Genomic DNA, 41,848 nt, shown 5'->3' with positions numbered 1-41,848 from the left:
GGGCCGAGCGAGCGAGAATGTGGCCCGGAAGGGATTCCGGGCCGAGCGAGCGAGAGTGTGGCCCGGAAAGGATTCCGGGCCGAGCGAGCGAGAGTGTGGCCCGGAAGGGATTCCGGGCCGAGCGAGCGAGAACGTGGCCCGGAAAGGATTCCGGGCCGAGCGGTTCGGTTGGAGGCGCATGCCCACGCAGAGCCGTGGGCATGGCACCCGGTTGGCCTGCCCTACCTGCTTATTATTGACTGGCACTGTTGAGCGAGACCGACGCTGATCACGCCAAGGTTGTTTCTCTCAACGAGCGACTTGTCGATCCGATGCTGACGACGGCTTGGACGCTGACCGAAGTTGGCGGCGCTCTCGCATCGTACGGTGTTGCCCGAACGGCACCCAAATGCTAGGATAAACAGCGTGTCGGGGCGCTCCGGATCGGCAGCGGGACGGTTTGCGGTCTTGTGAGGTAGCAGCGTCTCGGCGACAGCAGAGCGGCGGGGCGGCCGTTGAAGGCAAGCCTGGAGTTTGGGGAGGCTTGGCGTGGTAGACAAGGAGATACTGGAGGTTGAGAGGCCGCGGCCGTTCCCAGGGCTGCGAATACATGTCTCGGATGGGGGCGCACCTAGGAAGTCAGGCATCCGGAGATGATGCTGGTGACGCGGATCCTGGTCGTCGTCGCGCCGGCTGAAGGTGAGGAGGTTCCGCAGCGCAGGGGTCTATTGCGACCCGGTGCACGTTACCCGGATCGAGCCGATTAGCACAACCTTGAAGGCTTCGTGACTTTGTGCGTGTTCCTGTGCGAGGAGTACGCTGATGGATTGCAGATCTCGAATTGCAGAGTGTAGAACATGGGTCGAGATCGCAGATTCCACCTGGATTACGCATAGTCGTTGGGTCATCTGACCACGGATTGCACGGATATCACGGATCGGAGCAGGACTGGGAAGATGGTGCGCGGGCGTAGACCCTGCGGCGGGTGATGGCGGGCGGCCGGCGTTGACCGTGGCTTGTTGGATTTCATGAAAACGAGGAGTGCGGGTACGGTGAGCAGATCAGTCGTTTTGAGTTTCGCAATGATCGGAGCGAGTTATGCCTACGCGGAGGCCGACGTGAAGGTCTGGACCCGTCTGGTGGGGAGCACGAATTATGACCTGGGATACGCGGTGGCCGTGGACCCCGCGGGCAACTGCATCATCGCAGGGGCGACCCAGGGTTCGCTGGCGGGCTCGAACGCGGGGCGCTACGACCTGTTCGCGGCGAAGTATGACCCGTCGGGCAATCGCGTGTGGCTGGCCCAGCGAGGAACCGCCGAACGGGAATTCGCTTACGGGGTCGCGACGGATGCCACCGGCAACGTCTACGTGACGGGGTACACCGGCAGCGGCCTCGACGGGAACAAGAGCCTGGGGGAGTGGGACATTTTCCTGATGAAATTCGGACCGACCGGCAACTGGCTGTGGACCAGGCAGGATGGGACCGGCCCGGACGACGAGGGTCGTGCCGTGGCCACGGATTCGTCGGGCAACGTGTATGTCACCGGCTACGTGAGGGGCAATTTTCACGGAATCGCGCGGGTGGGGTCGGCAGACGTTTTCATCAGCAAGTATGACCCGTCCGGCAACCGGTTGTGGTCCGCGCTGTTCGGCTCGACGGAAGTCGATGAGAGTTTCGGGATCACGTGCGATGCCTCCGGCAACGTCTTCGTCACGGGGTGGTGCAGCGGGAGCATTGAAGGCAATCCTTATCTGGGCAACGGCGACAATTTCCTGGTGAAGTACAACAGCAGCGGGCAGAGGCAGTGGTTGCGGGTGTGGGGCACGGCCAACAAGGATACGGGTTATTCAGTGGCCTGTGACGCGGCCGGCAACGTCTACGTTTCCGGCTACTCGGCGGGGCCGCTTTATGCTTCGCCGGAGGGCAACCGCGATTACTTCCTGGCCAAGTATGATGCGTCGGGGAATCTGTTGTGGGGAAGACAGACGGGCACGGCGGGGCACGATCAGGGTTGGGGCGTGGCGACGGACCTTGCCGGCAACGTCTATGTGGCCGGAGAAACGGGCGGGCCGCTTGATGGAAACGTGCATCAGGGCGGGCTGGACGTTTTTCTGAGCAAGTATGATGCCGCGGGAACGCGTCTGTGGACGGCCGAGCTTGGCACCGCCGGCGAGGATTGGGCCGATGGCGTCGCGGTCGCCGGCAACGGGGACGTCTTTCTCGGCGGCACGACGACGGGGAACCTTGATGGCAACGCGAACCAGGGGCTTCAGGACGCGTTTGTCATGAGATTCAGTCCTGCCGCGAGCGTGCTCCCGGCCGAGCCGACCGACGCCGTGGCGACCCCCGCGACGATCTACAGGGGCTGCACCTCATCCCAGCTTTCCGCGACTCCGGGCAGCGGCGGCGACACCGTCGAGTGGTTCACCGTCAGTTGCGGGGGTACGGAGGTGACCGGGGGTGCTTCACCGATGGTCAGCCCGAGCGTTACCACCGAGTATTACGCAAGAACCAAGGACTCGGTTACAGGCCTGACGAGCAGCACGTGCGCGACCGTTGTTGTTACGGTCAACCTGCCTCTTCCGGCGGACCTCGACCAAGACTGCGACGTGGATCGATCAGACTTCAACATTTTCACTGCCTGCCTGTCGGGTTCGTCGGTACCCTGGGGTTCGGGGTGCGACGGCAGTGACCTTGACGAAGACGGCGACGTGGATCAATTGGATTTTGGCATGTTCCAACGCTGCTACAGCGGGGCAGACAAGCTGTTCGATCCCAACTGTGCGGATTGACATGGACGGCAGGATGCCGGTTCCGCACCATTGTTGACGGGCAAGATGGCGGCCCCGCGGAACGGCCCGCGTTCACGTGGTCCGGAAGCTCGCCCAGTCGATGCCCAGTTTTCTCATGCGTGCGCGAAGAGTGTAGGGGTTGATTCCCAGCAGTTTTGCGGCGCCGTAGGGGCCTTCGATGCGGCCGTGGGTTCGCTGTAAGGCCCGTTTGATGTGTTGGGCCATGGCTGCGTCGAGAGTGATCACCGCGTCATTGTCGTGGGCCTGAACGGTCGGGAGCAATCGGGTGTGGTTTGCCTGGCGGGGGGCAATTCGCGTGTTGACGCCAAGTGCCGCAGCGACTTCGAGGCGTCGTCCCATTCCGAGAATGGCCGCCCGCTCGATGACCGCCGACAATTCGCGTACGTTCCCCGGCCAATCGTATGAGACGAGCAAATCGTTATCCTCGGGGGTAGGGACCAGCGGCGGCGTGCCGAGTCGCTTGGCGGCGCGGAGGGCAAAGTGGCCGGCCAGCATGGGGATATCCTCGATTCGCTCCCGCAGCGGCGGGATGCGAACCACGAAGACGGCGATGCGGTACCAGAGGTCTTCGCGGAAAGTGCCCTCGGCGACCATGGCATGGAGATCGCGGTTGGTGGCGGCCACCAGGCGGACGTCCACGTGGAGCGGCCGCTGTCCCCCGACCCGTTCGAATGAGCCGTCCTGAAGAATGCGAAGCAAGCGGACCTGGGCGGCCAGCGGGAGTTCGCCGACCTCGTCGAGGAACAGCGTGCCGCCGTCGGCCCGCTCGAACCAGCCTTTGCGCGTCGCCACCGCTCCGGTGAAGCTGCCTCGCTCGTGACCGAACAGCTCGGAATCGATCAGTTCGGGGGGTATGGCTCCGCAGTTGACTCGCAGGAACGGTCCGGCACTTCGCGGCGAGCCCTTGTGGATGGCCCGGGCGACGACTTCCTTGCCCGAGCCCGTCTCGCCGAGGATGAGCACGGGGACGTCCGAATGGGCAACGAGGTTGACGCGTTCCATCACTTCCTTCAGGCCGGTCTCTGAACCCACCACCGAGTCGCTGATGTCCTGGCGCCCGAGCCGGGCCAGGAGCGAGCGGTTGTCGGCCTCTACGGCCTCGCGCAGTACGCTCAACTCCCGCAACTGGCGGTCGTTTTCGAGGGCCACGGCAAAAGGTTCCAGAAGCGCGGTTGCCAATTCCTCATGTTCGCGCCGCAAGCCGGAGCGGCGCTGCGTTGCGAGCACGAGCACGCCGACGGGTTCATCTTCGCGGTTCAGGGAGCCGACCATGACCTGTCCTTCGACCCCTGCGGGCAGCAAGGCGGGGTGGATTTGTCGAATCGTCGTGGCGTCGTCGCGGAGGACCTTGCCTTCCCGGCACCAAGCCAACAGTCGCCTGAACTCGTCGGGGCTGCACTCGTTGCGTGTTTGTTCGGGGGCGGCTGCGGTGCCGCAGACGCCAGCCGCGACCGTTTCCACGGCCGATCGGGGGGCGTCGAGCCGTCGCACCAGAACCAAGTCGACCGGCACTCTGCGGGTGAGGACCGGCCCTATTCGGGAGACTGATTCACCAATCTCGATGTGCTTGCAGGCTTCCCGCCAAACATCCAACAAAACGGGCATGAATCGTCTCATGAGCAATACCGTTAAATATGACGGATCACTGGCAAATAAGACACCTATTCTATGATATTTAACGGACTTTTCAAGAGAAGCGCTTAGCTGTTTTGGCAAAGGCCCCGCACAGTACTGATAATGCGTTTTTGGGACCTGGCACAAGGTTTGCCTATATTCTCATTGTCTGGGGGGGGAAGCTGCAAGCCGTGGAACGTACAGAGGGGTCGTTTTTGGGAGAATTAGCCACCTGTCGGCGGCCACACCGGTGAGTTGGGATAGGGACAGCTGACCGCCTGCCGGGTGTGTGAGATGGGAGACACGACGCATGGCGGACAATGCGCTAGTCGGCAAATCAATCCAAGCGGCGGGGGTGCCTCGGCGTTTTTGGCTTCTCGGGCTCGGCATGGCAGGCGTCTTGGGTTTCCTTGCGGTACATACCTTGTACCCCGAATGGCATCTGCTGCCGCAGGCGACAAGCCAGTACCGTCCGGCGACGCTGCTGGCCGTGTTTCTGGCGGCATTCATTTGCGAGTATATCGATTCGGCCCTCGGCATGGGTTATGGGACGACGCTGAGCCCGATGCTGCTGATGTTCGGTTTTGACCCGCATGCAGTTGTGCCCTGCGTTCTGATCAGCGAACTGATTACCGGCGTGACGGCCACGCTCATGCACCATCGGGACGGCAATGTGGACTTTTTGCGGGACAAGAATGCTCGCGGAACGGCCATCCTGCTTTCTGTTCTGAGTGTTGTGGGAGCGGTGATCGCGGTCCGACTAGCCAACAAGCTTTCTGTTCCAGGGCTGAGGTTGGCGATCGCCACGGTGATCCTGGCGACGGGCGTTTTCACGCTGGCCACGGTTCGGCGGCAGCTTCGTTACCGCAAGAGCCATATTATCACTGTGGGGGCCATTGCGGCGTTCAACAAGGGTCTCAGCGGAGGCGGGTACGGCCCGTTGGTAACGGCGGGGCAGGTCGTCTCGGGGCTGTCTCCAAAGCATGCCGTGGCGATCAGCTCTCTGGCTGAAAGCTTCGTCTGCCTGGTGGCGATCATCGCCTCGCTGTGGCTGGGGAAGGACCTGAATTGGGGTCTGGCTTTGCCTCTGGCCGTCGGAGCGGTGATGTCGGTTCCGTTGGCCACGATGACGGTTCGCTGGTTGCCGGAGAAGGCTATGCGGGCCAGCGTCGGTGTGATGACCATTGTTCTGGCGATTGTCATGCTGACCGGCGGGAAAGCATGAGTGGGGCCGGGGGTTTTGAGGCACATCACGGCGCACTGGCGTCATAGAACGGCGGGCCTATCTGGAAGTGTGAGGAAACGACGGAGCGGTCAGCCCGGGTGAGGCCGGTCGCTGCGTTTTTCCGTTTTGTGAGCCGTGGGGGGTGGATCAGTCCGTTGGTGACGCGGGCGGTGCCGTGCGAAAGCCGGCCACTTGCTCGACATCGGTTCGGCGGTCCTGGGCGATCATCCGAAGCGCATCCTCCAAGCCTGTGTCGATCAGGATGGCGGTTTGATCGTCAGCGGAGACCGCAAAATCGCAATTCAGGTGTATGGCCGTTTGTGTGCCGTAGGGCGTGTTCCGGGAGCGGGCCTTTTTCCAATCAGGCGTGTGACCATCTTTGACGGCAATGCTTTCCTCGGGGCAGATGAGCCGCACCTGGCTGTACCGCCCTGGGGCCAGGTCGGCGCTGGCGAGTACGCAGGGCCGTCCTTCGTTTGTTTGCAGCAGATCGATGACTTGCTCGCCGTCGCGGATGACGACCCAGGCATCGTGATTGTCCGCATGTCGGACCTCGATGCGCGAGACCGTCAGCCTGGTTGTCCCAACCCGCTCCGCAAGGCATGGACTGTTTTTGACAAGCACCCGAAGTGTGCCCGTTTCCCTGTGGGGCCGAGGGGCGAAGCCGCGTCCCACAGAAGAACCGCCAAGAAGAAGACCGAGGGTGATCGCCAACACGCAGACCGACGAACACGCGCCGATACCGATACGCTTTGCGAATGTGTGCATCACGTTAAATATAGTAAATGTGGCGGGGCAAGGGCGGGCAATTCGATCAGCCGACCGCATCTGTTTCAATGGGCGGGGGTTGTCAATCGGTTGTTATCGGGAGTCCTTTTGTGACTGCGCCTGCAAACGTCATGTTTTCGGACTCACCGGGTAGCCGGCCCGCCGGAAAACCATGAGCCCCGAGCAGGATCGCTGCCCGGGGCCCTGTTGGCATTCTCAGGTTGTGCTTTGGGGGATCATTCCGCCTTATAGCTGATCCCGGTCAGCGGTTTGCCGTCCGGGTCGCGGATGGCACAGCAGAAGGCCCAGTCACCGCCGCCCTGAACAACCTTGATAAGCAATGTGTTTTCGCCCTTTTTCAGCGTCGCCTTCACTTTGTCCTGGTCGCAAGCGCAGGGGCGGTTGACCTTGTTGGCATGGATCAACTGTCCGTTGAGCCAGACCTTGATCGCATCGTCGCTGCCGAAGGCCATCTGCACCTCTCGCTCGCTTTCGGAGATGACCGTCGTCCGCACGTAGGCGCAGCAATTGTTGCCCTTGCCGAGATCGAAGTGCCCGGGATGGTCGGGGTTGGTGACATTGAGCGGCTTCCATTCCTTAACATTGCCCTGCGGTTCCTCGGGCGGAAAGACGACGTCAAAGGTTTCCAGGCCTTCCTTGCCCTTCTGCTTGTAGGGGCCGCTGACCATCCAGGACGTGCAGTAGCTCGTCAGCGCGTCCCGCAGGGCGTCAATGGCGTTCTTTTCCGAGTCGGTTTTTGTGAGTCTGGAGAGCTTGTCGACAGCGTCGAGAGCCGCTGCATGGTTGCGTCCGGCAATGCGCTTTGACACCGACACCGCCGCCGCAAACGCTTCAGCGTGCAGATCGCCGTCGACCAGCGACATCAATTCGTCGAGTGCCTTGACGCTGGGGATATCGCCGATTGCCGACACGATGAGTTTCTTGTCATCGGCGTTATTGGCGAGACTCATTGCCGTAGTCAGGGTCTGGAGGCGCTCCTCGGGGCCGCCCTGTTCGCGTGCCAGCCGCACGTAACCGCGAAGGGCGACCGAGCGGTGCGTTGCGTTCTCGCTCGACTTGGCGATGAGCAGCAGGGCATCCATCGCCGAGGCGTCGCCGAGCTGGGCCAGCGCCAGAACCGCCGCATCCTTGACCGCGGGTTCCTTGGCTTCGCGTGCCAGCCGGGCCACTGCCTGACGGGCTTCGGGGCCGCGCTGGCCGAGAACGTCGATGATCAGTTCCGCCGTTTCGGGTTGTGCGTTTCCGAGAGCGGCCAGCAGCTTCCGGGTCACCTCGTCGCCGGGGATTTCCTGGATGCTGCGAGCGGCGACCATCCTCATGCGGGCGTCATCGCCGTTAAGGACGTCGAACAGCATGGGGAGGGCCTTGGTCCCGCGTGCGGCGGCAATGCCCTGGAAGCCGGCGATGCGAATACTCTCCGGCCGGCTCTTGTCATAGAGCCGCTCGTAAATTGCCGCTGCCTGGTCGGCCGAGCCCTTGGCGATCAACTCTTCGCCGCATTTCATGGCCGCTTCGGCTATCGAGGCGTGTAATGTGGGGCGAGGCTTTTCCAGCAGTGCGGTGACGGCCTTGATTGCCTCGGGCGTCCGAATGTCGCCCAGGGCGCACACGGCGGCGGTCGCCACGGCGTCATCCGGGCTGCTCGTCAACTTGGCGATTGCGTCCACCGCCTGACCGTCCCTGCGAAATGCGAGGCCGTTGATCATGGCGATCTGCCACTTGGACGTGTCGGCTCGGGCCAACTCGGCCCGAAGCGATGCTCCGGCTTGCGGCGAGGGATTGTTTACGAGCGCGCGCCGGGCGGTTTCGCGGATGTCGGCGTCCTCATCGCGCAGCAGCTCTGTCAGCCTGGCCACGACCTCGTCGCGGCCCAGGGGCTCAACCTTGCGCAGGATCCAGATGCGGGCCGGCTTGGGCACATCGGGGCCCACCTTGGTCATCATTGCTCTGCAGAGGGCTTCGCGCTCGGCTGCTTTGCCGGGAGCCCCGGCCTCGTGGCAGAGCTTTTCGAGGGCCTGTTGGGGATCCTTGCGTTTTGGGATGTCCGGATCGCTCATGCCGGGTATCCACTCGGTAATCTTGTCAATGTACTGCTTCTCCAGATCGGATGCAGGCGCAGCCGCCGTGGTGTTCAAGAGACAGGCCGTTGCCGCCAGAGTCAGCAGCCCAAGAAGCGTGCATTTTCTCATCATGTGATGTTCTCCTCAGTTGTTACAGACGCCATGGAGCCCGTTTGGGGCGGTCCATCCAGCGGCTTGCCTCGCTGTCACCGATGATTTCCCGTTTTTCCGGGTCCCATTTGATTGGGCGCCCCAGCCAGTAAGCGATGTTGGACAGGTGGCACACGGTCACCGAGCTGGCCCCGATGGCCACATCGCAAATGGGCCGCTTGCGCGAGCGGATGCAGTTGATCCAGTCCTGCCGATGGCCCGGGCTCTTGTAGAGGTGAACATCGTTCGGGCCGAGAGGTTCTTCGGCGATCGATTTGGGCTCGGCCTGGAAGTAACCTCGGTTCACCTCGATGTCGCCTTCCGTCCCGCTGAAGAGCACTCCGTTGGCCTGGGCCCGCTGCATGATCACGCCGTTGGCATACTTGAAGGTCATGTGTTCGACGTCTTTGCCGTTGGGCGGAATGATCTCGACGGGCCCGCTGCCGTCCATGCCCATGCCCCATTGGGCGATGTCATAGTGGTGAGCGCCCCAGTCGGTGGTCATGCCGCCGGAGTAGTCTCGGATCTTTCGCCACCCGCCGCCGTAGTTGCCGCTGCATCGTTCGGCGTTGTATGGTTGCCAGGGGGCCGGTCCCAACCAGCGATCCCAATCGAAGCCCTCGGGCACAGGTTGCTCGGGCAGATAGGCTTCTTGTGAAGGCTCGCCGATGTTGACGGTGACCGTCTGCAGTTTGCCGATCCGGCCGCTGCGGACCAGTTCGCAGGCCAGACGGAATTCGCGGTCGCTGCGCTGCTGGCTGCCCGTCTGGAATACGCGGCCATAGCGCCGAACGGTATCCACGAGGTCCCATGCCTCCTTGATGGTCAAGGTCAGCGGCTTCTCGCAGTAGATGTCCTTTCCTGCCCGGGCGGCCGCGCAGGCGATGATCGCGTGCCAATGATCGGGAACGGCGATCAGGACGGCGTCGATGTCGTCACGGGCGAGCAGGTCTTCGAAATTGTTGTAAGCCGCGCAGCCTTTGTAGTCGCCGGCCTGGCGATCGGCCGCGTACTTCTTGTCGGCCTGTTCTTTTCGCCTTTCCCGCACGTCGCGACGGACGTCGCAGGCGGCCAGGACTTGGAGCTGCTTGTCTTCCAGGAAGCCGTCAAAGTGCCCCCCGCCCATGTTTCCGATCCCGATGAAGCCGACGGTGATGCGTTCGCTGGGAGGCAGCCATCCTCCGCGTCCCAATGCCCAAGCGGGCACGAAATAGGGCACTGCCAGTGCCCCGGCCGCCCTTTTCAGCAGCGTCCGCCGACTCACCCTTGCTCGTTGAGTCATAACCAACCCTTTCCCTTTGAGAATCTCGATCGATGCCCGGATCGACCGGTGATCCGGCGCGACTTTGAGGATGACAGCTTACCACCGGCAGGGGGACGTGGAAATGGCCGACCGTGTCTCAACAGGGGGCTTCAAGTCGGGTCTGCGGCGCGGCCGGCAGGGGTATGTTGTGGCTGGAACGGGCGGGTTCTCCGCCCGTGCAGGCTCGGGCGGTAGAAAAGACCGGAGGCATGCCGCCAATGGCGTCCCTGCCCGAATCGTCTCACTGCCTCGGGGAGCTCACCGGTCCGGGACAAGTCCGAAATGGTTTGGGCGAGGGTGGCATCGGATGAGCATCCGAAGGTTTTTGACCACAGTCGTTAAAAAGAAGAGCCACACGACCACCGTCGTATGGCTCTCAGGTGCTGTTGAATTCCGTCAGCCCGGTCGGGCAACCTTACCGTCGGCGATACAGGCATGCCAGGCCGCCGAGGGCCAGCAAGATCATCGCCGCCGGTTCGGGCGTGACGACCAGGTTATCGATCCGGACCGAACCCGGAGAATTCATGCTCCGGATCTTGATCACGAAGGCCATGCTATCAGCCGTTGCCACGAAGTCGCGTGACTGCTGATGGTAATTGCCGTCCCAGTTCCCCAGACCGATCCATGTCGAGCCGGTCAGGTGGCCGGGGTAATCTTCGGTGGCTCCCCAACCGATCGGATTATCGGGGACGTTCATGACATTGAAGGAAGCACTGGGCTGGTGGTCGTCTCCCGTTTTCAGTCCGGGATTTCCTTTGTCGAACCCGACATCAGCCTGGAAATCGAACGTCAGGGTGTAAGCTTGGCCCACTGTCAGGCCGGTGATGAAGGTGCCGGCGAAGATGTCATTCCAATCTCCACCGCCGGGCGTCATCTTCAGGGCGGCATTGCCCTCGGTGAGATTCGTGGAAGAACTGACAGCCCAGTTCCCCCAGTTGTTCCAGCTCTGTTGGGCGAACTTCCAGCCAGCGGGCACCTGTGAGGCGGTACCATTGAGAACCTTGAAGTCGCCACCCGCCCAAGCGGCCTCGTTATCGAACTCGCCCTCGATGTCGACGGTCGCACTGCTGTAAGGCAAGTTCACACCGTCGGACCAGACGACTGCGGCCGTGGCCGGCATCCCGAACGCCAGGACGGCCAACAATCCACCAGCAATAGTTAGAAAGTTCTTCATCTTCGACTCCTCCTCTTTGAAAGACTAAAGACCGCCGATACTTGAAACCCTCGGACGAATTGGCTTGGTCGTTTGCCCTCTACAGCCTTTCGCCTCCTTGGAGTGTTAAGGCGGACCGCCTTTTTGCGGGCCGCAACCCAAGCGCTCTGCGATCCAGAAACATGCGCGCAAGGCGCACAGATGTCTGGCTGTAAGGTTCTAAGTGACAGCCTGTATCATAACGGGTGCCCCATAGCGCGGCAAGACAGAAACTGCCGAGAATTCGTCCTCGCGCTGGTCGAACGGCATGCGGCTTTCAGCTTCGGTAAAGTATTGGCGCATTAGGATCATCTGAGGCAATAATATGTTGATTAGGGTAATGACCATCAACCATAAATGAAAAACCAGATCACTTGATTTTGATCTGTTCGTGCCATCAGATTACGGTTTGGAGGCGGGTTGGGCGTGGGGCTGGAGAGCAAGGGCCACGTTCATCCTGGGCGAGGGCGTTTCGTGGGCCGATTGCCGGTCCAGAGGGTGCCACGCGCAGGGTGGCGGCGGTACCCGGATAGCAGCCGAATCGCCAAGCAGGCCGGTATCGCCTAAGGCGGACCGCCTTTTTGTGGGCCGCAACCCAAGGGTACCGCGATCCAGAAACATGCGCGCAAAATGCGCACCAGTCGCGACGGAAGAGACTATATTGTCTGATCGCAGCGGCACTGTTGGGCGTCGTGTTTCCTGGTGAGCGGCGGCAGAGGCGCTCGCGCTATGGTCAGAATTATGGCGTACTGGAACAGAAGGCAAGCCGGGCGGTGCCGGTGGGGCGTGGTGCTCGTCGCGGCTGCGGTTGCTGTTGTCGTCCTGCCATGTTGGGTTTGCGCCGAGCAGTCCCGGGCGTCCAAGCCGGCGGCCATCGGTACGAGATTCGGTAAAGATATCCCCAAGTATCGCATCTACCCGCTTCGCAACGGTCGATGCGAGATCGCCGGTAATGACGCGTTTGAGGGGGGCGATCCGGCGCAGAGTTATGAATACGTTCTCTATGTCTGGCTGATTCTCGGGGGCGACAAGCCGATGCTCGTCGACGCGGGGCTGAGCGATGTCGCGGAGATGAACCGAGGAGCGGCCGCGGTGTTGAAGAAGCCGATCACTCAGGACCCGACGGAAACCGTGGCCGCGCAACTTGCCCGATTCGGCCTGAAGCCCGCGGAGATCGGCCACGTGTTCATCACTCACCTGCACTTCGACCACGTGGACGGGCTGGATGCTTTCACCAACGCCAGGATCTACATCGGAAAGCAAGAATGGCAACTGGCCACGGCCAATGACTGCAAGGGCAGTTGGGGCCACGGCCGCATCATGTTCATGCTTCGGGACAACCCCGAGTGGAACAAGCGTCTGGTGCTCGTCGAGGACGAGGAGGTCTTGCCGGGCATTGAGTCGTTCTTTGTCGGCGGACATACGCTGGGCTCGACGGCCTATCAGGTCAACACCGCGCACGGGCGTACGGTGCTCACCGGCGATACGGTGTCGCTGCTTGCCAACATCGAGAAGGACATTCCTGTCGGCGTGCGGATGGACCTGGATCAGTGCAGGGCCGGCATGAAGAAGATCCGCGAAAGAGCGGACATCGTCCTACCCAGCCATGACCCGACGACCCCTCGTCGCTGGCCTCCGGTCGCGCCGGGTTTGCCGCGATATACCATCCGGGCCATCAAGGTCGGCCAATGTGAGGTCCGCGAGTATATCAGCTTCCAAGACAGCGAGGGCCAGGACACGCGCATGTATAACCTGTACGTTTGGGCCGTTCTCGGCGGCCCGCACCCGATTCTTGTTGAGACTGGCCCGAATCCCAAGCATGTCGGCGATTTCAACAGGGCCACGGCCAAGTACATTCCCGGCGGCGTCAGGCAATTGCCGGAGGAAGACACGCTCATTGCTCTGAAGCGGGTCGGCATCGATCCATCTGACGTCAGTCACGTCATCGTGACACACCTGCACGCGGATCATTACGACTATTACCCTGCTTTCCCCAACGCCCGGTTGGTGGTGAACCGGCGAGAGTATGAACAGACTCGCGGTGACGCCGACAACCCCGAGGACCGCGGTCACTTGAATCCCGAAGTTTTCGCTGCGATCCGCTCGCATCCTGAAAAGCTCATTCTGGCGGAGGACCAGGAGATCCTTCCGGGCATCCGAACGGTCCCGCTGGGTTGCCACACGCCCGGCAGCCAGGGAGTGCTGGTTCAGACGCACGTCGGGCCAGTGATGCTCACGGGCGATGTTGTCTACCTGTACGAGAACATCGAACGAGACCGCCCGGCCCGGAGTCCCGATCCGCGAGTCTGCCAGGAAGCCATGGCCAAGATCCGGACACTGGCCGACATTGTGTTGCCTGCCCATGACCCGCTGACGCTTGTTCGATGGCCGGGCGGCGTCATCGGCGCCGAACCGGGCAGCGTGGCGACGCGGCAAGCCGCGAAATGACGGGCTTATCAATACTGTCAAGCCATGCACGGACCGCACAGGACATCGGTGCGAGGCATACCAGCCATTGCCAGTCAATAGGAAGCCGGGCTGACGAGAATCCGCCCTGACTTGTTCTCCGCGCTGAGCGGGCGTGGGCCCAATCAAAATCGCCAGATAGCGCGCCCGATGACCGATAAAAGCCATTAGTATGGTCCACCCTCGTGGACAGGCGATTCTCCACGTGATCGGTGTCTGTCACGGCGGCGTACAGACGGTGCGATTAAAGACCTATCCGGAAACCCCGAACGTCGACCGGCTGGAAGGCGGTCCCACACGGACTCCGGTGATAGGCTCCAGGTCGCCGCGACCTTCATCCAGGTCGGACCGCCTTTTTGCGGGCGGCAACCCAAACGCGCTGTGATCCCGAAACGTGCGCGCAGAATGGGCACTGGTTGCGACGGGCAAGACCAAGACGGCCTTGGTGAGCGGGCCGCGCTGCTCACGTACGTTCAACCTATGAGGATGCCAGTGTCGAGTGCCGGGGTGCGGTCGCCAGGCAGGCGAATGACGACGGTCATTCTTTTCCTGCTTGCCCTGGTGGCAGGTCACAACTCGCAGGCGACGCACGGCGCCGAGTCAGCCAGAATCACGATTCTTGCTGCCCCACAAGCGATTTATCGCAAGACAATCGACAGCATCGAAACCGCCGCGAAACAGAAGAAGTGGTCTTACGTCATGGTGGAGTTGCCCGCACCCCCTGAGCAACCTCAGCCGGAAGACTCCGTCGATTCGGACAAGGCTTCAGCTTCGCCCGCGCCGGCGTCGCGACCGGCGTCTTCGGGTGTTTCTCTCCAGGACGTCCGGAGCCGCCTTGTTCAGACTCGGCCGGCGGTGGTGATCGCGGTCGGGACGGAGGCCACGATTCTGGCGCTGGAATCGGTTCCCGATGCGGCGGTCGTGTTTTGCATGGTGCCCAACGCTCTGGACGCATCTTTTCTGGCGGAGGACAGCCGACACAGGGCCCGCGTGGCGGGGGTCACCACGGATATTTCGCCGGTTGAGCAGATCGCGTGGGTGACGCAAATGGACGAGGGTGTCAAGAACATCGGCGTCCCGTTCAGCAGCCGAACGCGTCGCACGGTCGAGGCGCTGCGCAAAGCGGGGCAAGATCGCGGAATGACCATTACGCCGATCGAAACGAGCAAGAACGATTTTCTGAAAGCCGCGCGTCTTCTGGACAGCAATCGTTGCGACGGCGTCATCATGGTGCCGGATGCCGACGTGTATAACACGGCCACCGCGCAGCGCCTTCTTCTCTGGGGCATTCGTGCTCGCAAGCCGGTTTGGGCTTTCTCAAGCAAGATCGTCAAGGCGGGAGCGTTTGCCGGCTGGCAGGCCGATGACGAGTCTATCGGGCGCCAGACGGTCGATCTGGCCGACAAGATCGCGGGCGGCACCAAACCGGCATCGATCGGGGTGGTGTATCCGGCCAAGGTCATTTGCTCGATCAACCATCGAAGCACAGAGATGATCGGTATTTCGCTGGCCGACGACATATTGGCCAAGATTCCTGAACAGTACGGAAGGAACGACTAGGTGAGGATACTGCGGCGTACAACGAGATTGATCGACATGATGCCTCGAGCCGTGCAAACGGTGGAGCCGAGGGCGAGGGACGTCTGGAGAAGGCGGTTTCGTCCCCGGCCGTGGCCGGCGGCATGGGCGATCGCTTTGACTTTTCTTGCGAACGTCCCAGTTCTGGGTCAATCGCGGCCGGCCAGTGCACCGGCCGAGGATCCCGTGGGGCAGGCCGAAGCGCTCGATCGGTTCAGCCTGCCGCAGGACGGCTTGAACGACATGGAGGTGTTCAATCTGGACATACCCGAAGTAGACGTGGTACAGACCGCAACCAGAAGCCCGAAGCGGATCATGGACTTGCCTTACGCCGTCAGCGTGGTGACGGCCGACGACATCCGTCGATCGGGGGCGCGTTCGGTCCCCGACGCGCTGCGATTGTTGCCCGGAGTGGACGTTGCGGACCTGAGCTGGGGTTACTCCGGCGTGTCGACAAGAGGCGCCCACGGACTGACGGCCGATCAGGTTCTGGTGTTGATGGACGGCCGCCAGATGTTTGATCCCATCCTGGGAGCGACGTTCTGGTATTTCTGGCCGATCCAGCTTGAAGATATCGAGCGGATCGAAGTGCTCCGGGGTCCGGCGGGCGTCACGTGGGGTGCCAACGCGCTGAACGGCGTCATCAATATCGTGACCAAGGACCCTGCCGATCAGGTGGGTCTGACCAGTACCGTCAGTGGGGGATCACGAGGGGCCCACAAGGAGCACCTGGGATACGGCTATGCCGATGAGAAGCTCAAACTGCGGGTGTCAGGCGAATACGAGAGCAGCGACGGCTTCCGCAAGGGCGGTTCGATCCTGCAACAACTCGATGATGATTTTCTGGGCGGACGGACCGGCGTCCACATGGTCTATGACGCCACGCCGAAGGATGTTTTCACTCTGTCGGGCGGTAACAGCGTAGCCGGCGGGGGCAACCCGACTTCTCCGAGCTTCTTCCCTCCGGACAAACTCAGTCCCAGGTCGCAGACCGCCTTCCTGCTGGGCAAGTGGGATCATCGGGTCGCTCGTGACAACCAATTCGGCATCAATGCTTACGTCAACGACTACCATTTCGAGCCCGGCGCCAAGACGATCGACTATCGCTACCAGCAGATTGCTCTGGAGTTCAATCACAACTTCAAGCTGGGCGACAATCACACGCTGACGTGGGGTCTGGACAGCCGGACCGACCTGATTGACGGCACCAACTCGGATCCTCACTTGATGACCCGGGACTACGTCAGCAGCGCGACGATCGGTCTTTACGTGCAGGACGAGTGGAGGTTTGCTCCGCGATGGGCTCTGGAGCTGGGCGCCCGGATCGATTACGAGTTTTATGGGGGCTTTCAGCCGAGCGGGCGGATCGCCCTGTCCCACAAGTTTTCCGACGGCTCTCTGGCCTACGGAGCGGTGTCTCGGGCGTTCCAGATGCCGCCGGTGGGAGGCCGCTTTGCCGATTTCGTGCTGTACAGCGGCCTGATACACCAGACCGCCGACCCCGAGACGGACCCCCAGACGGTGATTGCGTATGAGTTAGGATACCGGAAGAAGTTCCTTTCGGACCGACTCACCACGAATTTCAACCTGTTCTGGCACGACATGGACGACGTGATCACCGCCACGACCATGGAATTCGGCCCGCCGGGCCTGCTTCAGGCGAAGTACGACAACCGGGCCTCCGCGGCGATGTACGGGTTCGAATTCGAGGCGAAATACGCGGCGACGAAACAGTTGACTTTGCTGGCCCACTATACCTATCAATGGATGGATTGGTTCGGGCACGTGCCGTACACCGACAAGGATTTCATCACCCCGCCCGAACACAAGTTCATGATCGGTGCACAGTACGATCCGGTGAAAGACCTGCATCTATCGGCTTATCTGCATTATGTCGATACGGTGAAAGCACCCAACGGGACCATGGCTCTTCTGCCGATGCAGATTCCGCCTTACTTGCGGCTCGACCTGAGGGCCGAGTACGAGTTCTGGAAGAAACAGGCCGCCGTGGCGGTGGGTGTTCGCAATCTTCTGGACCCGGACCATCCCGAGGGCGGGACGACCTTTCTCAACAATGCGGAAGTGCCGCGGATGGTCTACGCCGAATTTCGGCTGAGTCTCAAATAGTCCCGGCGTGCGGCCTTGCGGTCGGACTATGAACCGAGGGGCGAATGATCGCGGCGTTGGCGCGGCAGGCGCGCGGTGACGCAAACGCCTCCCTCGGGGTTGTTCGCGACCACGAGGCTTCCACCGATCGTTTCCGCCCGCTCCCTCATGCCCGGTATTCCCAAGGAAATCGCGTCGGTCGGCTCCTGTTCTTTCAGGCCGACGCCGTTGTCACGAATCTCCAGCACCAGCAGGTCGTCGACCGCCCTGATGTTCACCCGGCAGAAGGTTGCCTTGGAATGGCGGGCCACGTTGGTTAGGGCCTCCTGGACAATCCGAAAGGCGGTGGTTGCGAGAGGCTCGCTCACCGCGAGGTTCGGCGGTACCACCTCGACTCTGCAGCGGATGCCGGCGTACTGTTCGAATTCAGCCATGTGCGATCGGACGGCCTCGACCAGCCCCTCGTGGCCGAGTGCGGCCGGTCGGAGGCTGCGGGACAGCGTCCGTACGCTGGTGATCATCCGGCTCACGTACTGAATCGATTCGTCGATTCGCTCGACGACGTCGTCTCCGACGTCGCCGATTCGACGGCCCAGCCACCTCAGGTTGAGGTTGAGGGCGGTGAGCATCTGACCGAGTTCGTCGTGGAGCTCGCGGGAAACGCGGGCTCTCTCTTCTTCGAGCCGGCGATTTGCCTCGGCACTCAATAATCGGAGTTCCCGTTCCTTGCGCAGCAGAGCCTCCTCTGCTTTCTTTCGGCGGGTGATATCCAGCTCAATGCCCTCCCACATAAGTGTTCCGTCCGGAACGACCCGAGGTGAAGAAATGAAACGGCGCCAGCGGATCTCTCCCGATGGAAGCCGGACCCGGACGTCCACGTCAAGCGTGGTTCTGGTCGCAAAGGCCCGCGTTTCCTGCTCGGCCAGCAAGGACCGGTCCTCCTCGATCACCTGGTCGTAGATGAGCGTCGAGTTTGCCAGGACATCTTCCACCCTCAGGCCGTGAAGATGCTCCACGGCAGGGCTCAGGTACGTGAACTGTCGCTTTTGACCATCCTGACCGCTGTTGATCTGGTAGACCATTCCCTCGGCGAGGTTCTCGTTCAAGCTGCGCAGTTGCGCCTCTTTTTCCAGCAAGGCCTGCTCGCTTTTCTGGTGTTCGATGATTTCGGCTTCCAAGCGGGCGTTGGCTTCGCGCAGCTCGGCCGTGCGCTGCTCCACACGTTGCTCGAGTTGGTCTCTCGCCTCCCGGAGGTCCTGTTCCGCGCGGATGCGAATCAGGGCGGTACCCATTTGGGCGGCGACCGCCTCGATGGCGTGACGTGCGTGAGGCGGGATTTCGTTCAGGCGGCGGCTGGCCAGGTTCAGCACGGCGATCAGGTTGCCTGATTGTGCGACGGGTGCAACGGCCACGGACATCAGGCCCTCGTCGCGGCAAGCCGCATCGATCGAGTGCAGTTCGGCGGTCGACATGTAGACGGTTTTGGCCTTAAGGACCAACGCGGCCTGCCAACTGTCGCGGGCCAGATGTTTGACGCCGTCAGCGAAGCCCGCGGACAGATTCCTGTAGCGCGCGAGGATAAGATCGTGCGTGGCGGGATCGACAAGATACGCCCCGCCGCAATCAATGCCTTCAATCTGGAGGCTCGTTTCCAGGAGTCGGTCCAGTGCCTCATGCACGTCCCGTGCGGCGCCCAACGAAACGGCCAGATCCCGCTCCAGGCGCAGGAGTTGCTCCCGGCTGCGGAGCGATTCCTCGGCGCGGACGCGCTCCATTGCCGGAGCGACGGCGTCCGCGACGTCCTGAAGAATCTGCAGGTCGGATTCGCCATACTGGTTCGGCACGTAGGATTGCGCGGACAGAAGGCCGATCACCTGGCCTTCGCACTGCACGGGGACGAACATCAGACTGGCTGAGGGCCGACCCGAGCCAAGCGGTCGCATCACGGGCGTTGTCCGGCCCTCCCGGCGATTGACCAGCAGTCGTTTGCCGGCGAGCACCTCGCGCACCGGAGGACTGAATGTGGCCTCGGCATCCCGCTGTTCGGGGAAGGTATGCCGGCGTCCTTCAATGGTGTCGATGACTCCGGCGATGCGGAACTGATTCGACTCTGGAAGGCGGTGCGCCAGATAGAAGAAGTCCCAGGCGAGAAGCCGCTCGCTGGCCTCCTGCGCGGCAGCCATGACCGCATCGGCCGAGGTCGCGCCGGCCAATCTCCTGGCCAGATGGACGAAGACCTCCTTTTCCTCCCCGGGATGCTCAAGCCGGTGAAGGCGCTCCCGCAGTTGTACGTTCTCGTCGGCCGGGGTCGACTGATGGCGGTCTGGATTGCTCAAGCGTCACCTGCTCGCGGCTTGCCCGAGAACTCGATCGACGCAGGCATCGTCACCACGCTGCATGCCCGCCGTCCTCACCACGAATATGATTCTGCACAATGACCGCTGCGTCGGTCAAGGCGAATGAGTAGGCTGGTGCCTGGGAATGACCAAGAGCTTGAATTAGCCCACTACTTTTTCCAGCAAGCCGATGGCCGTCTTGATGTCTGCAATTCGCTGGTTGCCGGCCTCGCGTTCGATGACCAACGGCCCGGTGTAGCCGTAGGAGCGGAGCTTGGCGATGAGTTTGGGGATGTTGGCCTGGCCGGTGCCCAGGACGACTTCTTCGCCCCAGATCTTCGTCGGCTCCCGGGACCAGACGGCGTCTTTCATGTGGCAATGAACGATTTTGTCCTTGAGAATGTCGACGGCCTGAAGCGGGTCACCGACGCCGTAGAGGATCATGTTGGCCGGGTCGAAGTTGATCCGGATGTTGTCCCGTTCGACGGCGTCGATGAACTCCAGAAGGTTCTCGGCCCGCTCCTGGCCGGTTTCCATGACGAGTGTCAGATCGCGGTGGGCCAGCACGTCACAGACCTGCTTGATGCGGTCCACCATGACCGCGTACACGGATTCGCTCTTGTCGTGCGGGACGAAGCCGATGTGGCACGCCAGCATTTTCACGTTGAGGGCCGCCGTGAAATCGGCAAACGCCTTGGTCTTGGCGAGGCGCCGCGGCCACTCGTTGTCGGGCTTGAAGCCGCCCGTCTCGGCGATCCGCTGGATGCTCGAGTAGTCCTCGCCCTCGAAGCCGATGCAAGTGGCACTCACCTCAAGGCCGGTTCGTTCGATGAGCTTGATGATCCGGTCCGTCTGTTTGAAGCCCTCGTCCCAAAAGCCGATTTGCACGAGATTCAGGCCGAGTTCATGCTTGACGGCCACCAGTGCGTCGCCGATATCCGGCATCTTGAGGGACCAACTGCACACGCCGATCTGGAGGGGTTCCATCGCTGTTTTCTCCTTGGCTCAGGTTTTCGGGGCGCCCCGACAGAGCCCCAAGCGTGGGGTCAACATGCCGTCGTCTGCGGAGGAGCGGCCCGTTGCTCGCGACCTCGCTTTGTGAAAGACTCTCACTCAATTGCCCCGTCGGGGGCCGTCATGTTTGAACCGGGCGAGGCGGGTTTGTCAACAGCGCCGGGCGACCCGGGACCGCGGTGCGTGCGCCGAAGCTGCCCGCAGGCCGCGTCGATGTCGCACCCCCGGCTCTTGCGGACGTGCGCATTGATGCCGCGTGCCCGCAGTTGCTCGACGAAATGATGGGCTGCCGCCGAGGTCGGTCGTTCAAACCCCAATCCCGCGACGGGGTTATATCGGATCAGGTTGACATTGCATCGCATTCGCCGGCACAGGCTTGCCAGGTCGGCGGCGTGTCGGGGCCGGTCGTTGACGTCGCCGAGCAGCAGATACTCGATCGTGACCTCACGTCCGGTTTTCTCGAAATAGAAGTTCGCCGCGGACACGAGTTCGTCGACCGAGACCCGATTGGCCCAGGGAATGAGCCTGCGCCGGAGGGAGTCGGTGGGAGCGTGCAGCGAGATCGCCAGGTTGATCTGCAGGTCTTCCTCCGCGAGCCGCCGTATCTGCTTGGGCAGGCCGACGGTGCTGAGGGTGATCTTGCGTGCCCCGATATTCATGCCCCAATCGGCGTTGATCATGCGGACGGCCTGGAGGACGTTCTCGTAGTTTGCCAGCGGCTCGCCGATGCCCATGATCACGATGTTGCTGAGCCGCGTGTCTTCGCCGAAACGACGATCTTCGGGGGGCTGCCGGCAGAGAGCCCGAATCCGCGCAGCCTGTTCGACGATCTCGCCGGCGGTCAGTTGTCGCTGGAGCCCGCCCATCCCGCTGGCACAGAACGTGCATCCGACCGGGCAGCCGATCTGGCTTGAGATGCAGGCCGTTCGGCGTGTTTCGTCGGGGATGAACACGCATTCGCTGGTCGCCCCGTCCGTCCACTCCAGCAGAAGTTTCGTTGTCCCGTCCTCTGATTCCTGGCGTCGCAATTCCTTGCCGGTCAGTATGGTCCAGCTCGCGGCCAGTTTGGCCCGTTCGGTCTTGGCGAGGTTGGTCATGGCCTCGAAATCGGTCACGCCGCGATCGAAAACCCACTGGTAGACCTGCCGAGCCCTGTAGACCGGCCATTTCTGCTCCGCGCAGAACGTCGCAAAGCCGGTCAGCGGTGTCCCCAGGAGATGCTGCTTGCGATGATTAGAAGTCATCACCTGTCAATTGTAAGATTCACGGGCGAAGGGTTCAAATGGCCGAAACCGCCGATCGGCGGCCCCGAGTCAACGGGCGGGACGCGATGTTAGGGGGTGCCGGCCGGTGATTTCGCTGAGCTTTTCAAAAAACGCCCGCTTTCGGTCAGTGTTGATGCCCCAGTTGACCGGCGGACACTGGTAACCATCGCGGTAGTTGCCGCGGCCGGGGTCGAAGAAACCCCACGAACAGTACTCTGCGACGGCCGCCACGAAGTTGTTGACCGGTTTATCGAAGTCGAAATGATCGTCCTCATTGAAGAGGATCGGCATCGGCCGATAGCCCGGCACCTTTCTGGTTTCACGCACCATCCAGGCGATCACCTTCGGATCGCCCACCCCGTTTCCATGGAGCAGCAGGAAATCCGAGGCGTGGACCACGTTTTGGTTGGGTACGGCGCCGCCGCCATAGCTGGCGCTGACCAGCAACCGGCGGACGGGGTCCGAGCGTTGCCTGACCCGCTCGATCAATTCGTGAACGCGGTCGGGCCTGAGAATGGCATGGTCATAATTGACGTTGCATTCGTTGTTGATTTCGATCAGCACGTTTCGGTAGCGGCGGTCGGCCAGCCAGTCCACCACCTTATCGGATGCCCGCACGACCGCCGCCTCATCGGCCAGCCGCTGGTCCTGCCCGAAGTAGAACAGCCCGAGGATGGCGACCATACCCAATTCGTCGGCCTTGTCGAGGATTCGCTCCAGCCGTCTCATGTAATCGTTGCGAAGCGATCCGTCCGGCTCGATGGCCGAGTTGTGCCACGGCTGTTCCTTGCAGTAGCCCTGGGGGCATCCGCCCTGAAGGTTGATAGTGAAGGCCAGCAGTCCGTGTGCCTGCCACTGCGGCATGGCAGCGATGAACTCGCGCGTGTTGCGATCGGGGTCCCACCGACCCGTGTCCGGATAGGTCCACCGGGCTCTGGTGTCGGGGTTGAGGTCGTCGAAAACGCCCTGTACCATACGGCTGTTCAACAGCAAGCCTTCGATCTTATGCCCTTGCCAGATTCTGCCTTCGTAGGTCGGCCGGCCGTTGATCAGGAAGGCATCGCCGCGAACGGCGACTTCCGTTCTTCTCGGTTGCTCGGCTTTGCCCGCGCCGGCCCAGCCCAAGACCGTCAGGCCGGTCACCAGGAGGCCAACGGCGGATCGGCCACGAGAGGTCACATCTGCGGTCATCATCTGTTCGCTTTGTTCCAGGCGTCGGTCTGTCACGACTCACGTAGAGCCCATGGTCGGCGATAGGTCTTAACCAGCCATTTGGCGGCCTCGGAGTCTTCAACGACCTGCTCGGTCGTCCCCTCCCAGCGCACGCGGCGGCCCACGCGCCACGCGATGTTCATCAGATGGCCCGGGTTGGTGGCCCGGTGTCCGACCAGGACGTCGGCTTCCGGCGACCTGCGCGCTCGCACACATTCCAGAAAAGCCTTCACGTGGTTCTGAACGACATCGTGAGATCGCGTGTAAGAGGCGACTTTTTCTTCCGCGACCATCCTCGCGCCGTCGCGGTTTTCCGATAGCACCTCGTAACCGCTGCGGTCCACGATCAGAACGCCGTCGGTTCCGTGAAAGGCCTTGCCATGGGCCCGTCCCTCGATCAGGCGGCCGCTTCCGTGCCGCATGGTATAAGTCACAAGGAACCCGTTCTTGGCGACGGGACCCGACGGGTATTCGCAGGTGCCGTTGAACGTGTCCGGCCATTCGCGATTGTCCTTGAACGCGAAATGACCGCCCGAGCCGGTGGCGGCCACCGGAGCCGTGACGCCCATGGCCCAGTGCACGATGTCGAAGTGATGGGCACCCCAGGCAACCTGCCATCCTCCGTCATAGTCAAAGAACCACTCGGCGCGGGTGTATCGATTGGGATTGTACGGGACCAGCGGCGAAGGTCCGAGCCAGAACTCCCAGTCGAGTTCGGGCGGCGCAGGACCATCCGGGGGCATTCCGAAACCGGGCCATGCGTTCTCGACGTCCCAGATATGGACGTGTGAGACGGTCCCCAGCCTGCCTGACCGGACGATTTCAACCGCTTCGCGGTAGTGCTCCCAACTGTGCTGTTGCATCCCCATCTGGATCAGGCGGTTGTAACGGCGGGCCGCCTTGATGATCGCCTGTCCCTCGGCGATCGATGTGGCCACGGGTTTCTCGAGATAGATGTCTTTGCCTGCTTCGCAGGCATCGATTGCGATACGGGCATGCCAGTGAGCATTCGTCGCGATGACGACCGCGTCGATGCTCTTATTGCTCAGAATCCTCCGATAATCGTGGTGAGTGTCGGCCTGGCCCCCAAGCTGCTGATGGACCTTGGCCAGCCGATCGCGGTTGACGTCGCAAATCGCTGCCACGCGGATGCCCGGCACGATCTGGCAGACATAGGTCAGGTACTTGCCTCGGTCGCCACATCCGATGATGCCGACCGACAGGCTGTCGGTCGGTCGGGTTGTCGGATTCGAGTTTTCTCCCCTGACCAGCCGGCCGGCCAGGCCCGCGCCGACCGCCGTCGCAACGTTGGAACGAAGGAAACGGCGTCTGGTCATCTTGTGGTTCACGTGAATGCCTCCTCGCTTGTGCGCGCCGGCGGCCTTGCCGGTCACAAGTCGGCCAGCAGCTCCCGTGCAACGCGAGCGTTTTGCTTGAAGAATTGCCATTCGCGATCAACGGTTTCCGTCTCATCCTCGCTTGGCCGGACGGGAGCCTCGAGAGCAATGTACAGATTGGGGTTTGCTTCGATCGCGATGCGAAGCATCTCTTTGACCGGAACCTGTCCTGTCCCCAGTACCGCTTCTTTCCATTCGGGTGTCCCGTCCGGCCGGAAGCTCATGGTCCAATCCTTCAAATGCATCGACTTCGCATAAGGAGCCAGAACTCTCGCACAATGAATGGGGTCTTCCTTGCGAAACAGGCTGTTGCCCGTGTCCAGACAGGCTCCCACGCGGGGGTGGTCCACCGCGTCCAACAGGGCCTTGAGTTGAGTCGAAGTGAAGTCTCCGTGGTTTTCGACCGCGATATCGAAGCCATACCTGTCGGCCGCCTCGGCAGCCTGCCTGAGAGCCGGCGGAGCCCACTTGATGTACTCGGCGATTTTGTCATGGCTGGTGGTCTCTCCGCCGCAGAAGGTCCGAACCGCCCGGCCGCCGAACCGCACCGTCAGCTTCCCGCGATGCTCCAGACGAGTCGGGTCCCAGCCACCCATCCCAAACTCGACATAGTGACCGCGAGGGCCGACGACCGATGCCAGTCGTTCCAGGGTCTTCTCATCGTCTCCGGGAAAGTGACTGGGGTCGATTTGAACGCCCTCAAGCCCACAGGGCTCAAGCTGATCCAGCACCCACCACAGGTCCTTCCGGTTACGGGGATCCTTGGCGGTCAGGCGCTGGTGCAGGCTGTAGGTGTCCAGGCCGAGTCGCAGGCGGCGGGTCACTCCTTCAGGAGCTGTGGCAGGTTGACTGCCCCCTCGCGAGGAACAACCGGCAAAGGTATACAAGCTGCCTGCCCATGCTGCCGCGCCGGCGAGAAAACGCCTTCTAGATGATCTGGGCAGGTCCGAACCAAGGCAGCTTGCCGCGTTTTCAGTCTGGGTGTGGAACGGGGTCATGTTGGCTACTCCACAAGGCATGTTGGGTTTGGGCCTTCAGGGTTCCTCGGGGAAACCGGATCTTACCGCAACTTACCCCCCCGCGAAACCAGGTAAGTATCTGTGACTGCGGTAGTTGGCTGCCGTGCTGCCTTTCAGATGCGGCCATGTGCATTTTTGGTTATGTTTTTGAATCTTTATCGTATATCTTGTAGTGAGCCCTGCACGGAGGCGGGTCATGCCCCCCCGAGACCTTGGCGGCTCGGCGGCGTAAGCATCCTTGCGTGTACGGTGTGTTTTGGGAGATCTTTCGCGAGAACGGCAAGGCGTGCCACCACATGCGAGGGCGGGTGGCGGGTTTGTCGCTGGAGCGGTTGGAGGCCATGCGGGACTTTGTCCGCCGAGGTTGTCCCAAGAGCGAAGCACCGAGGTCTCCCTCAAGACCAACCCCGACGAGAAGCAACGGAAACCCCTTGATCTGCTTGGCGGGCGCCTCTGAGAACGCAAGCCCGGAACCCTGTGGCCGCGGCCGTGGAATCCAAAACCGCACTCAGGACGACGGCCACTAAAGACGCGCATCAGTCAATGGGGGTAACTGGCGATTCGAGATTGCAGATGGCGGAGCGCACCGTGCAGCTTTCCATGGGCAAGGGTGCGAGGTCACTCGTAGAAGCCGAATTCGTAGGCGGCGTCGAAGAGGGCGACGATATTCTCGGGCGGGACGCCGTGCTGGATGTTATGAACGTTGTTGAAGACGTATCCGCCGCCGGGCATGAACGCGGCTATGTTGGCGCGGACGTGTTCGCGAACCTGGGCTGGGGAGGCGAACGGCAGGACATGCTGGGCGTCGATGCCCCCGCCCCAGAAACTGATCCTCGACCCGAACCGCTCCTTCAGCGAGGTTGGGTCCATGTCCTCCAGGCCGATCTGCACCGGGTTGACCACGTCCACGCCGTTGTCGATCAGCTCGGGGATGTACAGGGAGCAGGCCCCGCAGGTGTGGTACCATACCTTGGCCTGGGTCAGCCGCTTGATGTGCTGAACGAGGGCTTTCTGCCGGGGCTTGACGACGCGCCGGTAGAAGGCCGGATCGAAGAGCGGTCCGCGCTGGCCGGCAAGGTCGTCGCCGATCATCACCACGTCGACCAAGTCTCCCACCTGTCCAAGGAATCCAGTGTAAAAATCCTTCCAATACTGGAGCATCCGGTCGAGCAGGACCTCACAGAACGCGGGGTTCTCGATCATGTCGATGAACCACTGCTCCAGACCGCGCATGTACCAGCAATACTCGTAGACCACGCCGCCGATACCGGTGCAGACGGCGTAATCCGTCTCGTTGCGAAGCTTCAGGGCCTGCTCGCGTACGCCGGTGAAGCGGGTGGGATCGTTGCCCCGGGGAAACGGGTAGGAAGCCACATCGGCGGTCGATGCCCGGGCGAGCGGGTGGTAAGAGATATCCATGAAGAGCGGCTGGTCGTCGGGCATGGACCAGATGACGCCGAACTCGTCGCGGAGATCATGCCACAGGCGGCCGTCACGGCGATTCTGGATGATGCCTCCCTTGAAGCCGTCGGGAGCGTGGGCACAGAGGTAGCGGGTGTCCACGTGGAACCGCTGCAACACCTCCTCGCAGGGTCTGGCGAGCTGCTGGACGGCGTCGATGATCGAGATGGAATCGTGGATGCCCAGGTGCTCGATCAGTGCCACATACGCGTCCTTGTGAATGCCCGTTTGAAAGCCGCCCAGGTCGATCGGGACGCGATCGGGAATCTCGTGATTGAGTGCGAGCCGGACGCGCTGCCTGGGGCTCAGGGTTTCCGTGCGCGGCATGATGTTCCATCCTGCCGGAACCTGCTCGGCCAGCCCCAAGGGGCCGGCTCGCGCTTGTCATCGGGCCGGCACGTCGCCGGCGCCGCACGCGAACGAGGCAGGCTCACGATCGCAGGATTATGCGGCGGAGTCGGCGAGGTTGCAACGGTCGAGGATCTCGCGAGCCGAAGGACGGTACTGTCCGCATGAGAGATGATGCGTTGTCGCCTACCCGCATCGTGGTCGCGGCGCGGTTGTCATGGGGGCAGAACATCATTCGCGGGGAGGATCGCCCGGCCGGTGAAAGCCGGCGCGGGAGGTATGCACAGGGGATCGGCCTGAATCGTGGAGCCGCTGATGCAGCGCTGGAGGTAACCGAAATCAACCTGGTCAACGTCCTGGTCCCGGTCGAAGTCGCAGCGGGCGCAGTATCCTGCCGGCCGTAAACCTGGGCCGGCCAGGCACGACTTGAACGTGCCGACGTCCTCGGCATCGACGTCGCCGTCGGAATCGAGGTCGGCCAAAGCCGTCACCGGCAGGGAGTGGCGGACCCGCACCCAATCCACCCACATGCGGTGCTGGCCGACGATGGGGGGGCTGGCCAGGCTGCTGAGGTTCCCCCAAAGCCCGAAGCCGATGCAGAGCTTGCCCTCGCCCCATCGAACCTGTCTGAGCGTGACCTCGTGCCAGACACCGGGCTCGTCCGAGTTGTTGGCCACGAGAAACCACGGGTAACCGAAGTTCTCATCGGCCCCGCGGCCGCCGGGCACGATCGTTCGCTCGTCGCCCCAAGCGACACCGACCGACGTGCGGGCATAGTCCCGGTCGCCGCGCTCATACCTCAGGCGCACGGTGATGTCCACGTAATCACCCGGAGCGAACAGATCCCCGGTATCACGCCTGATCATCGCCATCACTTCACCGCCGACGTCTTTAGGATCGGTGGTGTTCCTGAGCGAGGCGAGGACCCATCCGTTGGTCGCCTCAATGAGGAAGCGCGTTCCCGTACCGTAGACCCACCAGGTGTAGATCTCGTCCATCGGCGTGTAGGCGGTGAAGTCCTCCAGCCATTCGGAATACTGCTCACGTGGGTTGATCACGACCGGGGGAATGCTCGGCTCAGGCCCATAGCAAACGCGAAAACCGAGATTCGCATCGGTGATGTATCTGGGCAAAGGGCTTCGGGTCGCACAACGGACGTTGTAGTCGCTGTTTGTCCAACTGCCGCCTCGCTGGACCTCGCGACTGTCGTCCTCGAACACGAGGGGCCCGCCGGCATAGGAGCGATAACCACCCATGGTCCATTCCCAGACGTTTCCGGCCATGTCGAAAAGGCCGTACGGGCTGACGCCTGCGGGGAAGGAACCCACCGGATAGGTTGTTGGGCCGCCGTAATACGGGGCATTGCACCACCATGAGCTGCAATAGCAGCTCCATGTATCGGACCACGGCCACTTTCGGGCGTGCTGAGCAGCCTCGTCCCAGCCGGCGGCCTTTTCCCACTCCGCTTCAGTGGGCAAACGTCCGCCGGCCCAGCGACAATAAGCGTCTGCACCATACCAGGAGACCTCGCGCATGGGATGGTCTTCCCAACCCTCGTCCGGCACCCAGGCTGATCCGTTGTGGTGAATCCGGATCTGCGGGTCAGCCGCGTCGATGTAGGGACGGCCCTCAGCGTCGGCAGTGACGCCGACGGCATTCAAGAACGTGGCGTATTCGGCGTTGGTGACTTCGTAAGGACTGATCTGAAACTCGGGCAACTCGACCCAGTGAGCCGGGGTTTCATCGTCATAGTAGCAGGTTCCCGGCGGCGAGCAGTCAGGTGGCTCTGGCTCACTGCGTCCCATCCAGAAGCCGCCGGCTGGAATGATGATCGGTTGGCCGGCGGCGGAAGCTGTCAGGATCAGGGCAAGAGCCATCGGGCTGCCGATCGAGAACCGCATGGGTTCCCGGAAACAGATCCAATGCCGCACCGGAAGCATGCCGTTTCCCTCCAGCCACCTCGATCGGGCCTGACCACTGCCGCGTCAGCCTGCACGGCGATCACATTGCGTTCATTGTACCGTCAGAGCAGCCTTGATGGTAGCGGCAGGATTGGCGCTTTCGCGAAAAATGACAGGGCATCGCAGATCGAACCGGATCACCCCGTCTGGGGGAACCGAGTACGACCGGACCGGCTACTGCCTGACAGGAACACCCCGCTGAGCGAGATAGTCTTTCATCTGCCTGATCGTGAACGTGCCGTAGTGGGCGATCGACGCGACCAACACCGCGTCGGCGTGGCCGTCGGCAATGGCCTCGTAGAGGTGTTCGAGCTTGCCCGCGCCTCCCGAGGCAATGACCGGGACCTTGACCGCGTCGGCGATGGCGCGGGTCATGGGAATGTCATAGCCGGCCTGGGTGCCGTCGCCGTCCATGCTGGTGGGCAGGATGCTACCGGCACCGAGATCTTCGACTTTCCTGGCCCATTCGACGGCGTCGATGCCGGTCGGCTTTGTCCCGCCGCTGACCATGACCTCAAAACCGGAGGGGCAGGACGCCGATTTGCGTGTATCGATCGCGATGGTAATCCGCTCGCCGCCGAACTCTCTGACGGCCTCGTTGACGAGGTTCGGGTTGCGTACCGCGGCAGTGTTGATCGACGCCTTGCTTACGCCCGCGTCGAAAAGCTCCTGGATGTGCCGGATTTCGGAAATGCCGCCGCCGACGGTCAGGGGGATGGTGATGTGCTCGACGGTGCGTTTCACGGCATCCATGAGCGTCTTACGGCCTTCGAGCGTGGCGGTGATATCCAGAAGGACGAGTTCATCGGCGCCTGCCTGGCTGTAGGCTGCCCCATTCTCAGCGGGGTCACCGAGGTCCTTGATATTCACGAAATGAACACCCTTGACCAGGCGGCCGTTGCGGGTATCCAGACACGGAATGATACGACGATAATTCACTGGCGACCTCCCCGTCTGGCGACCGGCATTTTTGCGATGTCGGCGTGATACTCCTGGAGCGACTTGACCGTGCCGCGTGCGTTTCGCCGGGCAGCGATTCCTTCCACGGCGGCCAACGCGGCGCTGATCGTGGTGATGTAGGGAATCTTGTACTTGATGGCGGATTTACGAATGTAGCTGTCGTCGTGCTGGCTGAGTTTGCCGACCGGCGTGTTGATGACCAGGTGGATTTCCTTGTTCATCAGAGCATCAACGATGTTCGGCCGGCCCTCATGAATCTTCTTGATCGGTTCGCACCGGACGCCGTTGGTCGTCAGGAAAGCATGCGTACCTTCGGTCGCCCGTATTTTGAAGCCCAATTCCTGGAAGCGTTTGGCCGGTTTGAGCACGGCGGGGCGGTCCTTCCGTGAAACCGAAATGAGAACCGTCCCTTCGGTCGGTAACCGGCTCTTGGCAGCCTCCTCGGCCTTGTAGAAGGCCATTCCGAAGCTGTCTGCCAGGCCGAGTACTTCGCCGGTGGAGCGCATCTCGGGGCCAAGAACCGGATCGACTTCGGGGAACATGGGGAAGGGGAAGACCGCCTCCTTCACGCCGTAATGGCGGATTTCCCTGGGCGTCAGCTTGAGGTCGGCCAGTTTCCTGCCCATCATGAGCTGAGTGGCGATGCGGGCCATCTGGATGTTGCATACTTTGGAGACCAGCGGGACGGTGCGTGAGGCTCTCGGGTTCGCTTCAAGAACATAAACGACGTCGTTGGCGATGGCATACTGCATGTTCATCAGGCCGACGACGTTCAACTCACGGGCAATCCGCTGCGTGTATTCGTAGATCGTGTCGAGGTGCTTGGCGGGGATGCTGACGGGCGGGATCACGCAGGCCGAATCGCCGGAATGTATCCCGGCCAGTTCAATATGCTCCATGACGGCCGGTACGAAGGTCTGGGCGCCGTCGGCGATGGCGTCCGCCTCCGTCTCGATGGCGTTCTCCAGGAATCGGTCGATCAGGATCGGCCGTTCCGGCGTGACGTCCACCGCGGCGGCGACGTATTGCTTGAGCATTTCCTCGTCATAGACGATTTCCATACCCCGGCCGCCGAGCACGTAAGACGGCCGGACCATGAGCGGATAGCCGATTCGCTGGGCGATGGCCAAAGCCTGCTGGAGCGTGCTGGCCATACCGGACGGGGCCATGGGAATGCCCAGTCGGTCCATCATCTGACGGAACCGGTCGCGATCCTCGGCCAGGTCGATCATGTCCGGGCTGGTGCCCAGAACGTTGACGCCGGCGGCGGCCAGCTCCTGGGAGATATTGAGCGGGGTCTGGCCGCCGAACTGGCAGATCACGCCGACCGGCTTCTCTTTTTCGTAAATGCTCAGTACGTCTTCGACCGTCAGCGGTTCAAAGTACAGCTTGTCCGAGGTGTCATAGTCGGTGGAGACGGTCTCCGGGTTGCAGTTGACCATGATGGTCTCAAAACCCATGTCGCGGAGGGCGAAGGCGGCGTGGACGCAACAATAGTCGAACTCGATGCCCTGGCCGATGCGGTTCGGCCCGCCGCCGAGCACCATGACCTTCTTGCGGTGGGTGGTCGAGACGCGATCGGGGCCGTTATATGTTGAGTAGTAGTATGCGGCGTTTTCGACTCCGCTGACCGGCACCGCGTCCCAGGCTTCGACAACGCCGAGACGAAGCCGCTGGTTGCGAATCTGCGACTCGGCGACGCCCAGCAGCTTGGCAAGATACTTGTCCGCGAAGCCGTCCTTCTTCGCCTTGGTCAGCAGCGTGTCGGGCAGAAGGCTGCCCTTGTACTTGAGGATTTCCTCTTCCAGCTCGACCAGCTCCTTCATCTGCTGAATGAACCAGGGCTTGATGAAGGTCAACCCATAGAGTTCGTCGACCGAGGCGCCCTTTCGCAGCGCCTCGTACATGATGAACTGCCGCTCGCTCGAAGGTTCGCGCAGCATGTCCATAAGCTGCGACAGCGACCGCCGGTTGAAATCTCGGGCGAAGCCCAAGCCGTGACGACCGTTTTCGAGAGAACGAATCGCCTTCTGAAAGGCCTCCTTGTAGTTCTTGCCGATGCTCATGACCTCGCCGACCGCCCGCATCTGCGTGCCGAGCTTGTCCTGGGCGTTCTTGAACTTCTCGAAAGCCCAGCGGGCGAATTTGACCACGACATAGTCGCCGGAGGGGGTGTACTTTTCGAGCGTGCCGTCGCGCCAGTAGGGAATCTCGTCGAGCGTCAGACCCGCGGCGAGCATGGCCGACACCATGGCGATAGGAAAGCCGGTGGCCTTGGACGCCAGGGCCGACGATCTCGACGTTCGCGGGTTGATCTCGATGACCACCACGCGGCCGGTCTTCGGGTCATGGGCGAACTGGACGTTCGTGCCTCCGATCACCTCGATGGCATCGACAATGTCGTACGAATACTTCTGGAGCCTGGCCTGCAGCTCCGGTGCGATCGTGAGCATCGGGGCCGTGCAGTACGAATCGCCGGTGTGCACGCCCATGGCGTCGACGTTCTCGATGAAGCACACGGTGATTTTCTGGCCTTTGGCGTCGCGGACGACCTCGAGTTCAAGCTCCTCCCATCCCAGTACCGACTCTTCCACGAGGATCTGGCCGATCAGGCTCGCGGCGATCCCGCGGCCGGCGACGGTGCGGAGTTCCTCGACGTTGTACACCAGCCCGCCGCCGGTGCCGCCCAGCGTGTAGGCGGGGCGGATGACGACCGGATAGCCCAGGCCGGCGGCCACGCGTTCGGCCTCCTCGACGGAGGTGACCGCCTCGCTCTTGGGCATGTCGATGCCCAACCTGTTCATGGTGTTCTTGAAGGCCGTCCGGTCTTCGCCCCTCTCAATGGCGTCAACCTGAACACCGATCACTGTGACGCCGTACTGGTCCAGCACGCCGGCCTTGGCCAGCTCGGCGGTCAGGTTAAGGCCGGTCTGGCCGCCGAGGTTGGGGAGGAGGGCGTCGGGGCGCTCTTTAGCGATGATCTCCGACAAGGTCTCGACGGTGAGCGGTTCGATGTAGGTCACGTCGGCCATGCCCGGGTCGGTCATGATGGTTGCCGGGTTTGAGTTTACCAGCACGATCTGGTAGCCGAGCTTGCGAAGGGCCTTGCACGCCTGGGTGCCGGAGTAGTCGAATTCGCAGGCCTGGCCGATGACAATCGGACCTGAGCCGATAATGAGCACTTTGTGAATGTCGTTGCGGCGCGGCATCTGGGTAGTTCCCGCCTCCCGATCCTGGATAAGGTCATACGTACTCGATGGTTGCCGGCGGTTTGGGCGTCAGGTCGTACAGGCAACGGTTCACGCCTTTGATCTGCGTGATCCGCTGCGAAATCCGGTCAAGCGTCTCCCACGACGGCCGCGTCACGGTGGCCTCGCGGGCGTCGACGCTTTCCATGCAGCGTACGACGATGATCTGGCCGAACTCGCGTTTGTTGTCGCGGATGCCGGTGGCCTTGTCATTCAGCAGAACAGCCATGTACTGGAAGGCCCCGCAGTTGATCAGTTCCTCCTCGACGATGGCGGTCGCGGCTCGAACGGTGTCGAGCCGTTCGCGGGTGACCTCGCCGACGATTCGCGCTGCCAGGGCCGGTCCCGGGAAGGGCATTCGCTCGGAGATCTCGTTCGGCAGGCCCAGGAACCTCGCGACCTCCCGCACGCCGTCTTTCCGAAGCGTGCTCAGAGGTTCGAGCACCGTGTAACCGTAGGCCTCCTCCGGTTTGATTCCGAGTTGTGCGAGAATATTGTGCTGCCGTTTGATTCCGGCGACGGTCTCCTCGATGTCGGTCAGAATCGTCCCGTGAAGAAGGAACCTGGCCCCGGACTCCCGGACCAGCCGGCCGAACACCCTAGAGTAGAAGGTGTTGGTGATGGCGTTCCGCTTCTGTTCCGGATCGGTCAGGCCGGCGAGGGCCGAGAGGAACTCTTCCCGTGCGTCGATCAGGTCGACCTTGATCCCCATCTTTCCGAAGATCTCAACCACCCGCTGCGGCTCGTTCTCGCGCATCAAGGCGTTGTCCACGAAGACCGTCTTGAGCCGGGAGCCCAAGGCTTTATGGCCCAGAACGGTCACCACGGAGCTGTCGACGCCGCCGCTTAGGGCCGTGATAGCGGTTTCTTTCCCGACCTTCGCACGCAGCTCGCGAATCTGCTCCTCAACAAACTGTCGACAGTCGATAGCCATCGCACTCTCCTTCCCGGCAGGGCACCGGAGACGACCAGGATCGCGCCAGCGAGACAACCTGAGGCTTTAGATTGGGCGTTTGATATAATGAGATTAGGAATCCATGTCAAACCCGGCAAAGCCCCGCCTTTTTATTTGCCAAAGGACGCGCGGGTTCCGGGTCCCGGCGCGGAAGGGCGCGCGGCGGCGTGCGCCCGCCCCAAACGCCTCCTTCGTGTGTACCTTTCTATTTCGTCGTGAAAAGGTACAATAGTCTATGCACGTGTCGCACGTTAGCGGGGGGTCATCGATTGCGGACCCCAGGGGGGAACGCATACTGTCTCGACATGTCTGGCCCTGGACAGCCGGAATCGGCGTCCGGAGGTTCTGAGGACCCTGCGGAAGGCTGGTGAGACATCATATGGACGACCTCAGGAAGACCAAGAAGCAGCTTGTGGATGAGTTGCACGCGCTGCGAGCAAGAGTGGCCTTACTGGAGCGGGAGGCTTCCGCTCGAGAAGTGCTTCCTCTTGAACGAGACGAGCAACCATTCGAGTACCTGCCTCGGCTGTCTCGCGATTCCGCGCCCGCCGACGGGTCATCCGTCGCCCCGGGGGAATCGGGCTGCGGTGACGAAGGCCGCGCGTGCGCCCCGGCCGAGATTCTCTGCATCGCCCCATCGCCGGCGATGGAATCGCTGGCGCAGGTCTGTCAGGACCTGGGGCACCACTGCACCCGTGTGACGGACTGGGACAGCCTGCGGAACCTCCAAGGGCGTTTTCACCTGGCCGTGGTGGCCGTCAAGCCCGGGGGGCATGCGCTTTTCAACGGTCCGACCCTGCACGACCTGATGGTGCATCCGCCGGGTTGGCCGATGGTGGAGCGGGGACTTCTACTTGGGAATATGGATGGACTGCGAGGCCACGTGCATGCTTACGAGCAGCGAGCCTCGGGCTACTGCCAGATCGGCGACCCGGAGCGGCCCATGTCTCCCGACCTTCTGGCCAGGATACGGTGCGCCATCGTTGACGTTCTGCGCCTCCCGGCGTATGAGCCGGTCAACTTCTTTGACGAGGTTGATGACAGCGTCATTCATTCGGTGATCGAAAGCAGCCAGGCTCCGATCCTGGTGTTCGACACGGCGTGGCGGGTCTGGTTTGCGAACCTGTCGGCCCATGCCGTTTTCCGGCGATCTTCGCAGTTTCTCAAGGGTTTGCATTTCGATGAATTGCTGGCCGATCCGCGGGAGGGCAGGGTCTTCCGGGAGTCGGTGGCTCGGGGCCTCGGTCGGGGCGGAGGCGAGATCGAATGCCGCCTGCGAAGCAGGGACGGGCACGAGTTTGATGCGCTGATCTGGTACAACCCCATCTACCACGAAGGCCTCACGCAAATGGTGGGTTGTACGTTCACTGACATCACCCGGCGCAAACAAGCCGAGGCGGAACTGAAGAAGGCGCACCAACTGCTTCAGGAGCGTTTTCGTTTGCAGGGGGACGAACTGTTGCGGGCAAGCGAACAATTGGAGCAACGCGCCCAGGAGCAAGACCTCACCCGGCAGGCCCTGGATCGCCAGCGGAACCTGCTGCAGACGCTGATCGATCATCTGCCGGACCAGATCTACGTCAAGGATCGCGAGTCGCGCTTCCGTCTGGTGAACCGGACCGTTCTGTCGCGATTCGGGCTTTCAAACCTGAGCGAGTTGATCGGGAAAACGGACGCTGATTTCTTCCCGCCGGATGCGGCTCAGCAGTATTTGCAGGAGGAGCGTCACATTCTCGAAACGGGCGAGCCCCTGGTCAACGTCGAACAAGAGGCCCGGTATCCGGGCAAGGCCCCGGTGTGGACCCTGGTGACGAAGGTTCCGCTGCGGGATGAACGTACGGGAGAAGTCGTGGGGTTTGTCGGACTGAATCGCGATATCACTCACCTCAAGCAGATGGAGCAGGAAATGCTGGCCGCTGAGCGCCAGCATCGCGCCGTTCTCGACGCCATGACGGACGCGATTCACGTGATCGACCGGGATTACCGGATCGTGCTGGTCAATCAGGCTTTTCGCAACTGGATTGAGCGCTTGGGGATCCGGGCGGAACCGGTGGGCCGGCCATTAACCGAGGCGGTTCCCCTTATTCCCGAGAGCAGCCTTGACCACTATAAACAGATCTTTAACAGCGGCGAGAGTATCGAATACGAGCTCGAGACGCGCGTGCAGGATACGTCCGTCGTATTGGAGATCCGCAAAATCCCGATCATGGAATCTGATCAGGTGGTTCGCGTGGCCACGATCCTGCGTGACATCACGGAGCGTCGGCGGGTTGAGGAGTCGTTTCAACGGAGCGAGGCCAGAATACGACAGATGGTGGAGTCGCTTCCGATCGCCCTGTCCTCGGTCGAGGCGGACACGGGGCGTGTCCTGCTGCTGGAAGGCGACACGGAAGGTATCCTGGGCTACGACCATGCGCAGATCTTTTCGGACCCGCACCTGGGAGCAGCCATTGTTCACCCGGAAGACCGGCGGGCGACATACGCGAGTTTCGAAGAAGGCATCTCATCGCGCAAGCCGTTCAGCATGACATACCGCATCATTCACGGCAAACGTCGAACGCCTGTTTACCTGCAACGGTACGTCGTGCCCGTGCATGACTCAAACAACCGGCTCGTGAGACATGATTCCATCATTATCGACGTGACGGCGGAACGTGAAGCGCAGCAACGGCTGAAGCTGCTTTCGCAAGTGGTCGAGCAAACCAGCGAAGGCGTGGCCGTCGTCGATCTGGACGGCAAGGTGTTGTTCCTGAACCGGGCGTGCGCGGCGATGCACGGCGGAGGAGACGCCGACTTTCTCGGCAAGCCTTTGTCGGTTTTTCACACTTCCGAACAGGCGCCGGCCGTCTATCAGGCAATCCGGCAGACTGTCACCAAAGGCGAGTTCGAAGAGGAAACGGGGCATGTACGGAAGGACGGTTCAACCTTCCTCGCGTCGATGCGCAGCACCCTGCTCCGCAATGAGTCGGGCGCACCCATGGGCTGCATTGTCCTGATGCGTGACATCACCGCATGGAGAGCCATGCAATCCGCTTCCGTGCGGTTGGCCGAGGCGGTGAAGAACGCAGGGGAGGGCATCGCCATCTGGGACGGGAGCTGGCACTTGACCTATGCCAACGCCTCGATGCTCGCCATGCTGGGTTGCTCGTCCCTCGAGGAGCTGGAGGTCTTGAAAGCGTTCAGGGACAGTATCCGAAAGGGGGAAGGGCACGGCGACAACGTGTTGGCCGGTTTGCACAAGACGGGGGTCTGGCGTGGGCGTCTGCGCACCGAACGCAAGGACGGCTCGGTCGTGTCTCTCGCGGCGACGTTCAGCCGGCTCGTCCTGGACGACGGCGGTGAGCTGGTTGTGGGAAACTTCACGGACATGAGCCGCGAGGAGGCTCAACTCGAACAGATCCGGCGGTTGGGCCGCGAGGCTGCGGCCCTGCTCGACAAAGAGCGGGCAAGACTCTCCAGAGAGCTGCATGACGAACTCGGCCAGCAGTTGACGGCCATGAATCTTGCCTTGGCGTGGCTGGAGTCTCACCTGGCGGCGGTGGAGCCGCCGATCAGAGAGCGGCTTTCAGAAGTCAGAGACTTGCAGACGCGCATGACGGAGACGGTTCGGAACCTGGCCAAAAGCCTGCGTCCCGCGGTATTTGACTACCAGACCTTGCCGGAGGCATTGCAGTCTCTGATCACCGAGTACGGCCAGAGCGGCGGTTTGACCTGCCGCGTCAAGGCAGAGCCGCCCAATCTGAACGTGCAGAACCCGTTGAAAACGACGATTTATCGGATCACCCAGGAAGCCCTCACCAACGTTCTTCGGCATTCAAACGCGACGCGATGCGAAGTGAAGCTTCGGGCGACGCCCAGGGGTATTGAACTGCGTGTGACCGATAATGGCACCGGTGCGGATCCGTCGAAACTTGAGGGGACGGCGTCCCTTGGAATCGTGGGCATGAGGGAACGGGCCACGGCCCTGGGCGGTGAGCTGCGCGTGGAGAGCCTGCGCCGCGGCGGGGTGCGCGTTCTGGCTCGATTTCCCTGGCCGCGGAATCATCAGCCTTGACCACGTCCTGCGCGGCGGAGTCCGTTCCGAGAGCGGCATCGGCGAAACCGTTCCTGCCCGGGTTTTCCGAGAGAGGATGGTCCCGGGAGCCGGCGAGCCCGAGCGTGAGCATGGGCGAGTAGTGGGGTTCGCGGTGCGCGTTCCGGAGGCCTCGGGAAGGCGGCACGTGAGAACCGGCCGATGACGAACGCGATCGCGACGCCTCGGGATGCGGTAAGACCGAGTGTGAGTCCGATGCCTGTAAGCTTATGGGCCCGGAGGGATTCGAACCCCCGACCAAGTGATTATGAGTCACCTGCTCTCACCACTGAGCTACGGGCCCGGGAGGCGTGTCTTGCGACTTCGCTCGCCGCCGGGCACGAAGAGCGTGCCACCCCTATCAAGGTACGAACAACGCAAGGCGAATGCAATATCGCCGGACCACCGTAGGACACTGGCGGCAGCTCAAGGATGGGCCAAGGGAGACCTTCGCCGCCGCACGGGCAAGGACAAGCGTTGGATTCAAGGGCAAACGGCAACAGACAGGCAGACGCCTGGCACAAAGGCGCCGCCCGGGGCATCAAGAGTTCGTCGCCGACCCGGGCCGAACCCTCCGGGCATCTACCGTTTCGGCCGGCGGCATCGGGCAAACAGCCCTTACTCGGCGGGAGTGTTTTTCGGAAACAGCTTCCGCATAAGTCCGGATAACCGGGGAGAATAGGAAGGATGTCGCCGTCCTGTTGCAGAGGCATGCGATAATCGCCGAATAGACAACTGGCCGGACAAACGACAGCCGAGAACGGGGGACACTCATGTCGACAGGGCTTGTCGCTGAGTACATGACAAGGGAAAAGTGGCGCGAGGCTCTCTTCACGTACAAAGAGCGAGATTCGTCGCCGTCCTATGCGAAGGGACGTAGAAAACATCTGCGTTTCCGAATGGCCGGCTGGGCGACGGTCTTCATCGACTCCGCCGACAAGCAGGCAGCACAAACCCTTCAAGGGTGCCAGTTGCTGGACGTTTCCGAAGAAGGCATGGCTCTCCGCGTGCCGCGCAAGATTGAGCCGAATACCTCTGTTACGGTCGAGCTGCACGTCAGCGGGCGCATCTTCCGGCTGTCGGGCAGGGCAATTTACCACACCAGATTACCCGGCGCTGTCCGCGTGGGCATCAAGCTGGAATTCGGTTCAGGAGACAAGCAGGCCCATTCCACAGACCGGTAAGAGCCCCCGCGAAAAGCACCGCAGGCCTACCGTCGGGGCGGCATGTGGGGGGGTGCCACGGCAACCGAGGCCTGCTGCGTGCCGGTTAACCGGTGGCGGCGGGTCTGCGCCGCCTTCAGCGGTCCTGTCCTACCGCGAGTGGGTGGTCGACGGGGTCCCAGAGGCGACGCGTCCCGCGGATGACCACGCGTCGAGCCAGTTCTGATAGAGAGCTTGTCCCATGGGGCTTTCGATGACCTCCTCGGCCGGTCCCCAGTAGAAACTCACGAAGCCCGCCCCGTGTGGCCCGGCGGCTCGGCGGACGGCGGCGATCAGTTCTGTAGCCGTTGCGGCTTGGCCGTCGGCGCGATGGGGGTAGGCGAGGGGGTAGAACTCCTCGACAACGATCGGCTTGCCGGGCGGAAGCCGCGACAAGTGATCGCGCCAAGCCTGTTCGTTGGCTTCGAGTGTGAGGTCCTGTTTGGGGTAAAGATGGGCACAATGGAAATCCACGATGTCGGCGAAGACGGCGGGGTTGAGGGCACCAACAGTGATCAGGTGGTTGCCGTCGTTCTCACGGATGGCCGACCGCATCCGTTGAGCCCAGGCCTGCAGAAGGTCCCGGTGGCAGGCCAAGAGGTCTCCCAAACGGGGGTCCTCCCGGGAGGTCTTCGGAAGGGCCGGCGAGAACCAGTTCTCGCCCGGACGAGGATAGTCTTTCCACGCCGCCCGCACTGCCGCTTCGGTTCCGAACCGACCGTGCACCCACTCGGCCCACCGCCTGGATGCCTGCCGCCCGTGCATGTGGACGTAGCAGAACTGCTCGCCGCCGCGCATCGAGAAGCAGCCGACGACCAGGTCGCGGCTGTCGCTGCCGTGGACGGCCGGTTCGTTTTGCAAGTCATACGCCAGGATGGCAGGATGGTCGCGGAATCGTTTCGCCGTTTGGCGCCAGAACAGCTCCTCGTGTCTTTCGACCGTGTCGTCATCCGCCTCAACGAGCCACACCGGGATGGTCGACTTGCGTATGTGGCACAGCCCCACGAGCAGGACCTTCAGATCTGCCCGGTCGGCCGCGTCCAGTGCCATGGAAAGCCGTTCAAACGCGGCAGCATTGATGTGGTCGGGACGCTCAAAGTATTCACCCATCTGGCAGAAGAGACGCACGGTGTTGCCGCCCATTCTTCGCATCATCGCGAAATCGCGATCGAGCTTGGCCGGCTGTTCCCGAAGGACATCTTCGAGCAACACATCCCGTCCCGAGATGACCGAGCGGTCGTAGTTGAAGCCCCAGACGAGAAAGGACGTTCCGCCGCTAACGAAACCTTTGCCATCGGGCGAGACGGCCGGATAGCCGATGGTTGTCGGTGCTGAACAACCCGTCCAGAGCGCGAGGCCACCGAGCAGCAGTATTCGGATGTATGACATGATTTCCGCCCTTTGAATGTGAAGCCTCAGCAATGTGTCATGGCTTGGTGTCGGTGCGAAAGCAAGTCGCTGATGGCGGACACCGACCAGAACCGTCTCACATCGGGATCCCGTTTCAACTCCTTTCTCCGCGGGAGTGGAGAGCGTACAGCACGTCGATACGGACGGTCACCCTCGTCCTGAACGGCTCCGACGCAGTTGTCACTCAGAACGCGTGTCAAGAGGGCAGGGCATGGTCGGAGCCGCCGAAGGCAGCGGAGACCTGCCGGCCCGAGCTCAACAATATGGCAGGTCTCGGTCGCCGCGGCAACCTCGACGCTGCGGTTTTGACATATGCTCTCATTTGACGCACTCGGGATCGGCTGGGACCGACGGTCCGCTGATACATCCCAGAAACAGCGTGACGTCATCCCTGTCTACATCGCCGTCGTTGTCGAGCCGGCCGAGATCGCACTCGGGGGCCGTTTGAACGACGCCGTTGCCGGACAAGCACACCTGCAGTCGGCCGAAATCTTCCTGGTCTACGTCTCCGTCGGTGTCCAGATCCGCCGGGAGCGGCCTTACCTGCAAGGTCACGCTGACCACTGCCGGCGGGCTGTGACCACCGGTATCGGACACCGTGATCGAGGCCGTGTAGAGCCCCAGGGGAAGCCCGGCCGTCTGATACGCAACGTCGATGATGTCGGTTTCCTGTTCGATGCCGCCCGATGACGGCGAAACCGAGAGCCAGA

General features: G+C 62.1%; 25 protein-coding genes and 1 tRNA gene. 7 read left to right on the top strand and 19 right to left on the bottom strand.

The window, feature by feature from the left end; genetic code table 11:
• Positions 1-1,031: 1,031 nt before the first annotated feature.
• Complete coding sequence (locus tag PLL20_10895; protein HPD30493.1) at positions 1,032-2,774, top strand: SBBP repeat-containing protein; 1,743 nt, start codon at positions 1,032-1,034, stop codon at positions 2,772-2,774.
• 72 nt (positions 2,775-2,846) lie between these two features.
• On the opposite strand, the gene PLL20_10890 is transcribed toward PLL20_10895, so the two are convergent.
• Complete coding sequence (locus PLL20_10890) at positions 2,847-4,400, bottom strand: sigma 54-interacting transcriptional regulator (GenBank protein ID HPD30492.1); 1,554 nt, start codon at positions 4,398-4,400, stop codon at positions 2,847-2,849.
• A 319-nt stretch (positions 4,401-4,719) separates the two neighbouring features.
• Between PLL20_10890 and PLL20_10885 the strand changes: the two genes are divergently transcribed.
• Positions 4,720-5,634 (top strand): sulfite exporter TauE/SafE family protein, encoded by a 915-nt coding sequence (locus PLL20_10885; protein ID HPD30491.1) that lies wholly within the window; start codon positions 4,720-4,722, stop codon positions 5,632-5,634.
• A gap of 147 nt (positions 5,635-5,781) precedes the next feature.
• On the opposite strand, the gene PLL20_10880 is transcribed toward PLL20_10885, so the two are convergent.
• From PLL20_10880 to PLL20_10865, 4 genes are all read right to left on the bottom strand, one after another.
• Positions 5,782-6,402: a DUF4382 domain-containing protein gene (locus tag PLL20_10880; GenBank protein HPD30490.1), complete on the bottom strand. Its 621-nt coding sequence runs from the start codon at positions 6,400-6,402 to the stop codon at positions 5,782-5,784.
• A 236-nt stretch (positions 6,403-6,638) separates the two neighbouring features.
• Positions 6,639-8,615, bottom strand: a complete 1,977-nt coding sequence (locus tag PLL20_10875) for a HEAT repeat domain-containing protein (protein ID HPD30489.1) — start codon at positions 8,613-8,615, stop codon at positions 6,639-6,641.
• A 19-nt stretch (positions 8,616-8,634) separates the two neighbouring features.
• Positions 8,635-9,915 carry a Gfo/Idh/MocA family oxidoreductase gene (locus PLL20_10870; GenBank protein HPD30488.1) on the bottom strand — a complete coding sequence of 427 codons (1,281 nt, stop codon included), beginning with the start codon at positions 9,913-9,915 and terminating at the stop codon, positions 8,635-8,637.
• 436 nt (positions 9,916-10,351) lie between these two features.
• Positions 10,352-11,110, bottom strand: a complete 759-nt coding sequence (locus PLL20_10865) for a PEP-CTERM sorting domain-containing protein (protein ID HPD30487.1) — start codon at positions 11,108-11,110, stop codon at positions 10,352-10,354.
• A gap of 747 nt (positions 11,111-11,857) precedes the next feature.
• Here PLL20_10865 and PLL20_10860 point away from each other — a divergent pair.
• The 3 genes from PLL20_10860 (at position 11,858) to PLL20_10850 (ending at position 17,299) form a co-directional block, all read left to right on the top strand.
• Entirely contained in the window at positions 11,858-13,576 is a 1,719-nt protein-coding gene (locus tag PLL20_10860; GenBank protein ID HPD30486.1) for an N-acyl homoserine lactonase family protein, read from the top strand.
• A 546-nt stretch (positions 13,577-14,122) separates the two neighbouring features.
• Positions 14,123-15,154: an ABC transporter substrate binding protein gene (locus PLL20_10855; GenBank protein ID HPD30485.1), complete on the top strand. Its 1,032-nt coding sequence runs from the start codon at positions 14,123-14,125 to the stop codon at positions 15,152-15,154.
• A gap of 204 nt (positions 15,155-15,358) precedes the next feature.
• Positions 15,359-17,299: a TonB-dependent receptor gene (locus PLL20_10850; GenBank protein ID HPD30484.1), complete on the top strand. Its 1,941-nt coding sequence runs from the start codon at positions 15,359-15,361 to the stop codon at positions 17,297-17,299.
• A 26-nt stretch (positions 17,300-17,325) separates the two neighbouring features.
• On the opposite strand, the gene PLL20_10845 is transcribed toward PLL20_10850, so the two are convergent.
• From PLL20_10845 to PLL20_10795, 11 genes are all read right to left on the bottom strand, one after another.
• Complete coding sequence (locus tag PLL20_10845) at positions 17,326-19,614, bottom strand: GAF domain-containing protein (protein ID HPD30483.1); 2,289 nt, start codon at positions 19,612-19,614, stop codon at positions 17,326-17,328.
• Between the two features lie 162 nt (positions 19,615-19,776).
• Positions 19,777-20,601: a sugar phosphate isomerase/epimerase family protein gene (locus tag PLL20_10840; GenBank protein ID HPD30482.1), complete on the bottom strand. Its 825-nt coding sequence runs from the start codon at positions 20,599-20,601 to the stop codon at positions 19,777-19,779.
• A gap of 122 nt (positions 20,602-20,723) precedes the next feature.
• Positions 20,724-21,872 carry a 23S rRNA (adenine(2503)-C(2))-methyltransferase RlmN gene (rlmN, locus tag PLL20_10835; protein ID HPD30481.1) on the bottom strand — a complete coding sequence of 383 codons (1,149 nt, stop codon included), beginning with the start codon at positions 21,870-21,872 and terminating at the stop codon, positions 20,724-20,726.
• A 69-nt stretch (positions 21,873-21,941) separates the two neighbouring features.
• Entirely contained in the window at positions 21,942-23,087 is a 1,146-nt protein-coding gene (locus PLL20_10830) for a hypothetical protein (protein HPD30480.1), read from the bottom strand.
• Positions 23,088-23,116: 29 nt separating this feature from the next.
• A complete protein-coding gene (locus PLL20_10825) occupies positions 23,117-24,454 on the bottom strand; it encodes a Gfo/Idh/MocA family oxidoreductase (protein HPD30479.1) in 1,338 nt (445 codons plus the stop codon).
• 41 nt (positions 24,455-24,495) lie between these two features.
• Complete coding sequence (locus tag PLL20_10820) at positions 24,496-25,500, bottom strand: sugar phosphate isomerase/epimerase family protein (protein HPD30478.1); 1,005 nt, start codon at positions 25,498-25,500, stop codon at positions 24,496-24,498.
• Positions 25,501-26,139: 639 nt separating this feature from the next.
• Complete coding sequence (locus PLL20_10815; GenBank protein HPD30477.1) at positions 26,140-27,309, bottom strand: uroporphyrinogen decarboxylase family protein; 1,170 nt, start codon at positions 27,307-27,309, stop codon at positions 26,140-26,142.
• A 236-nt stretch (positions 27,310-27,545) separates the two neighbouring features.
• Positions 27,546-29,270 carry an SUMF1/EgtB/PvdO family nonheme iron enzyme gene (locus tag PLL20_10810; GenBank protein HPD30476.1) on the bottom strand — a complete coding sequence of 575 codons (1,725 nt, stop codon included), beginning with the start codon at positions 29,268-29,270 and terminating at the stop codon, positions 27,546-27,548.
• Positions 29,271-29,465: 195 nt separating this feature from the next.
• Positions 29,466-30,230, bottom strand: coding sequence for an imidazole glycerol phosphate synthase subunit HisF (hisF, locus tag PLL20_10805; GenBank protein HPD30475.1), 765 nt, complete (start codon positions 30,228-30,230; stop codon positions 29,466-29,468).
• Positions 30,227-33,460: a carbamoyl-phosphate synthase large subunit gene (gene carB, locus PLL20_10800; protein ID HPD30474.1), complete on the bottom strand. Its 3,234-nt coding sequence runs from the start codon at positions 33,458-33,460 to the stop codon at positions 30,227-30,229. The genes hisF and carB overlap by 4 nt, the downstream gene beginning before the upstream one ends.
• Before the next feature lie 34 nt (positions 33,461-33,494).
• Positions 33,495-34,433, bottom strand: a complete 939-nt coding sequence (locus tag PLL20_10795) for an ExsB family transcriptional regulator (GenBank protein HPD30473.1) — start codon at positions 34,431-34,433, stop codon at positions 33,495-33,497.
• 400 nt (positions 34,434-34,833) lie between these two features.
• On the opposite strand from PLL20_10795, the gene PLL20_10790 reads away from it, so the two are divergent.
• Positions 34,834-38,508 carry a PAS domain S-box protein gene (locus PLL20_10790; GenBank protein HPD30472.1) on the top strand — a complete coding sequence of 1,225 codons (3,675 nt, stop codon included), beginning with the start codon at positions 34,834-34,836 and terminating at the stop codon, positions 38,506-38,508.
• Positions 38,509-38,757: 249 nt separating this feature from the next.
• Here PLL20_10790 and PLL20_10785 read toward each other — a convergent pair.
• Positions 38,758-38,830: transfer RNA gene (locus tag PLL20_10785), tRNA-Ile, on the bottom strand.
• A 469-nt stretch (positions 38,831-39,299) separates the two neighbouring features.
• Here PLL20_10785 and PLL20_10780 point away from each other — a divergent pair.
• Positions 39,300-39,710, top strand: coding sequence for a PilZ domain-containing protein (locus tag PLL20_10780; protein ID HPD30471.1), 411 nt, complete (start codon positions 39,300-39,302; stop codon positions 39,708-39,710).
• A 129-nt stretch (positions 39,711-39,839) separates the two neighbouring features.
• Here the strand turns inward: PLL20_10780 and PLL20_10775 are convergent, their stop codons facing one another.
• Together PLL20_10775 and PLL20_10770 are read right to left on the bottom strand one after the other, a co-directional pair.
• Positions 39,840-41,117: a cellulase family glycosylhydrolase gene (locus PLL20_10775; protein HPD30470.1), complete on the bottom strand. Its 1,278-nt coding sequence runs from the start codon at positions 41,115-41,117 to the stop codon at positions 39,840-39,842.
• A 339-nt stretch (positions 41,118-41,456) separates the two neighbouring features.
• The coding region (locus tag PLL20_10770) for a hypothetical protein (GenBank protein HPD30469.1) at positions 41,457-41,848 on the bottom strand (392 nt) is incomplete at its 5' end.

The sequence above is a fragment of the Phycisphaerae bacterium genome, from assembly GCA_035384605.1.
Lineage (GTDB): Bacteria > Planctomycetota > Phycisphaerae > UBA1845 > PWPN01 > JAUCQB01.
This window is presented reverse-complemented; position numbering and strand designations above follow the sequence as displayed.

Excerpts from the sequence above, each read along its gene's own strand:
- PLL20_10890 (HPD30492.1), bottom strand. The coding sequence starts at position 4,400 with ATGCCCGTTTTGTTGGATGTTTGGCGGGAAGCCTGCAAGCACATCGAG.
- PLL20_10875 (HPD30489.1), bottom strand. The coding sequence starts at position 8,615 with ATGATGAGAAAATGCACGCTTCTTGGGCTGCTGACTCTGGCGGCAACG.
- PLL20_10820 (HPD30478.1), bottom strand. The coding sequence starts at position 25,500 with ATGACCCCGTTCCACACCCAGACTGAAAACGCGGCAAGCTGCCTTGGT.
- PLL20_10830 (HPD30480.1), bottom strand. The coding sequence starts at position 23,087 with ATGATGACCGCAGATGTGACCTCTCGTGGCCGATCCGCCGTTGGCCTC.
- PLL20_10790 (HPD30472.1), top strand. The coding sequence starts at position 34,834 with ATGGACGACCTCAGGAAGACCAAGAAGCAGCTTGTGGATGAGTTGCAC.
- carB (HPD30474.1), bottom strand. The coding sequence starts at position 33,460 with ATGCCGCGCCGCAACGACATTCACAAAGTGCTCATTATCGGCTCAGGT.
- PLL20_10815 (HPD30477.1), bottom strand. The coding sequence starts at position 27,309 with ATGCCGCGCACGGAAACCCTGAGCCCCAGGCAGCGCGTCCGGCTCGCA.
- PLL20_10870 (HPD30488.1), bottom strand. The coding sequence starts at position 9,915 with ATGACTCAACGAGCAAGGGTGAGTCGGCGGACGCTGCTGAAAAGGGCG.
- PLL20_10795 (HPD30473.1), bottom strand. The coding sequence starts at position 34,433 with ATGGCTATCGACTGTCGACAGTTTGTTGAGGAGCAGATTCGCGAGCTG.
- PLL20_10855 (HPD30485.1), top strand. The coding sequence starts at position 14,123 with ATGACGACGGTCATTCTTTTCCTGCTTGCCCTGGTGGCAGGTCACAAC.
- PLL20_10780 (HPD30471.1), top strand. The coding sequence starts at position 39,300 with ATGTCGACAGGGCTTGTCGCTGAGTACATGACAAGGGAAAAGTGGCGC.
- PLL20_10865 (HPD30487.1), bottom strand. The coding sequence starts at position 11,110 with ATGAAGAACTTTCTAACTATTGCTGGTGGATTGTTGGCCGTCCTGGCG.
- PLL20_10840 (HPD30482.1), bottom strand. The coding sequence starts at position 20,601 with ATGGAACCCCTCCAGATCGGCGTGTGCAGTTGGTCCCTCAAGATGCCG.
- PLL20_10775 (HPD30470.1), bottom strand. The coding sequence starts at position 41,117 with ATGTCATACATCCGAATACTGCTGCTCGGTGGCCTCGCGCTCTGGACG.
- PLL20_10880 (HPD30490.1), bottom strand. The coding sequence starts at position 6,402 with ATGCACACATTCGCAAAGCGTATCGGTATCGGCGCGTGTTCGTCGGTC.
- rlmN (HPD30481.1), bottom strand. The coding sequence starts at position 21,872 with ATGACTTCTAATCATCGCAAGCAGCATCTCCTGGGGACACCGCTGACC.
- PLL20_10810 (HPD30476.1), bottom strand. The coding sequence starts at position 29,270 with ATGCTTCCGGTGCGGCATTGGATCTGTTTCCGGGAACCCATGCGGTTC.
- PLL20_10860 (HPD30486.1), top strand. The coding sequence starts at position 11,858 with ATGGTCAGAATTATGGCGTACTGGAACAGAAGGCAAGCCGGGCGGTGC.
- PLL20_10885 (HPD30491.1), top strand. The coding sequence starts at position 4,720 with ATGGCGGACAATGCGCTAGTCGGCAAATCAATCCAAGCGGCGGGGGTG.